This is a genomic window from Porticoccus sp. (genome assembly GCF_965660005.1).
In the GTDB taxonomy this organism is placed as follows: Bacteria; Pseudomonadota; Gammaproteobacteria; order Pseudomonadales; family Porticoccaceae; genus Porticoccus.
Genome location: NZ_CBFHYF010000008.1, coordinates 1 through 54962 on the forward strand (window position 1 = coordinate 1; position 54962 = coordinate 54962).

The window sequence follows — 54962 nt, forward strand, 5'->3', positions numbered from 1 at the left end:
GGCACCAAGCGAGACGACGTTGAGCGTGGGCAGGTACTGTGCAAGCCTGGCAGCATCAAGCCGCACACGAAGTTTGAAGCGGAAGTTTATGTGCTGTCCAAGGACGAGGGAGGGCGTCACACGCCGTTCTTCAAGGGGTATCGTCCGCAGTTTTACTTCCGTACCACGGACGTAACGGGTGCCTGTGAGTTGCCTGAGGGTGTTGAGATGGTGATGCCGGGAGACAACATCCAGATGGTAGTGACACTGATTGCGCCGATTGCGATGGAAGACGGGCTGCGCTTTGCGATCCGCGAAGGTGGTCGTACCGTCGGTGCCGGTGTGGTCGCTAAAGTGATTGAGTGATCAAACAGCTATTTTGATTGCAGGGGTCCCTGTGGCCCCTTTTTTATCGCAAAGCCGTTGATCGGCAGTAGATAAAAATCTCCTGGAGTATTCAGGATTTATCTTGACAGAGATTGGGGGCAGCCTTAGAATCTCGCCTCCTTTTTTCCGGGTCCCGGTGTGCGGGATTCGATGGCTCTTTAGATAGTTGGAGTTTGATTCCATGCAGGATCAACGCATTCGTATTCGCCTGAAAGCCTTTGATCACAAACTGATCGATGCTTCCACGCAAGAAATTGTTGAGACAGCAAAGCGTACCGGAGCGCAGATTCGCGGCCCGATTCCTCTGCCAACTCGCAAAGAACGTTTTACTATTTTGATCTCGCCGCACGTGAACAAAGATGCTCGCGATCAATATGAAATCCGCACTCACAAGCGACTGTTGGATATTGTCGAGCCGACAGAAAAAACTGTTGATGCTTTGATGAAGCTGGATCTGGCCGCTGGTGTTGAGGTTCAAATCAGCCTGACATAAGCGGTATCGAAAGACCCATGTCCTGCCAAAGCAGGGCGTGTGTAACGCTCTGAAATGGGCGGCCATAGCGGGTAATAGCCCCGTACACTATGAGGTTAGACAAATGACTATTGGTATAGTCGGTCGCAAATGCGGCATGACACGTGTGTTTACTGAGGACGGCGCTTCTATTCCGGTCACTGTGATAGAGGCGGAGCCCAATCGTATTACCCAAATCAAAACCGATGATACTGACGGCTACGTTGCTGTGCAGGTGACTACCGGAGCTCGTCGTGCTTCTCGTGTCAGCAAGTCTCAGGTTGGGCATTTTGCCAAAGCCGGTGTTGAGGCGGGCAGAGGATCCTGGGAGTTTCGCGTCGGGGATTTGCCAGCTGATTTACAAGTGGGTGGCAGCATTACGGTTGAGCAGTTCGAGGCAGGCCAGAAAGTCGATGCTACCGGTACTTCCAAAGGTAAAGGCTTCCAGGGCGTTATCAAGCGCTGGAATTTCAGCATGCAGGATGCCACGCACGGTAATTCATTGTCACACCGTGCTCCCGGTTCAATCGGCCAGTGTCAGACGCCCGGTCGTGTATTCAAGGGCAAGAAGATGTCTGGGCACATGGGTGCCGAGCGTGTTACCACGCAGAATCTCGAAATTGTCCGTATAGATGCTGAACGTAACTTGCTCCTTATCAAAGGTGCTGTACCCGGTGCGCCGGGTGGTGACGTGATCATTCGTGCTGCTGTGAAGGGCTGAGGGGATCGCCGATGGAATTAACGATAGCTACTCCCAAAGGCAGCGCAGGAACTATTGAGGTTTCTGAGGCCGCGTTTGGTAAAGAATTTAATCAGGATCTGGTGCATCAGGCAGTGACTGCTTACCTGGCGGGTGCCCGTCAGGGTACGCGGGCCCAAAAAACCCGTTCTGAAGTCAGTGGTGGCGGCAAGAAGCCTTGGCGTCAAAAAGGTACGGGTCGTGCTCGTGCTGGTACCATCCGTTCACCTATCTGGCGTACCGGTGGTGTAACGTTTGCCGCCAAACCACAGGATCATTCGCAAAAACTGAACCGGAAAATGTATCGGGCTGCTCTCAGGTCGATTCTTTCAGAGCTGGCCCGGCAGGACCGCCTGGTGGTGGTAGAGTCATTCGAAGTGGATCAGCCAAAGACGAAAGTGCTGATACAGAAGTTGGGTGAGTTGGGCGTTCAGGATGTGCTGATTGTGACGGAAGAGGTGACAGAAAACCTGTATTTGTCCTCGCGAAACCTGCATAAAGTTGACGTACGCGATGCGGTTGGTGTCGACCCTGTCAGTCTGATTCACTTTGAGAAAGTGCTGGTCACAGTGCCGGCGCTGAAAAAGATTGAGGAGATGCTGGTATGAAACAAGAACGCATCTTTAAAGTGTTGTTGGGTCCGCACATTACTGAAAAAACCTCCATCGCTGCCGATAGTCAAAATCAGGTTGCCTTCAAGGTTGCCACGAATGCAACCAAGCCTGAAATAAAAGCGGCTGTTGAGAAGTTGTTTGATGTGGTGGTGATGGATGTTCGTGTCGCCAAAGTCAAGGGTAAGACCAAGCGCACGCGCTTCGGGTTGGGCAAGCGCTCGGACTGGAAAAAAGCGTACGTACGCCTTGCGCAGGGTCAAGATATTGACTTTGCGGTAGCTGCTGAATAAGGGGTTGTTGAGATGCCAGTTGTAAAGAGAAAGCCAACGTCTCCCGGTCGCCGATTTGTTGTCAGTGTTGTCAATCCGAACCTGCATAAGGGTGAACCCTATGCGCCGTTACTGGAGAAAAAAACCAGAACGGGTGGCCGCAATAACAATGGCCGTATTACAACCCGCCATATCGGTGGTGGCCACAAGCAACATTACAGAGTCATTGACTTCAAACGCGCAAAAGACGGTATTCCGGCAAAAGTTGAGCGTCTGGAATATGATCCTAACCGTACGCCCTACATCGCGTTGGTTTGCTATACCGATGGTGAGCGCCGCTACATCATTGCTCCGAAAGGATTGAAAGACGGGGATGTGATCCAGTCTGGTTCCAGTGCTCCGATCAAGGTGGGAAATACTCTTCCGCTCAGAAACATTCCGGTGGGTAGTGTCATCCATTGTGTTGAGATGAAGCCCGGAAAGGGTGCGCAACTGGCTCGCAGTGCCGGAGCATCTGCACAACTGGTTGCCCGGGAAGGGCAGTACGCGACCCTGCGCCTGCGCAGCGGTGAAATGCGTAAGGTCCCTGTGGATTGCCGTGCGACCATTGGTGAAGTTTCAAACAGTGAGCACAGTCTGCGCTCACTGGGTAAAGCCGGGGCATCCCGTTGGCGCGGTGTTCGCCCCACGGTTCGCGGTGTGGTTATGAACCCCGTTGACCACCCGCATGGTGGTGGTGAAGGGCGCACATCCGGTGGGCGCCATCCGGTGACTCCCTGGGGTATACCAACCAAAGGTTACAAGACCAGAAAAAACAAGCGTACAACAAATATGATTGTGCGTCGTCGCGGTAAGTAATTGATAGAGAAGAGGAAAATATAGTGCCACGCTCTCTCAAAAAAGGACCTTTTATCGACCTTCACCTTGTAAAAAAAGTTGATGAGGCCCTAGAAAAAAATGACAGACGTCCGATCAAAACCTGGTCGCGTCGTTCGATGGTCAGTCCGGATATGGTTGGCTTGACCATTGCCATACACAACGGTCGTCAACACGTCCCCGTGTTGGTGAATGAGGAAATGGTGGGGCATAAGTTAGGTGAGTTTGCCCCTACTCGCACTTATCGCGGCCACGCTGCGGACAAAAAGGCCAAGCGTTAAGCTGGTGTTTAAGAGGTAGATGACTGTGGAAGTAGCAGCAAAATTACGCGGAGCCAAGTTGTCGGCGCAGAAGGCGCGTCTGGTGGCTGATCAGGTGCGCGGCAAGCCTGTAGAGGAAGCGCTGGATATATTGGCTTTCAGTGCCAAGAAAGGTGCGGCCATTATTAAAAAAGTGCTCGAGTCTGCTATTGCAAATGCCGAGCACAACGAAGGCGCGGATGTTGATGAGCTTCGTGTCTCGACAATTTTTGTCGACGAGGGTACCACCATGAAACGCATCAAACCTCGTGCCAAGGGTCGTGCTGACCGCATATTCAAACGCTCTTGTCACATTACAGTGAAAGTTGCAGACGAGGAGACCGTTTAATGGGTCAGAAAGTACATCCAACAGGCATCCGTCTGGGTATTGTTAAAAAACATACTTCTATCTGGTACGCCGGACAGAAAGATTATGCCGACAAGCTAAACGCCGATCTGAGTGTTCGCGAGTTTATCAATAAAAAACTTGCTCATGCCTCTGTCAGTCGTATCGAAATTGAACGCCCTGCGCAAACGGCAAGAATTACGATTCATACTGCCCGACCAGGTATTGTGATTGGCAAGAAGGGCGAAGATGTTGAGGCACTGCGCAATGAAGTTTCTGCGCAAATGGGTGTTCCCGTGCATATCAACATTGAAGAGGTTCGTAAGCCGGATCTGGATGCAACCTTGGTCGCTCAGAATGTCGCCCAGCAATTGGAGCGTCGCGTTATGTTTCGTCGCGCCATGAAACGTGCGGTACAAAATGCCATACGGCAGGGTGCGAAAGGCATAAAGATTCAGGTAGGCGGACGGCTGGGCGGTGCTGAAATAGCCCGTACAGAATGGTATCGCGAAGGTCGTGTTCCCCTGCACACCCTGCGTGCCGATATAGATTACGGTACTGCAGAAGGCTCTACTACTTACGGCATCATTGGCGTAAAAGTATGGATCTTTAAGGGCGAAGTGATTGGCGGTGAAGAGGCGGTGCAAGCGCCTGCCAAAAAAACACCGGCTAAAAAGAAGTAAGTTTGCGAGTTAAGGGTCAAGCGAGATGCTGCAACCGAAACGTACAAAATTCCGTAAGCAACACAAAGGCCGCAACCGTGGTCTGGCATTGCGCGGTAGCAAGGTAAGCTTTGGCGAATTTGGCCTGAAGGCCATAGGTCGTGGTCGTTTGACTGCGCGCCAGATCGAATCTGCCCGTCGTGCCATGACCCGTCACATCAAACGTGGTGGCAAAATCTGGATTCGGGTTTTTCCCGACAAGCCGATTACCAACAAACCACTTGAAGTGCGGATGGGTAAAGGTAAGGGTGGCGTCGAATACTGGGTCGCTCAAATTCAGCCCGGCAGAGTACTTTATGAAATGGAAGGTGTTTCTGAAGTGATCGCCCGTGAAGCGTTTGCGCTTGCGGCAGCCAAGTTGCCGGTTCAAACCACCTTTGTTAGACGGTCGGTAATGTAATGAAAGCCATCGAATTGCGTGAAAAAACAGTTGAAGAACTGAATCTGGAATTGAGCAGGCAGCTGGAGCAGCAATTTAAGCTCCGTATGCAGGCTGCCACTGGTCAGTTGGGTCAGAGTCACAAAGTCAAGGAAGCGCGTGTTAATGTTGCGCGCATCAAGACAGTGCTGAATGAAAAAGCGGGTAACTAAGATGAGTGAAGCAGAAAAAAATGCTCGCACGCTCACTGGTCGAGTTGTTAGTGACAAGATGAACAAATCGGTCACTGTGCTGATCGAGCGCCGGGTCAAACACCCGGTTTATGGAAAGATCGTGAGCAAGTCCACCAAAATTAAAGCTCATGATGAAAGTAACGATTGTCGTCAGGGTGATTTGGTGACGATTGCAGAAACTCGTCCACTGTCCAAAACAAAATCCTGGACGCTGGTCACGATTGATGAGCGTGCGGCCGAAGTTTAAATCGGCACGCAGCAGTAACGGGTTCGGAGAGAGACAATGATTCAGACAGAAAGCTATCTGGATGTGGCTGATAACAGTGGTGCTCGTCGTGTGATGTGTATCAAGGTTTTGGGTGGTTCACATCGCCGCTACGCCAGCGTGGGTGACATTATTAAAGTGACTGTCAAGGAAGCCATACCCCGTGGCAAGGTAAAAAAAGGTCAGGTAATGAACGCAGTTGTGGTGCGTACGCGTAAGGGTGTTCGCCGCCAGGATGGCAGTCTGATCAAGTTTGATGACAATGCAGCCGTTCTGTTGAACCAGCAGCTCGCACCAATTGGTACCCGTATTTTTGGGCCGGTTACACGCGAATTGCGTGGCGAACGCTTCATGAAAATTATCTCACTGGCACCTGAAGTTCTGTAAGGCAGGGGGCGAGGAAAGGGTTATGCGCAAGATTAAACGTGATGACGAAATCATCGTGACTGCCGGTAAAGATAAAGGCAAGCGTGGCAAGGTACTGAAAGTACAGGCTGACGGTCGTCTCTTGATTTCCGGTGTGAATATCGTCAAAAAACATCAAAAGCCGAATCCCCAGATGAATGTTGCTGGCGGAATTATCGAGAAAGAGGCTCCGATTCAGCCCTCCAACGTTGCAATTTATAATCACGCAACCAGCAAGGCGGACCGTGTGGGTTTCAAAGTGCTCGAAGACGGTAAAAAAGTTCGTGTTTTTAAATCCAACGGCGAAGCCGTTGACGCCTAATTTGACAGGAAACTGACATGGCAAGGCTGAGAGAAGTCTACAAGAGTGAAATTGCTGCCAAGCTTAAAGATGAGCTGGGTCTGGCAAATGTAATGCAAGTGCCAAAGATCACTAAAATCACGCTGAACATGGGCGTGGGTGAGGCCCTGGGAGACAAGAAAGCACTGGAAAATGCGGTGGCGGACATGACGTTGATTGCTGGCCAAAAGCCGGTCATCACTAAAGCGCGCAAGTCAATTGCCGGGTTCAAGGTTCGTGAAGGTTGGCCTATTGGTTGCAAAGTGACCCTGCGGAGTGACCGTATGTACGAATTTCTCGAGCGTCTGATATCCCTGGCGATACCCAGAATGAGGGATTTTCGGGGTATCAGCCCGAAATCCTTTGACGGACATGGGAATTTTTCCATGGGTGTCACCGAGCAAATTATTTTCCCCGAAATTGAGTACGATAAAGTGGATACGTTGCGTGGGCTGGATATCACCATTACCACCACTGCCCGCAATGATGATGAAGGCCGGGCTCTGCTCCGGGCATTCAGTTTTCCGCTGAAAGGTTGAGGTAAGTTATATGGCAAAGACATCCATGATCGAGCGCGAAAAAAAGCGTGCACGTATTGTTGCGAAATACGCTGAAAAGCGTGCTGCATTAAAGGCAATTATTTACAATTCCACTCTTCCTGATGAAGAGCGCTGGGATGCCCAGGTGAAGTTTCAGCAACTGCCACGTAATGCCAGTCCCTGTCGCCAGCAGCGTCGTTGTCGTCAAACCGGTCGCCCTCATGGTGTCTACCGTAAATTTGGTCTGTGCCGCAACAAGCTTCGCGAAGCTGCCATGCGCGGAGATGTCCCAGGCCTGGTCAAGGCGAGTTGGTAAGCAGCGTTGCGAATTGAGGAATTAAACAGATGAGTATGCAAGATACCCTGGCAGATATGTTGACCCGCATCCGCAACGCGCAGATGACGGCAAAGAAATCTGTCACTATGCCGTCCGCCAAACTGAAAGTGGCCGTTGCCCAAGTTTTGAAGGATGAAGGCTACATTACTGATTTCAGTGTTGCGGACAGTGCCAAACCGGAACTGACTTTGACTCTGAAATATTTCGAAGGAAAGCCGGTGATCGAGTCGATTACTCGCTACAGTAGACCGGGCCTTCGTCAGTATTCAGGTTCAGGCAAGCTGCCAAGTATTCGAGGTGGACTGGGAGTGGCTATCGTCTCCACAAGCAAGGGTGTGATGACTGATAGAGCCGCTCGCGCTGCCGGTATTGGCGGTGAGGTTCTCTGCACAGTTTTCTAATGGGATAGTCGAGATGTCTAGAGTTGCAAAAAACCCGGTTACCATACCGGCTGGTGTGGAAGTAAAACTCGGCACTAATGAAATTTCGGTCAAGAGTGGCTCGAATGCCCTCTCCCTGGCCGTCAGTCAGCTTGTAGAAATCAAGCAGGAAGACAACCTGTTGACTTTTGCTGCGCGCGACGGAAGCAAGCAGGCCAATGCCATGGCCGGAACAACCCGCTCATTGGTTAACAATATGGTTCTGGGCGTCGGTGAGGGTTTTGTCAGGAAACTACAGTTAATTGGTGTCGGCTATCGTGCGCAAGCACAGGGCAACAAGATCAATTTGACGCTGGGTTTCTCTCATCCCGTTGAATACCAATTGCCTGCAGGTGTTTCAGTGGAGACGCCAAGTCAGACAGAAATTTTATTGAAGGCGGCCGATAAGCAGCTGCTTGGACAGGTGGCATCAGAAATACGTGCCTTCCGTCCTCCGGAGCCTTACAAGGGCAAAGGTGTTCGCTATGCGGACGAGCAGGTACGTCGAAAAGAAGCGAAGAAGAAGTAGGTCAAGATCATGAGCGACAAGAAACAATCACGTTTGCGTCGTGCACGTCGTGCCCGCTGCAAGATACAGGAACTGGGTGCGAATCGTCTCTGTGTGAACAGAACACCGCGTCACATTTACGCGCAAGTTATATCGCCTTGTGGTGGCCTGGTTCTGGCCAGCGCTTCAACGCTGGACAAATCGCTGCGCGCTGGTAAAACCGGCAATACAGATGCTGCGAAAGGTGTTGGCGCGCTGATTGCGGAACGAGCCAAGCAGGCAGGTGTCACTCAGGTTGCATTTGACCGGAGTGGTTTCAAGTATCACGGACGTGTTAAAGCACTGGCTGATGCTGCCCGTGAAGCCGGTCTGGAATTCTAAAGGTTTATCGTTATGTCTAGAGATCAGAGAGATACATCAGCCGGTGAAGAAGGGCTGCAGGAAAAGCTGGTTCAGGTTAACCGGGTCGCCAAAACCGTCAAAGGTGGTCGAATTTTCGGTTTCACCGCATTGACTGTGGTTGGTGACGGTAATGGAAAAGTAGGGTTTGGTCGCGGCAAGGCTCGCGAAGTGCCGCAGGCCATTCAGAAAGCCATGGAGGCTGCCCGCCGGAACATGATCCAGGTGGACTTGAAGGGGACGACTATCCAGTACCCGACTAAGGCAAACCATGGGGCATCCAAGGTCTATATGCAGCCTGCCTCGGACGGTACAGGGGTTATTGCAGGTGGTGCAATGCGTGCTGTACTGGAAATTGCCGGTGTACAAAACGTATTGGCAAAATGTTATGGCTCTACAAATCCGGTCAATGTCGTCCGCGCAACATTCAAAGCACTGCAAGAAATGAGTTCACCAGAAACGGTGGCGGCGAAGCGCGGCAAGAGCGTAGAAGAGATACTGAATTAACTGCAGCGGTTGCTGCGTTAAGTACAAAACGGAAGCTTTACCATGACAAAGGCTAAGAAAATCAAAGTTACTCAGGTGCGCAGCGTACATGGCCGTCTTGCAGCCCATAAGGCGTGTGTTGCGGGCTTGGGTTTGCGCCGCATCAATCACACCGTCGAGGTCGAAGATACACCATCGGTTCGTGGCATGATTAACAAAGTTCACTATATGGTTAAGGTTGAGGGAGAGTAAGCATGCGTCTGAATACGCTAAGTCCCGCACCAGGCAGAATCAAGGAAGGCAAGCGTGTCGGTAGAGGCATCGGCAGTGGCTTAGGTAAAACTGCTGGTCGTGGCCACAAAGGCCAGAAAGCTCGCTCGGGTGGTCGCGTTCGCCCGGGGTTTGAAGGCGGCCAAATGCCCTTGCAAAAGCGTTTACCAAAATATGGTTTTACTTCCCGTATTTCACGCGTAACAGCTGAAATTCGATTGAGTGAATTGAACAGCGTTTCCGGTGACTTGGTCGATATTTCGGCTTTGCGTGCTGCAGGTTTGATTAATGGCTCGATTACCCGCGCCAAAGTTTTCATGTCCGGTGAAGTCGATCGACCTGTCACTGTCAAAGGGTTGCGCGTAACCAAAGGTGCTCGTGCTGCTATAGAGGCAGCTGGCGGCAAAGTTGAAGAGTAGAGCCTGATGGCAAAACCCGGAAACATGCCGCAGGGCAACACTAAAGGTCTGGGCGAGCTTTGGGCTCGCCTTCGCTTTTTGTTCATAGCATTGGTGATTTACCGTATCGGTACTCATATCCCGGTACCGGGTATTGACCCTGATCGTTTGGCTGATCTTTTCAGTCAGAATCAGGGAACAATCATCGGTCTATTTAATATGTTTTCCGGTGGTGCGCTGGAGAGGATGAGCATCCTGGCGCTGGGTATCATGCCGTATATTTCTGCATCGATCATCATGCAGCTGTTGACTGCGGTAACGCCCTCACTTGAGCAGCTAAAAAAAGAAGGTGACGCCGGCCGCCGCAAAATCAACCAATACACGCGCTATGGCACTGTGCTGCTTGCCACGGTTCAGGCCATCGGTATGTCTGTAGGCTTGGCGGGTCAAGGGTTGGCTTTTTCTGCAGACTTCAGCTTTTATTTTATCGCTGTAGTGTCATTAGTGACCGGTGCGGTGTTCATGATGTGGCTCGGTGAGCAGATCACAGAGCGGGGCGTTGGTAACGGTATATCGATGCTGATTTTTGCCGGTATTGCAGCGGGGATCCCCTCTGCTATTGGGCAGGCATTTGAGTCATCCAGGCAAGGTGAGCTGCATATTCTCGCTCTTTTGGTTGTGGGTATCCTGGCAATCTCGGTTGTTTATTTTGTGGTGTTTGTCGAGCGTGGACAGCGCCGTATCACCGTGAATTATGCGCAGCGGCAACCGGGGCGTGGTCCGGCTCAAACCAGTCATCTTCCCTTGAAAGTGAATATGGCAGGTGTTATTCCGGCTATTTTCGCCAGTAGTATTTTGTTGTTCCCTGCGTCTGTAGCGCAATGGTTTGGACAGGGTGAAGACAGTCCGGACTGGTTGCAGGATGTGGCGTTATTTCTTGGTCCAGGTCAACCGTTACATGTGCTGCTGTTTGCGGCGCTGATTATTTTCTTCTGCTTTTTCTATTCGGCGTTGATGTTCAATCCAAAAGATATGGCAGATAACCTCAAACGAGGTGGTGCATTTTTACCCGGTATTCGCCCCGGCGAGCAGACCGCCAGATATATCGATGGTGTAATGACCAAACTGACACTGGTAGGTGGTTTATATATGGCGGCAGTGTGTTTGTTGCCACAATTTCTGAATATTTATTTTAATGTGCCTTTTTATCTGGGTGGCACATCATTGCTGATTGTAGTCGTTGTTACCATGGATTTCATGGCTCAGGTCCAGTCTCATTTGATGTCTCGTCAGTACGAATCACTGATGAAAAAATCGAATCTGAAAGGTTTTGGCAGCGGAATTCGCTAGTTGAAGTTGAGGTGTTCCTATGAAAGTGCGTGCTTCGGTAAAAAAAATGTGCCGCAACTGTAAAGTTGTTAAACGCAAAAGTGTTGTGAGGGTGATTTGTAGCGCAGAACCACGCCATAAACAGCGGCAGGGTTAGTCGTACAGAGTTATTGATTTTTTATGCCGTCAACGCTATGCTTTTGCGCCTTTTTGGCCAGCCCTTCGGGCTGTTAAAACAGGTAGACGGCAGTTAAACATAAAAGTGGAGTAAAATGATGGCCCGTATTGCCGGTGTCAACATCCCTGATAATAAACATGCGGTGATTTCACTTACCTATGTTTTCGGGATTGGTCGTAGTTCAGCCCGCGCCATTTGTGCCCAGGTTGGTATTGCCGAAGACGTAAAGATTTCTGACCTCAGCGATGAGCAAATGGATGCTGTGCGTAATGCTGTTGGAGATCGCACTGTAGAAGGTGATTTGCGTCGCGAAGTTAGTATGAGCATCAAGCGGTTGATGGATCTCGCCTGTTATCGTGGTCTCCGTCATCGTCGCGGACTGCCGCTACGTGGTCAACGCACCAAAACGAATGCGCGTACCCGTAAAGGCCCTCGCAAGCCCATCAAGCGATAGGAAAGACAAATGGCAAAGCCTGGACAAAAAACCACTCGTAAAAAGATTACAAAGACGGTTGTTGACGGTGTGGCACATATTCATGCCTCATTCAACAATACCATCGTAACGATTACTGATCGTCAGGGTAATACTCTGAGCTGGGCCACGTCTGGTGGTTCCGGTTTCCGTGGCTCACGGAAAAGTACCCCATTTGCTGCTCAGGTCGCGGCTGAACGTGCTGGCGTTGCTGCCCAGGAATACGGATTGAAAAATCTGGATGTCCAGGTAAAAGGCCCGGGTCCAGGTCGTGAGTCTGCCGTGCGCGCACTGAATAATGCAGGCTTCACAATTACCAATATCACCGACGTGACACCGATCCCGCACAACGGCTGTCGTCCGCCGAAAAAACGTCGGGTATAACGAGGATAGTTAACTAATGGCAAGATATCTTGGACCGACTTGTAAGCTTTCCCGTCGCGAAGGCACGGATCTTTTTCTCAAGAGTGGTATCCGCCCTCTCGAGTCTAAGTGTCGCGCAGAAAGCGCACCTGGCCAACACGGTCAGCGTCGTGGTCGTCTTTCTGACTATGGTGTTCAGTTACGCGAAAAACAAAAAGTTCGTCGACTTTACGGTGTGTTGGAAAAACAATTTCGCAATTACTACAAAGAAGCGGCCCGCATAAAAGGTGCAACCGGTGAAAATCTGCTGCAACTCCTCGAGCGCCGCCTTGATAACGTTGTGTATCGTATGGGCTTCGGCTCCACACGCGCAGAGTCCCGCCAGCTTGTGGCTCACAATTCCATTCTGGTGAATGGAAAAAAAGTCAATATTCCCTCTTATAGAGTAATGGATGGCGACGTGGTGAGCATTCGTGAAAAATGTAAAAAACAGTTGCGTATTCAGTCTGCGATGCAAATTGCTACGCAGCGAGGTTTGGTTGACTGGATGGAAATAGACGCGAACAAACTGGAAGGTGTTTTCAAACGCAATCCAGCGCGCAGTGATCTCCCTGCCGAAATCAATGAAAATCTCATTGTTGAGCTTTACTCCAAGTAAAGAACTGAAGGCTGAGAGCAGTTAAGCGACCCCATCTTAAGGTACAGATATGCAGACATCAGTAAATGATTTTTTGACACCACGCAATATTGACGTAACAGAGCTGGGTCCAACCCGCGCTAAAGTGGTGTTAGAGCCCCTGGAACGCGGATTTGGTCATACACTGGGTAATGCGTTGCGTCGCATTCTGTTGTCGTCTATGGGTGGGGCGGCCATTGTTGAGGTTGAGATTGATGGTGTCTTACACGAATACAGTAGTATCGAGGGTGTTCAGGAAGACGTCATTGAAATACTTCTGAATCTCAAGGATGTTGCTATTGTTCTGCATGATAAAGACGATGTTACTCTCACCCTGAGCAAAAAAGGCAAAGGCGTTGTGACAGCCGGTGATATTCAGGTAGATAATTCTGTAGAAATCAAAAACCCTGACCACTTGATTGCCACGATTACGGGTGATACTGCTTTGAATATGCAGTTACACATTGTAAAGGGGCGTGGTTATCAGCCTGCCGATAGCCGTACCAATGACGAAGATGAGACACGTTCGATAGGCCGCCTTCAGTTGGATGCGACCTTTAGTCCTGTTCGCCGTGTCGCCTATGTTGTTGAAAGCGCCCGTGTGGAACAGCGCACTGACCTCGATAAACTTGTGCTGGACCTCGAGACCAACGGAACCATTGATCCTGAAGAAGCTATTCGTCGTGCAGCTACCATTTTGCAACAACAGCTGGCTGTATTTGTCGATTTGGAAAGCGAAAGTCTATCTGAGCCAGTAGAGCGAGAGGAAGAAGTAGATCCGATTCTATTGCGTCCGGTTGATGATCTGGAGCTGACAGTTCGTTCAGCGAACTGCTTGAAAGCAGAGAGTATTTATTACATTGGTGATCTCATTCAGCGCACCGAGGTTGAGTTGCTCAAAACGCCAAATCTCGGTAAAAAATCACTGACTGAAATCAAGGATGTACTGGCATCTCGTGGGCTCTCACTGGGTATGCGTCTGGAAAACTGGCCACCTGCGAGCCTGCGTTCTGGCACGGAACACGTGTAATTAGATTACGGTTGCAGATTAACTGCTGCCGTTGCATAGAGTATTTGCTGGGTTAACAGCAACATTTTAAAGGAAGTATAAGATCATGCGTCATCGTCTTAGTGGCCGCAAATTAAGCCGTACTGGTGCTCATCGTCGCGCCATGTTTCGCAATATGACGACCTCTCTGGTCGAACATGAGTTGATCAGAACAACACTGCCAAAAGCAAAAGAGTTGCGGCGTTTCGCTGAACCCCTGATCACTCTGTCAAAGCAAGATAGCGTTGCCAATCGGCGTCTGGCGTTTGACCGTTTGCGTTGCAAGTCTGCTGTGGGCAAATTATTTTCAGAGCTGGGCCCCCGTTATGAGAGTCGCCCTGGCGGTTATATTCGCATTCTTAAGTGTGGCTTGCGTTCTGGTGATGCGGCGCCGATGGCCTATGTGGAGCTGGTAGACCGTCCTGACGTTGAGCCGGTTGATGTTGACGAGGAATAATTGACCACTGTTGTTTGCCCAGATATAAAGCCGGACAGATGTCCGGCTTTTTTTATGCCGTTTCCCAACGGCCTGAAAAGCGCACAATAGTTATTTTTCTGGACTGTGGGATAATTGATGCCAATTTACAAATACAGAGTGTTGCAATGAAGGTTCTGGTCACTGGAGGGGCGGGTTATATTGGCAGTCATGCCTGTGTTGCGCTGCTTGAAACGGGCCATGATATTGTTGTGCTGGACAATTTTTCAAATAGTTGCATCAAGTCGCTGGATCGGGTCAAGCAAATTACCGGGAAGGATTTCCCGGTGTTTGAAGGTGATGTCAACCATCACCGGATTCTGGACGATATTTTTAATAGCCATACGATCAATGCAGTGATGCATTTCGCCGGCTATAAAGCGGTTGGTGAATCCTGTGAAAAGCCACTTTTGTACTACCGAAATAACGTCGCTGGGGCATTGACTTTATGTGAAGCCATGCAGAAACATCAGGTTAGTCTGCTGATTTTCAGTTCGTCTGCTACGGTTTATGGTGACCCGACTACAGTGCCTATTAAGGAGAATTTTCCGCTCAGTGCCACAAACCCCTATGGGCGCTCAAAACTGATGGTTGAGGAGATTCTCCGCGATTTGGTCAGTGCGGAGCAGCTCACAGGATCAAACACCTGGCAGATTGGGTTGTTGCGTTACTTCAATCCGGTTGGCGCTCATCCGAGTGGTTTGATTGGTGAAGATCCCAACGGTATTCCAAATAATTTATTACCCTACATTTCACAGGTGGCAATTGGTCGACTACCTGTCCTCTCGGTATTTGGCTCAGATTATCCAACCGTCGATGGAACGGGTATCCGTGACTATCTTCATGTAACGGATTTGGCCGAGGGGCATGTCCGTGCATTGGATTATCTTGCCCAGAGCAGTGCCGCACCGGGTTGCCACACATGGAACCTGGGAACGGGTAAAGGCTATTCCGTACTGGAAATGATCAGGGCATTTGAATCCGTCAGTGGGAAAACGGTGGCTTTTAAGGTGGCACCGCGCCGGGCAGGAGACATTGCGGAATGTTGGGCCGATACGTCCAAGGCGGAGAGAGAACTCGGTTGGACAGCCTCTCGTGGGCTGCCTGAAATGATGGCGGACAGCTGGCGCTGGCAGCTGGGTAACCCTGATGGCTATCGCAGTTGATGCCAAACCTGGTTAGGTCAACGGCAGCTGTATATGAAAAGTGGTTCCAACATTCATATCTGAGGTAACAGCGAGCTGCCCTTTGTGTTGCTCCGTGATGATGAAGTGCGAGAATGATAGGCGCTTGCCAGCTTCGTAGTCGTCTGCGGATGATTTGCCTGCTTTATTGGTAAAGAAAGGTTCAAAGATATACTGCTGCTCTTCGTAGCTTATGCCTAATCCGTTGTGCTGGACCTTGATCCAGAGCATGTCGTAACAAACGATGATCTGAATACGGATGACCGGAGAGTGCCCAGGTTTATTCACTTGTCCCAGTGCATGACATGCATGGCGGAAGAGACTGAGAAATACCTGCTGCAGTTCTGATACATAGCAGGGAATCTCCGGGAGGTTTTGACTGTAGTGTCTCTCTATGGTCACTTCCCGGAAGCGCAGGCCAGACGGTACGGAAAGTACGTCATTGGCCAGCTCGATAGTGTGCTCGATAATCTCTATGATGTCTGCCAGCCGTTTTTCTCCTCCCCGACTTTTTGAGAAGTCCAGCAAGTTGTTAATAACAGCCAGCGCCTGCTGCCCCTGATGGTCTGCATCCTCCAGTAAACCCGTTAAATTATCTGCCCAGGGGAGACTCTCCGGATTGTTTTGCAGTAGCCGGTACGCGGTTTGCAGGTCATTCAGAATGACCTGCAACGGGGCATTGATATCATGGGCCATGGTTGCCGCGAGCTCCCCCATGGAGGACATCTTGTCGCGCTGGATAAGCATATTTGATGTAAGAATGTGTTGCGTGACATCGTCAATCAGGATGACAGCATCGGTTTCTGCCTGATTGCGCAACGGGTAAATCGTGATGTCGAAATGGTACTGCCCCCGCTGGCTGTGTTTGATGGTGACTGGTTTCTTGTCATTTAATGCTTTTTTTACCTGGTCCCTCGACAAGGTAATGGTGGGGTAGGTTTGCCACAGATTTTTAGTCAGCGCCTGTGCTGACGGGATACCGGTAATTTCTTCTGCGCGACGGTTCCATTGTGTGATGCTGCCGGTTTCGGTCAAACCGATCAGCATCAGTGGCATCGAGCTCAACACGTCCTTTATGTAAGCTTCCGAGGATCGGAGTCGGCTGGTTGTTTCCCGGTGCTGGACAATTTCTCCCTGCAGCAGAACGTTGGCTTTTTGCAACAGGCGATTCGACTCATCCAGCGTGGCCGTACGCTCCCTGACACGTTGCTCAAGTTCCTGGCGTATGATTTCCAGCGCCTTGTTGGCCTGATGTGCCTGCCTACGACTGAAAAAAAGCGTCACAACGGTAATGGAAAGTAAAATTATAAAGATGCCACTGGACCAATTGGCAACGTATTGCCAGTTAGTGTGGCCATCTTCCAATCTGAAATAAGGGATTATACTGGCCGTGGCAGGACAGCTTGCCAGCATAAAAAAAAGCGCGGTCGTGAAAGTCTTCATAATGATTGATAGTGCTCTTGCAGAGAGTAATGTGCGCTGTGAGTTAAAATCGGACTCCATGATAACAGCGAACCAACGGAGGTACGTTGAAATCATCAAGGTGATATTCATATTCCCTTTGGGTATTGTCCGTCGTATCGCGGAGGGAAACCTGACTCCATTGGTTTTTCAGCGGCCAATATTGTGACACGGGATACCTCGGGTAAAGTGCCTGTTTGTGCTCCGGCTATTTTCTGCCACTTTGTCTTGAATAGAAATACCCGGGTAATCCCGTACTTGATGTCGTGTCTGCGCAGTAGGCAGGTTAGTTGCCAGCCAGTCAGAACAGTAACAACAGTGCTGTGCCGTAGACAAGGCCTGACCAGAGTAGGGCCACGGTGCAGTAACCCATAATATCCTTGATACCCAACCTGGCAATGCCCAATAAAGGCAGGGCCCAGAATGGCTGGATCATATTCGTCCAGGCATCACCCATGGCGACAGCCATGGCAGCCTGATTTAGCGGAATGTTGAGTGATTGTGCGGCAGGAATGACAATCGGTGCCTGGATCGCCCACTGTCCGCCGCCGGAAGGGATAAAAAAATTCATCACGCCAGCACTGAGGAAAGTGAACAGGTTAAACGTGTGTTCATTGGAAATACTGATGAACCATTCAGATACCGATGCCGCCAGGCCGGATTGGGCCATCATACCCATGATTCCGGCATAAAGTGGGAATTGCAATACAATACCTGACAGGCCTTTTACCGCCTCGTTGACAGCAGCGAGGTAGCTTTTCGCTGAGCGGTGTAGTAGTAGCCCCATGACTAGGAAGACAAAGTTGACGGTATTCAGCCCAAGACTGCCGCCGTGACTAAAAAATTCAAACAGGTAGGCGCAGCCCAGTATGCCGAGCATCAGAGTAGGCAATCGGCTGTGCTCAATCCGGTCTGCGGGGGTATCGATTCTGATGGGAATATCTTCGCTGAGGCCCATCTGTTCCGGGGTAACCTCACGGATATCGCTGGCTGGCGGCAGCATCAGTCTGAAGACAACAGGCAATGTTACCAGCATCACCAGGCAAATGAGGAGAATCTCCCAGCTGAAGATTGTCTCTGACAGAGGGATTGAGGTCTCGCCCATCAATTTGCTGATGATGTCACCATCCGCCACGGCAATTTTCAGTGGGATTGAGCCGGACAGTCCTGCATGCCAGATCACCATTCCCGAGTAGGCCGATGCCACCAGAAGAGGGTAGTCAACGCCCCTGACATGGCGTGCAATTTCCCGCGCCAGCAAGGCGCTGGTGATCAGTCCGAACCCCCAGCTTATCCAGCCACAAATCAATGCGATTGTGGTCATGAGAATGATGGCTTGGCCGGGGGTCTTGGCCAGACAGGCCAGTGATCGCAGCAGTTTTTTTACCGGCGCAGTTTGCGCCAACACACTGCCAGTGACCAGCGTAACAGTAACCTGCATGGAAAATACCAGCAGGTTCCAGACGCCATCCCCCCAAAAGTGAACCATATCGGATGGCCGTTGTGTTTCACCCAAAATACCCGCCAGAAGAACAATAAAGGTCAGAAAAATGGCAAAGATAAAGGCATCGGGCATCCAGCGCTGCATAATACGGGTAAACAGGTTGGACAGAGAGCGAATCATTTGCGTTACCGTGTCATTATCATTTATGGGTTGGTTGCAAAATCAGGGCACTATTCTAGCGGCTTCACTGTTGATCTGAAATGGGTTGCCACAAAGTGATATTTTTTATAAACGTTGGTGTAGGCAGTCGCCGGTATCCAGGTTCATCAATCGCATTGGGCCGCCCCAGACACAACCAGTATCCATCGGAAACAGGTTGCTGCCGCAAGGTTGTCCCTGCATGGCCGCCCAGTGGCCAAAAATGATTTTCGATTGGCGGGCCCTTCGATGCGGGTGGCTGTACCATGGCGCATAGCCAGGCGGTGGCTCGTTTGGTGGTAATTTGCTGCGAAGTTCCAGTTGCCCCGATGCCGAGCAGAAACGCATTCGTGTGAAATAGTTGGTGATCAGGCGCCAGCGTATCTGGCCGCTGAGCCGGTCATTCCACTGGTCGGGCTGATCACCATACATGGCTTGAAAGAATGCGCTTGCCTGTTCCGGTTGCCGAAGAACCCGGCCGATTTCACTTGCCAGTGTCAGCGCTTCATCTCGGCTCCATTGTGGCGGAATTCCCGCATGAACCATCAACCAGTTGTCCTTTGCGATCACAAGGGGTTGTAACTGCAACCAGTTGAGCAATTGATCCCGGTCCGGGGCCTTCAGGATAGGTTCCAGTGTGTCATTTTGGTTGGGCGCACGCACGCCGTGAGCGATGGCCAGCAAGTGCAGGTCGTGGTTGCCCAATACCATTTGGAAGGATGTTCCCAACTGGTGGCAGAAACGCAAGGTATCGAGCGAATCAGGCCCTCGGTTAACGATATCTCCCACCGACCACAGGCAGTCTTTGCCAGGTTCAAAATGGACTTTCTTCAGCAGTTGCTGCAGTGGCTTCAGGCAGCCTTGCAGGTCACCTACTGCATAGATGGTCAATGCACAGTTCCGGGGACAGATAACAGAAAGGCCGGTATCGGAGCATCAAACGGTTCTCCCTGGTCGCTCACCATTTGATAGCTGCCCTCCATCGTGCCCACTTGGGTATCCAGGACGACACCGCTGCTGTATTGGAAAGATTCACCGGGGGCAATCAGTGGTTTTTCGCCTACCACTCCAGGCCCCTGAACCTCTTTAACCTTGGCGTTGCCGTCCGTGATGATCCAGTGACGACTGATCAGTTGAGCTGTTGTATCCCCCAGGTTGCGTATAGCAATATGGTACGCAAAAGTAAATTTATGGTTGCCTGGTTCGGATTGTCCAGGAAGATACTCTGGCGTGACCTCGACGACAATCCGGTTCATTGCAGCGCTCCTATCTGGTTGCTGAGGTGAACAAAATCCGCCACGCTAAGATTTTGTGGGCGAAGTGATATATCAATATCAAGTTGCTCAAGCTGAACTGAGTCGAGCATATGTTTCAGAGTGTTGCGCATGGTCTTCCGCCGTTGCTGGAAGCTGGCGCTAACCAGTTTGGTCAGTAACTTCAGGTCGTTAGCGATGATGGGTGGCTGACTGTACGGCAGCAGTCGAACAATAGCGGATTCCACCTTTGGTGTCGGCCTGAAAGCCGTTGGTGGAACCTTAAACAACGGCTGTACATGACTGTAATACTGCACCATCACACTAAGCCTGCCATAGCTCTTGTCGTTGGGTGAGGCTGCCAATCGATCCACTACCTCTTTTTGTAGCATGAAGTGCATATCCTCGATCTGCTGACTGAAACCCAGCAAATGGAAAATCAGCGGTGTTGATATGTTGTAGGGCAGATTACCAATAATACGCATTGCCTGACCAGGCTGATAAAACTGAGCGAAATCGGTTTTCAGTGCGTCCCCCTGGTGAATCTGAAAATCCGGGTAGTCGACAAATTTTTCTCTGAGGATAGGTATCAGATCACGATCCAGCTCCACCACTTTGAGCGAGGGGCATTTCGCCAATATCGGCTCAGTGATGGCTCCGTGGCCGGGGCCAATTTCGATAATGTTTTGTCCCGGTTTTGGAGCAATGGCCGCAATGATTTTATCGATCACATGATGATTGACCAGAAAATTCTGGCCAAACCGCTTGCGGGCCTGGTGTTGATAAGGTTCACCCCGGTTCATCGGCAGGTATTTGCCATGCTGGTGGCCGTGGCGATGGCTGCGGTCAGACTGCCAGTGCTGGCAAGTTCCGTCCCCGCCAGATCCAGTGCTGTGCCATGGTCCACAGATGTGCGGATAATAGGTAGCCCGAGCGTGATATTGACCGCCTTGCCAAACCCCATGTATTTGAGTACGGGTAAACCCTGGTCGTGATACATGGCCAGTACGGCATCACACCGCTTCAGATACTTTGGCGTGAACAGGGTGTCTGCTGGCAGGGGGCCCTCAAGATGCATTCCCAGACTGCGCAGCTTGGCCAGTACAGGTTCTATCACCTCAATTTCCTCCATGCCAAGGTGGCCACCCTCGCCTGCATGGGGATTCAGTCCACACACCAGTATTCTTGGTGCTTGCAGACCAAATTTCTGCTGTAGATCCCTATGCAAAATAGCAATTGTCTCGGTTAAACCCGCTTGTGTAATCTGTCCGGGCACCTGGCTAAGCGGCAGATGTGTTGTAGCCAGTGCCACCCGTAGCCCCTCGGCAGCCAGCATCATGACGACCTTGTCTGTGCGGGTTTTTTCCGCCAGAAATTCGGTGTGACCCGTGAACGGAATACCTGCATCATTGATGATGCCTTTGTGCACCGGACCGGTGACCAGTGCCTGACAAATATTTTGTTGGCAATCTGCAAGTGCGGTGTTCAAGGTCTCCAATACGTAAAGGGCGTTGCGCGAATCGAGTTTACCGGGTTTGGCGGGCAGGCAAAGTTCAACCGGTCTGATAACGAGCTCCCCGGCCGTTAGTGGACAGGGGGGAAGGTCAATAGAGAATAGCCGCAATCGTAGTGGAAGGTTTAATTCTCTGGCTCGAGCCAGGAGCAGATCCGGATCTGCATACACGACCAGCTCTGCAGCATTTGGGCGCTGTGCCAATTTGATAATCAGATCGGGACCGATGCCCGCTGGCTCACCCGGTGTGATAGCAAGTCTGATCACAATTTGATGTCTACAAATGCCTCGTCACGTATTTCCCGCATCCAGATTTGCAGCTCTTCATCGAACTTGCGTCTTCGGATGATGTTTTCAGCCTGACGACGTTTTATTTCGTCACTGAAATCCTGGCGGCGACGTTCGGTTACCTGCAGGATATGCCAGCCAAACTGAGTGCGAAAAGGTTCGCTGACGTCCAGCGTATCAATACTGGTCATGGTTTCCTCAAACTGCGGTGCGAATTGTCCCGGGAGGGACCAGCCGAGATCCCCGCCTCCCAGGGATGTACCGATATCCTCAGAGTGCTTTTTGGCTATTTCAGCAAAGTCGGCACCGTTGATGATATCGGCACGCATGTTTTCCAGCATGGCCTTGGTATCGTCTTCACTGCGAATCTCGTTAGGTTTGAGCAGAATATGACGGACTTTGTGTTGCTGGACAATTTGCTCGTCGCCACCCCGGCGATCATAGAGCTTGAGCAGATGATAGCCGGCGTCACTACGAATCGGCATGCTAACTTCGCCGGGGGCCAGTTTGTCCACGGCGCTGACAAAAATGCCGGGCAGCTGGGTTGTTTTCCGCCAGCCGAGATCCCCCCCCTGAAGTGCATCCTGTGCGCCTGAATTGGCAATTGCCAGGCTTTTGAAATCTGCACCATTCTGCAGTTCTTCATAGAGTTCACGAGCCTTCTGTTCTACCCTGGCTACATCCTCGCGAGGGGCTCCTGAAGACAGAGGCAACAGAATGTGACCAAGGTTGACATCCGGCGATGACCATTGTTGACCCTCTTCCGAGACCAGAAAATTATTTACTTCCTGTTCGCTGATGTAGATACGGCGGTTAACAGCACTTTCCTGAACCCGGTTGATGAGAAGCTCATTGCGTAGTTGCTGTCTAAGCGATGTCGGGTCGATGCCGCTCCGATGTGCATCCTCGACCATTTCTGCAACTGTCTGCTTCCGGCTTTCTGCCATTCTTTCCATGGCCTGGCTGACCTCCTCGTCGCTGATGCGCACGCCCATGCGTTGTGCACGGCTAAGCTGCAGGCGTTCCAGAATCAGGCGATCAAGAACCTGTGGAATCAGCACATCCTCGGAGGGAATTTCGGTGTCACTGTTTTTCAGTCGTGCATAGATGTCAGCTACCCGCTCCTCAAGCTCGCTGGCCATGACCACGTCATCGTCAACCACGGCGACAATATGATCGAGCGCCACCTCTTCTGAGCTTGCCGGCAATGCCAAAGCAAGGCCCAGCAGGAGTAGGCTGAAAAAAGTGGTTGTTTTACTGCATATACTCATAATCCGGCTCATGTGCATTAGTAATTGCTTTGTGGTTCATACCCATAGATGCCATCCTCAAGAATGGATTCCACTTTGCTGCCAGTGCCGGCGAGACCTTTGAACTGAATCTGGAAGAACACCCCATTGTCGTGCTCCAGATCTTCATCCGGGAGCAAAATGAAGTCATTCCTGTCGAGCCAACGGCGACCTACAACACTCACTTTCCAGCAGCAACTTTCATACTGGAGGCCAAACAGGGTTTCCAGATCCCGGCTGCTGGTCAGGTCATAATTGTATCGCCCGATAAGGCTCAAGCTGCGTGAGATAGGCAGAATGGTTGAGAAATCTGCCTGTTCAATATCGCTATCAATTTCAATGAATTGATTTCCGATATCGGAAAGGCGGGGCACTCTGCGGTTAAACCGATAACTCAAATTTACTATTTTGTTGTTGCGATCATTGTAACGCAGGCTGGCGTTACCCCGATCGAGTTCACTGTCATCTTCATCGTAGAGTAAGTCGGCCTGGAAGCGGAGGTGTTCACTGAGCCGCATGGCAAATTCAGCCGCATAAGCGGAATCATCGCGCAGCAGGTCGGCAGCGATATCACGTTGCAGGCGGTTCAAGTCATCAGGATCATTCAGACCCTTCAGGAAAGACTTGCTCAGGTTGGGATTCAGGGAGACATAGCGGTCGCTCAGGTAAAATATCTGACCAATGCTGCCCCGCAACCATTCAATACCGCTCGACTGCTCCACCAAACGACTGGTTAGCCCGAGGGAAATTTGCTCGGTATCGCCAATGCGGTCGCCACCGACAAAACGGTCTTCCCGGAACAACTGATTGTAGGTAAATGTCATCTGCGACGTGTCAAAATCCGGCAAATCACTCTGGTCTTCATACTTGGTATGCACCATGTACAGACGCGGCTCAAATGTCTGGGTAAAACCCGTGAGCATGGTGGTGTCCCGCTCCATAAACAAACCGGTATCGATTACGCCAACCGGCACCGTGACCGAAGGGCTGTCATCAGTCTGCCCCAGCAGGGGGTTGTCCAGGTTGTAGGACAGGTGCTTGAGGGTGACCGAGGGTCGGAAGTAACCCCAGGCCCACTGTTTGTCCCAGGCTACCCCATAATCCATGCGCAAGCGGTCGCCGGTCACAAAGGTGCCTTTTTCATCTTCAAAAAACGTTTCACCCTGGAGATAGCCGGGCAGGGCATCGTTTTTGTCATCGTGGTCGAAAGCGGTGAACTGGTTCTGCAGGTTAAAGACAAAATCGCCAAGGCGATAATTTCCCTTGGCCTCCAGTTGGGGCAGCATCTGGTACTGGTCAATCCGGTTGGGATCATCCGTGATCGTCTGGAACTCCTGCCCCTTGATACCAAATAACCAGTGATTCGTGCGGTAACTGCCTGAAACCAGCTGGCGCAGATAGGTCTGGCTGTTGACTTCGAGCGTCGCGTTGTCGAGATCGCGGAAGTATTCGCTATCGCTGACCTTGGTGTAATCAACGCGGGTTTCCCAGCGTTTGCCGATACCACCCAGGTGATCCAGATTGACCAGCCAGCGATCTTCACCCTCAAAATTCCTGATGTCAGAGACTTCGGACGGATCATCGTCCCGATCGTCGCCGCCGTCATCGTCCGAGAGGAATGCGCTACTCAATATGGTGTTGGTCAGCTTCGACATATGCCGGACTTCGACCTCGGCCATGGGTCCGCGCTCCTGAATATAGCGGGGTGTAATAGTGGCATCGTAGTTGGGTGCCAGGTTCAGGTAGATGGGCTGCGCATAATCGATACCGTTTTCATCACCGATATCAAAGCTGGGGAACAACAGACCGGAGGCGCGACGATCATCAATCGGGAAACGTATCCAGGGGGCATACAGTATCGGTACATCCTGGACTTCGAGGCGCACATGTCTGGCAGTCGCAATCCCGGTTTCAGGGTTGATGTCAAGTTTACTGCTGACCAGCTGCCAGGCTTTGCTGCCCGGTTCACAGGTGGTATAAGTGGCGTTATCAATGTAGAAGACTTCATCTACCCGGTTGGCCTGGGTGGCTGTACCGCGCACACCAGATTCGTGGAACAGGTAACCGGCCTGCTCGATCTGCATGTCTTTGGAATCCATATTGATCTGAGCGCTGTCCGCGGTAATCAGTAGTCCCGGCTCGCGGAACTGGACATTGCCTTCAAGGTTGACGGTGCGTGTATTCTGGTCGGCTGTGGCGCTATCACTGCGAACCTGACGATATCCCTGGGTCAGCTGTACGTCGCCACGCAAGCGGGCAATGTTTTCCTGCTCCACTTCCGTAGATGCAGAGGCGACCCGCATGGATGCGTCTGCCGGATCCAGGTCGGCATCTTCGTAGTCTCTTTCGGGTTCTATATAGGCACCGCAGCATCCCGTGGCCATTTTTTCGCGCTCTTCATCGGTAAGCGCTTCTGCAGCAACCCAGTCCAGGTTGTTGGCGATCCTGACATCGGGGCCGCTATCTTCCGGTGGGATTACGGGTTCAGGGTGAGCGGGTCTGGGGAAAGCCCTGCCGGACATCTGCCTTTCGCCGCATGCCCAGCTGCCATCTGCCGCTGCACGACATTCCCATTGACTGTAGGAACCCTGATTGTCGGCGGCTACAGGCGCCGCAGCAAGCAAGCCAAAGAGCAATAATCCTGATGTCTGGGAGTACTGTGAGCGCAAGGCGTGATAGAGCCTGGTGCGGATATGACTCGTTTTTATGGGCATTCTGATTGTCCGTGTTCTCTTTGGGCAGGCGGTGTCTTAATGGCGACGGTACATTTTACCGATTCTGGGGCATCATGCGAGGGTTTGGGCTAGAATGACTAACCTTTTTTCTATATACCTTCCTCAAATATGTCTGACCACCAAAACCTTCAGCGATGGGTAGAGCATTCCCTGCCCTCGCAATTTCTGACATCGAATACACCACAGCTTTTTCCGCTCAGTGGTGATGCCGGTTTCAGGCGCTATTTTCGGGTAGCTTGTGTGCCGCCACTGATCGCAGTTTCCGCACCGCCAGAGCACGAGAATAATGAGGCTTTTGTTCGTATTGCCGGGTTGTTCAGGCGAGGGAATGTCCGGACGCCGTATATTTATGACGTCGATTACCAGCAGGGGTTTCTGTTACTTGAGGATTTCGGTGACCAGCTGCTGTTGCCGCTCCTGTCTGCTGAAACGGCGGATCAATTCTACCAAAAAGCGGAAGATACGCTGTTGGATTTGCAGTGCGTACCGCTCGCTGACAATAGCTTGCCTGTTTATAGCCGCCACCACTTACTTGATGAGATGCGGCTTTTTCCGGTGTGGTTTTTAAGTCAGCTGCTTGGGCTGGATGTTACGAATGAAGACAGCCGAATCATTGAGCAGGCTTTTGAGCAATTATTGGCGAACGCGCTTTCGCAGCCGGAAGTGATTGTCCACCGGGATTTTCACTCACGAAACCTGATGCCGCTTGCCGATGGCGAGATGGGAGTAATTGATTTTCAGGATGCGGTCAGAGGGCCGCTGACGTACGATTTGGTCTCGCTGCTTCGAGACTGTTATATTCGATGGCCCGCTGAGTATGTATCGGGGCGGGCACTCAATTACTTCCGGCGGGCTGTGGCGGCAGGTATTGCCGATACCGTACCGGATAGCCAGTTCTTGCGCTGGTTTGACCTGATGGGGCTGCAGAGACACCTCAAAGTGCTGGGCATTTTCGCCCGCTTGTGGCTTCGCGACGGTAAACAGGGCTATCTGGCGGATTTGCCATTGGTTCTCCATTACACCCTGAAGCAGTTGGCGCCGTATCCGGAATTACATGACTTCCAGGCATGGTTTGAAAAACGTGTGATGCCTGTGGCGCAAACACAGCCCTGGTATCAGATAAAACAAGCAGCGCCATTGACGGGCAAATAGAGGATAGCTGATATGAAAGCAATGATTCTCGCGGCGGGTTTTGGTGAAAGGCTCCGCCCTCTCACGGATGACACGCCCAAGCCATTGTTGCAGGTCGGTAACAAGCCCCTGATCCAATACCATGTGGAACGCCTGGTCCAAGCGGGTGTGCGTGAGCTGGTAATCAACACCTCCTGGCTGGGTGAGCAAATAGAGTCCTTCCTCGGTGATGGCTCGCGTTTCGGGGTGAGGATTGACTGGTCTCGTGAGACAGAACCGCTGGAAACCGGTGGTGGCATCCGCCGGGCTTTGCCACTTTTGGGCAGCCAGCCTTTTATTGTGATTAATGGCGATGTGTGGACTGACTACCCGCTTCAATCGCTGGTTGAACGGCGCTGGTCCGAGGACCTGGATGCGCATCTGGTACTGGTGCCGAATCCCCTGCACCATGCCGGTGGCGATTTCTCCCTGAATGTGAATCAACGTGTTGGTTATCCTCTGGCAGAGGATCAGACGTTCACCTTCAGTGGCATCAGTGTCATGAGGCCGGAGATGTTTGCCATGTTTTCCTCTGCCAGTGAACGCTTTCCCTTGCGGGACGTACTTGCCGGGGGGGTCCGGGGTGGCTATGTGTCGGGGGAGGTTTATCGCGGTACCTGGTGGGATGTGGGTACCCTTGAAAGGTTGCAGGCACTGAACCTATTGGTTTCGGGCCGGGAGGTCAGCCCGGGAAAAGTCGCAACTTGAATTGCGTTAATGGGCGGCACCAAATACGTTGGGATTGCAGTCTGGCCAGAAGTTGCTGGTTGCGGCCGATCCGCGAGTCCTTCTGGTGACCAATACCCTGTTCTGGCGAGCTGCACTCCTGTTTAGCTTGATCGTGGTATTACTGCTGGCTTTATTGCCCGTTGCGGACAAGGTGGTATTTTCCGGACAGGATAAGCTGGTACACGGTATTACTTTTGCGGCACTGTTTCTGTTGTCGAAGCAGAGCCTGCCGGCAGGCGCCTCCCTCTGGCCAATTTACCCAGGGCTGATCGGTTACGGTGTGCTAATGGAAGTGCTGCAGAACCTTACGGGTTATCGCCACATGGAGACGATGGACCTGTTGGCTGATTTGATGGGCCTGATAGCGGGACATCTAATGGTCGAACTAGTCCGGAAAACTCAGCGCAAGCCTCAGGCTTCCCGGCTTTAGGGTGGGGGTGCCGCAGAACATCAATAGCAGGATTGTCAGATCGTCCCAGGGATCGGCTATACGCATTCCCTTGATAGCGCGGTCTATGCCTGCGGCCAGTCGAAGCATCTGTTTTAACCGGGTCAGTTTCAGCCTCCTCAGAGTTTGCTTTACCAGTGGCTTTCGCTTCTCCCATATCCCCAGGTTTTTTAGCACCCAGTCGAGATGATCCCCATTTTCGAGCGCTTCAGCGGCCCTGATTAATGTGCGCAACTCGCGGGTCAATGCCCAAAGGATAATGGTGGGTTCGGCCCCCTCATCACGCAGCCCCCTCAGGGTGCGACAGACAGCCTGAGGATCGCCCTCCAGGGCCTTGTCCGCGAGTGTGAAGACATTGAAGCGGGCACTGTCGGCAACCACCGTTGACATGGTTTGACCATCGACTTCGCCGTCAGGTAGCAGCAACTTGAGCTTTTCAATTTCCTGAATTGCGGCGAGCAGGTTGCCCTCCACCCGGTCGGCGAGAATTTCCACCGCCTGGCGATCCGCTCTGATGCCGGCTTGCTGCAAACGTTTTCCAATCCAGCCAGGCAGCTGGTCAGGGGGCACCGGCCACGTTTGTATCAGTACGCCATGGCTTTCGATGGCTTTAATCCATTTGCTGCGCATAGCGGCAGCGTCCAGTTTTGGTGTGATAATAAGCAGCAGGGTGTCGTCAGTGGGTTTGCCGGTGTATTCCAGAAGAACCTTTGAACCCTTTTCTCCGGGTTTTCCGCCGGGCATCCGGATTTCAATGATTTTCTTGTCGGCGAACAATGACAGACTGTTCGCTTCAGTCAATACGGTGTTCCAGTCAAAACTACCTTCGGCGTGTAGGATTTCGCGTTCGGTGAAACCCTGCAAACATGCCTCAGCCCGGATGGCATCGGCTACCTCCTGAGCCAGCAGGGTTTCATCTCCGCTGACCAGATAAAGGGGGGCCAGCTCCCGCCGGGATAGGTGTGTGCCGAGTTGTTCAGCCTTCAGGCGCATTGGGTGGGCTGGTCGTCGAGCGGTTGGCAACAGCGTCGAGACGGCTGATGATCTGACGGATCAGATCACTCTGCATTTCTCGCCGCAACAGGTTGGCCTCATCTTCTTTCGACTGCACATCGTTTTCATCGAAATCAAAGAATCTGTCTGTGCTGAGGGTGGTGCGTTGTAACAGTGGCCGCCCATCAGACGCCAATATCATGATGGTGACTTCTTCGGTCAGCTGGTATTCAGACACTCGCACCGTGACGCTGACCGAGGCGGTTCTGCGGGAGTATTTCTGATCGAGAATCACAATGTTGTATTGTGCGTCAGTGGCGTTCTCTACCACCTCGATATCGCTGGCCTGCAGTGATCGCGAGAGGGCCTCATAAAAACTGCCAAAGCGACCCTGGCTGCTGATATGGACACTGGATACATTTTCAACGGTTCCGGTGCCCCGCAAGCGCCACCCGCAGCCGGTGATGATGGTGGTTACCAGCAAACCCGTTATGGCCAGACAAAAAAATCGTTTCATTGTTATTCCTTAGGTTGTCACCATCTCGGCGTGTTGTTACGGGTTGTCAGTTGGCAACGATATTGACCAGTTTGCCGGGCACCACGATTACTTTACGGATGGTTTGTCCCTCCGTAAAGCGCTGAACATTTTCGTGCGTCAGCGCCGCCTGTTCAATGGCTTCGCGATCTGCATCCACCTGAATGTCAATGTGAGCGCGAAGCTTGCCGTTGACCTGCACCACGATTTCCATGCAGCTTTTGACCAGCGCCGACTGGTCTGGAGTCGGCCAGCGTGTGTCCAGCAGACTTTCGGTGTGACCCAGTGCCTGCCAGAGGGCATGGCAGATATGCGGGACAATCGGTGCCAGTACCCGAACGGTAATAGTCAGTGCCTCCCGTTCCACGGCCCGCCCGTTAGCAGAGCTGCGATCCGCAGATTTGCCGAGTTCATTGAGCAGTTCCATCACCGCGGCAATGGCGGTATTGAAGGTCTGGCGGCGGCCGAAGTCATCGCTGACCTTGGCCAGTGTTTCATGGGCTTTGCGACGCAGATCCCGCTGTACCTGATCCAGTGATTCAGTGTCCAGAACACCGGGTGTCCCTGCCTCCAGGTGCCCGTGAACCATTTTCCAGAGTTTTCGCAAAAAACGATGAGCTCCTTCAACCCCGCTGTCATTCCATTCCAGTGACTGCTCCGGCGGCGCGGCAAACATGGTGAACAGCCGGACAGTATCTGCACCGTAACGGTCAATCAGCTGTTGCGGGTCCACAGTGTTGCCCTTCGATTTGGACATTTTAGCGCCGTCTTTGAGCACCATGCCCTGACAGAGGAGTCGGGTGAAGGGTTCATCGGAATGCAGCAGACCCTCGTCACGCATTAACTTGTGGAAAAACCTTGCATACAGCAGGTGCAGAATAGCGTGCTCGATGCCACCGATATATTGGTCAACAGGCAGCCAGTAGTTTGCAGCCTGGGTGTCCAGCATCCCGTCGGAGAAGTTCGGGGAGGTATAGCGGGCGTAGTACCAGCTAGATTCCATAAAGGTATCGAAGGTGTCTGTTTCCCGTTCGACGGTCTGGCCGTTGAGAACAACTTTACGCCATTCCGGGTCCGCTTTGATCGGTGAGTGCACCCCGTCCATCACCACATCCTCTGGCAGCAGTACGGGTAAACGGTCGGCTGGAACGGCAATTTCTCCATCGTCAGGAAGGTTCAGCATGGGAATCGGGGTGCCCCAGTAGCGTTGACGGGAAACGCCCCAGTCGCGCAAACGATAATTGGTTTTTATTTCGCCGAGATTCAGTTCGGTCAATTTGCCGGCGATGGCATCGAAAGCTTCTTCGGGGCTCAAACCGTCAAACTCCCCGGAGTTTACAGTCTCCAGCTCGCTGGTTTTCAAGGCATACCATTCCTGCCAGGCGACTGTGTCGAAAGGTCGGTGAGCGACATCAACTTTATTTTCGCGCAGCTGAAAAACCTGTTTGATGGGCAGCCCGTATTTGTTGGCGAATTCGAAATCCCGTTCGTCGTGAGCCGGCACCGCCATGATTGCGCCGGTCCCGTAATCCATCAACACATAGTTGGCGACCCAGACGGGTATCGTTTTACCGCTGATCGGATGGATGGCGTTGAGGCCGGTGGCCATGCCTTTTTTCTCCATAGTCGCCATGTCGGATTCCGACACAGATTGGGTCTTGCAGTGCTGGATAAAGGTTGCCAGTTCCGGGTTTGTTTTGGCCAGCGTCAGGGCAATAGGGTGCTCTGCAGCGATACTGGCGTAGGTGATGCCCATCAGGGTGTCGGGGCGGGTGGTGTATACCTCAAAGCGGTCGATGCCACCCACGCTCTGTTCCAGCTGGAAGCTGAATTGCATGCCGCGGCTCCTGCCAATCCAGTTGCGTTGCATGGTGCGGACCTGCTCCGGCCAGCCATCCAGTTTGTCCAGATCGTTCAGCAATTCGTCTGCATAAGCCGTGATTTTTATAAACCATTGCGGGATTTTTTTGCGCTCTACCTTGGTATCACAGCGCCAGCAACAACCGTCAATCACCTGTTCGTTGGCCAGTACGGTCTGGTCGTTGGGGCACCAGTTGACCGCCGCTGTTTTCCTGTACACCAATCCTTTCTCGTGGAGCCTGGTGAAAAACCACTGTTCCCAGCGGTAATAATCTGGTTTGCAGGTGGCCAGTTCACGGGACCAGTCATAACCAAAGCCCAATCGTTTCAATTGGGCTTTCATATACTCAATATTTTCGTAGGTCCATTTTGCCGGGGCGGTATGATGCTTGATCGCCGCATTTTCAGCGGGCAGGCCAAACGCATCCCAGCCCATGGGTTGCAAGACATTCTTGCCGAGCATCCGCTGGTAGCGGGCAATCACATCCCCGATCGTATAGTTGCGCACGTGCCCCATATGCAGCTTGCCACTTGGGTAGGGAAACATCGCCAGACAGTAGTATTTTTCCCTGCCGGGAATTTCGCTGACTTCAAAGGCGGCGGTTTCCTGCCAGTGTTGTTGGGCGGCAGTTTCTATTTCGCTGGGGTGGTATTGGTCTTTCATCGACACTCTGTATTGTGGGGTTGGGCATTGGGCCAGAAAAGCCGCTAATTATAGGCTAAAGGAAGGGGCAGACACAGCCCGGGATGTGTCTGATTGGCGAGCCACTTCTCAGGCTGGTGTGGTTTGCATCAGTTTGATCGGGATTTCCAGATAGCGCCGAACAGCATGATTAGCGAGAACAGCAAAATCGGTGTCGAGCCCCATTGACCGAAAGGGGTTTGACCACTATAGGGTGTCAGTTGACCTGTCAAAGTGCTGCGAGTAAAGGGGGGTATCGTGGAGATCACTTTGCCATGGTGGCTGATCAGGGCGGTAATGCCATCATTGGTGGCCCGGATCAGGGGTTTGCGATTTTCTGCCGCACGCATTCTGGCCATCTGAAAGTGCTGTTCCGGGCCAATGGATCGACCGAACCAGCTGTCGTTGCTGACGGTCAGAAGCAGATTTGACTGACTGGCAATAGCGGCCACCAGGTCTGGAAAAACTATCTCATAGCAAATGGCTGTGCCAATGCTGAAGCCGTTGGCATGAATCGGTTGCTGCTGGGCAGATCCCGGGCTGAAGATCGACATGGGCAGGTTCAGGAAGGCCATCGTCCCGCCAAGCCAGCGCTCAAAAGGAACATATTCGCCAAAAGGCACCAGATGCTGTTTGTGATAAATACCGCCTGCCGTACCGAGACCCATCACGGAATTGTGGTACTGCCGCGTTGTTGCATTGCGCGTTGGAATCCCCGTGATCAGCGCGGTGTTACTATCCAGCGCGCTTTTTGCCATGGCGGCAAGAAAGGGTTTCACCTGCTCTTCCAGCGCTGGCACGGCGGATTCAGGCCAGATGACCAGGTCATTGCCCAGTAATTCACGGGTGATCTGACGATTTTGTTCAAGAATGGTGGCAAGCTCCGTGCTGTCCCACTTCGCGGCGACGGGGAGTGCGGGCTGCATGATCCCAATACTCAGTGGCCTGCCGGCGGCGGTAGTCCATTGGGCAGACTGAAGATACCAGCCCGTCGTCCAGCCCAGCACTGTGAGTAAGGCGACGTTGCCGAGGATAAATGGTTTTCTGGGAATGGCGACGATGCCGATAAGCGTGCCGGATAATGCGGAAATCCAGCTTATCCCCAGTACCCCGGTTATGGGTGCCCACCCCGAGAGCCAGGTGTCAATGTGGCCATAGCCGAGATACATCCAGGGGAAACCGCTGAATAACCAGCTGCGAGTCCACTCTCCCAAAACCCATATGCTGGGAAAAGCGAGCACCATACTACCGGCTGTACGGTTGAATCCTGTGCCGTATAGCATAAATGGCAAGGCAAAAAGCACGGCCAGCAGCAACACGAACAGGGATGTCAGCAACAGGGCGAGAGGCACGGAAGCGTGACCGTGGTCGTGGATGCTGATGAATACCCAGGATACTCCGACGCCAAACATGCCGAGTCCAAACCACAGGGCGCGCCAGAAGCAGTCGGACGGACGTAGATCCTTGAGCAGAATAACCAGACCGGCAACAGACATCAGGCCGATGGGCCACCAGGTCCAGGGCGCGAGTGATAGTGGCAGGGCGGCACCAAACAGTAGCCCGAAGAGGTGTCCTCTGATTTTGGGAGGAGAAGCAGTAAATCCCATAATGGATGGTGGCCCGGGCCAGATGGCAAGACTAGTCTTTGATTCGCAATTCCAGCAATTTGACCTGCCGGTTGTCGCCCTCTGCGACACGAAATACAAAATGGTTCAAGTCGACGGTCTCATCGACTTTCGGCATGCGGCCAAATGCCTGAACGATAATGCCACCAATGGTGTCGAATTCCTCATCACTGATTCCGACATCGAAAAACTCATTGAAATCCTCAATGGGCGTCAGCGCGTCCACCAGGTAACTGTTGTCCTGCTGGGGACGAATCATGGCATCCTCATCTTCGTCGGTCTCATCTTCGATGTCACCGACAATTTCCTCGAGAATGTCCTCAATGGTGATCAACCCGGCAATACCGCCATATTCGTCAATGACGATCGCCATGTGGTAGCGCTGCTCGCGGAATTCCCGCAACAGCACATTCAGCCGTTTGCTCTCCGGGATAATGGTGGCCGGTCTGATCACATTGGCAATCTCGAAATTCTCGCGACCGGTAAGCAACAGCGGTAATAGCTCCTTGGCCAGCAGAATGCCGACGATGTCATCGGCATTTTCGCCGATCACCGGAAAGCGGGAGTGACTGGACTCAATGACCAGTTCGAGAATATCTTCAAGGCTGGTGTTCTGTTGAATCACGACCATTTGTGTACGGGGGATCATGATTTCCCGCACCTGTTGATCGGAGACGTGTAGGGCCCCTTCAATAATCTCCAGTGCATCGTGGTCGATGATGCCATTGTCGTATGCGGACCGCAGGGTGTCCGCCAGCGCCTCCCGCGATTGTGGTTCAGAGGAAAAGGCAGTGGCCAGTTTGCCTAACCAGGACTTTTCCTGCGAGCCATTCAAGTCGTCATCAGTCATGAGGTATCTGCTGCTCCGAAGCATCATACTGTTGGTATGGGGGCGAGAAGCCCAAGTCTGTCAGTATACGGGTTTCAAGTGCTTCCATTATATCCGCATCATTATCTTCAATATGGTCGTGGCCGATCAAATGCAGACAGCCATGAACCACCATATGTGCCCAGTGCGCCTCGATGGATTTGTGCTGCTCGCCAGCTTCGCGTTCGACAACTGGGGCGCAAACAACCAGGTCTCCGAGCAGCGGAAGCTCCAGATCCGGAGGCAAATCGGCCGGAAACGACAGCACATTGGTCGGGCCTTCCTTGTGGCGATAGCGTCGGTTCAGCTCGGCACTTTCGGCTTCACTGACAATTCGCACGCTAAGCTCGGCGGTCTGTCGGACATTGGACAGTGCTGCGGTAGCCCAGCAACGCAGCTGTTTTCTGTCCGGTATCCGGCCCACTTTGCCATAGGCATTTTCGATGTCGAGCAGAAGCTTCATTGCGGGGCGTCTTTGGTCTCTTCCTGCTCGAAGGCATCATAGGCATCAACAATCTGCTGTACCAGCGGGTGGCGTACCACATCCTTTGAACCAAAGAACGTAAAGCTGATGTCCTCGACATCTTTGAGCACCTTGCAGACGTGAAGTAAGCCAGAGTGGCTGGGTCGCGGCAGATCGATCTGGGAGGTATCCCCGGTAATCACCGCAGTGGAGCTGAAACCGATTCTGGTGAGGAACATCTTCATCTGTTCCCTGGTGGTGTTCTGGCTTTCGTCAAGAATAATGAAGGAGTTGTTTAATGTCCGGCCGCGCATGTAGGCAAGTGGTGCCACCTCAATGACATTCCGATCAATCAGTTTGGCCACAGTTTCAACGCCGAGCATTTCGTATAGTGCGTCATAGAGCGGACGCAGATAGGGGTCCACCTTTTGACTCAGATCTCCGGGCAAAAACCCAAGCTTTTCGCCGGCTTCAACGGCAGGGCGCACCAGTAGAATCCGCTCCACTTCGTCTCGCAATAATGCTTCTACCGCGCAGGCCACCGCCAGATAGGTCTTTCCCGTTCCGGCAGGGCCCACCCCAAAGTTGATGTCGTGGGTCTGTACGGCACGCACATAGCGTTGCTGGCTCAGCCCTCTGGGTTTGATGTTGCCCTTTTTGGTGCGGATCACCGTCTGCGTTATACCGTTCTCTGTCTCGATGACATTCATGTCAGCTGCAGTTGTGGTCGCAAAATGTTCCATAGGTATTCCAGCGGTGGATTGTTGAATGGCAAGGTGAATGTGGTCGGGTGTCAGCTCATCACTGTCAACCGCTTCCTGGTAAAGTTGCTGGAGTAGTCCGCCGGCTGCCTTAGCGGCGTTTTGGTCGCCAAACAGGGTGAAGGTATTGCCACGGTTGCGAATCTCGATTTTCAGCCGCTGTTCTATTTGCCTTAGATGTTCGTCGAATTGCCCGCAGAGTATTGCTAGGCGACGGGTGTCGCTGGGTTCCAGCGTGATAGTGTGTGTTGCCGTCTGTAGATTCAAATTTTCCAATAGGCCGCCCTCTGCGGCTACGTATGTAGGGCAAGCATATAACCTTTATCCGGGTCTGAAAATAGTTTTGCTTGATGTTTAGTGTGGCGAGACGGATTTATCAGCGGAGTTGCTTATCCTGTGCTGTTTTCCGTTTCGGTCATCAGGCACCCGCGCAGCGAATTGGGTAACGCCTCGATAATGCCGACCTTGGCAAACTGGCCGATCAGTTGATGATCGGTGGCTGGGAAATTGACAACACGGTTGTTTTCGGTGCGGCCCTGCAGTTGACCGGGATCCTTTCGTGAAATGCCGGTGATCAGGATAGTCTGTTCCGTGCCGACCATTTGTTCACTAATGCCTGTAGCATGCTGGCTGATCCGGCTTTGCAGGATTTGCAGCCGTTGCTTCTTGATGCTTTCGGGTGTGCTATCGGGCAAATCGGCTGCCGGTGTGCCAGGACGGGCACTGTAGACAAAGCTGAAGCTGTGATCAAAGCCGATATCCCCTATCAGCTTGAGGGTATCCTCGAAATCTTTCTCGGTCTCACCGGGGAAGCCAATGATGAAGTCGGATGAAATGCTGATATCCGGCCGGATCTGACGCAGCTTGCGAATTTTTGATTTGTATTCCAGCGCGGTATGGCCGCGTTTCATCACTGCAAGAATTCGGTCCGAGCCGCTTTGTACCGGCAGGTGAAGGTGGCTGACCAGCTCGGGTACTTCGGCGTAGACCGCAATAAGACTGTCCGAAAATTCCACTGGATGGGAAGTGGTATAGCGAATGCGGTCAATGCCTTCAATTCCCGCCACATAACCAATCAGTTCTGCCAGGTCACAGATGTTCCCGTCGGGCATACTGCCGCGATAGGCGTTGACATTCTGTCCCAGCAAATTGACTTCCCGAACACCCTGTCCGGCCAGGTGAGCAACTTCTGCCAGCACATCTGCTGCCGGGCGGCTGACCTCTTCACCCCGTGTATAGGGCACGACACAGAATGTGCAGTATTTTGAGCAGCCTTCCATAATCGAAACAAAGGCTGTGACACCGTCGGCCTCCGGTTGGGGAAGGCGATCAAATTTCTCGATTTCCGGGAAGCTGATATCCACGATGGTTGTGCCATCCCCCCGCTTTCTCTCGGTGAGCATTTCCGGTAACCGGTGCAACGTCTGGGGGCCAAACACCAGGTCCACATAAGGTGCACGCGAGGCAATAGCGTTACCTTCCTGGCTGGCGACACAGCCGCCCACCCCGATAACCAGCTCCGGGTTGCGCGTTTTCAGGTGTTTCCACCGGCCGAGTTGATGAAAAACCTTCTCCTGGGCCTTTTCCCGGATTGAGCAGGTGTTCAGCAGCAGAACATCGGCATCTTCCGGGTTGTCCGTCACCACCATCTGATGGCTATCCCCCAGCAGGTCGCGCATGCGCGATGAATCGTATTCATTCATCTGACAACCGTGGGTAACAATGTGCAGTTTTTTGATTTTTGGCTCGGACATAATGGCGGACTATGGATACATCTGAAGGGTCGCACAGTATACCGGTCGGCAGAGATGAATCCCACAGGATGCGGTCTGATTGGGTGAAATTTGTGCAGATTGTGGTATCCTCTCGCGCCTTTGATAAACCGGTGAGCAGGCAGTTTGTATGGCATCAACCCCCGTGTACAAAATTGTATTTTTCAATCAGGGTCAGGTTTACGAGATCTATGCCCGACAAGTCTACCAGAGTGATTTGTGGGGTTTTCTGGAAGTCGAGGAGTTTGTGTTTGGCGAACGCTCCCAGATGATTGTCGATCCTTCCGAGGAAAAGCTGAAGAACGAGTTTTCTTCCATCAAGCGGAGCTTTATTCCACTGCATTCTGTGGTGCGCATTGATGAGGTGGAAAAGGAGGGTTCCTGCAAGATTATTGAGGTCAAGGGCGGTGCCGGCAATGTTACCCCTTTCCCCTATCCAGGCGTTGCCCCGAAACCAAAAAGCGATCGATAGTTAACAGATATCCCACTACTGAATTAAAACAAAAAAGGGCAGCCCGAGCTGCCCTTTTTACTGTCGGTGGATCAGGCCCCGAGTCGCTGATTCACTGAGGCCAGCTTTACGGCATTACAGAATACGGCCATAGCACGGTCGATGTCCTCCACGGTGGGAAATGACGGTGCCAGACGGATATTTTTATCGTCCGGGTCTTTGCCGTAGGGGAAGGTGGCCCCCGCCGGGGTCAGTTTAACCCCCGCTTCTGCGGCCAGCCGAATGACCGCGCTGGCGAGTCCGGGGCGTGTATCGAAGGAAATAAAGTAACCGCCATCGGGGGGGCTCCACTCTCCCAGGTCGGAATCGCGGAAGTTTTCCTCCAGATGTTGCAGGGCACAGGCAAAACGCGGTCGCAGCAGTTCGGCATGCCTGGCCATGTGGTTGCGCAGTTCTGTCATATTGCCAATCATTTTCAGGTGGCGAAGCTGGTTCACCTTGTCCGGGCCGATAGTGGCAATCTCCAGGTGTTTTTTCATGGTGTTCAGATTGGCTTTGCTGCCCGCCATAAAGGCCACTCCTGCACCAGCGAAGGTTATCTTGGAGGTCGACCCGAATTGCAACACGCTATTTTCGGTGCCCTGTTTTTCACAGAACGCCATGATATTGGCCAGTTCGGCAGGCGAATCCTTCAGGTCGTGAACTGCGTAGGCGTTGTCGTAGAAGACCCGAAAATTCGGTGCAGCAATGCTGCCCAGCTTGGCCAGCCGTTCGATGGTGTTGGCACTGTAGATACAGCCGGTGGGGTTGGAGTACTTGGGGACACACCAAATCCCCTTGATGCCGGGGTCATTGCGGATCAGGGCTTCCACGACATCCATGTCCGGACCATCGTTGTTCATCGGTACGTTGACCATCTCTATGCCAAATTTCTCGCAGATCGCGAAATGGCGATCGTAACCGGGCACCGGGCAGAGAAACTTGATGGCCCCTTCATGTCGCCAGGCCGAGTCCGGCCCGCTCAAACCAAACTGCCAGGCAAACAGGACGCTGAAATACATCAGTGTCAGGCTGCTGTTGCCCCCCACCAGAATTTCCTCAGCTTTGACGCCGAGCATGTCCGCCGCCAGTTGACGCATGGCGGGCAAGCCGTCCAGGCCGCCGTAATTACGGGTGTCCGTTCCGTCGGCCGAAAAATAGTTGCCATCGAGAATCCCATCCAGGACATTGGCCAGTGATAGCTGAGCCGCTGAGGGCTTGCCCCGGGTCAGATCCAGATTAAGTCCGCTGGACATAAAGCGCTGATGGTTGGCAAAAAGTTCTTCTTGCCAGTCTTGCAACTGTTGACGGGTTGCTTGTTCGACGTACACAGGGAATCCTCGTTATCTGGTTGGGTTGGTGCTTATGGTCCTATGCAAGGAGAGTTCAATTTTACAGGCCCTGGCCTTGCGGACACCTTAATTGTCAATAAACAAGATATTAATTCTGATTGGCTCGGAGAGGTCTGGCCTGTTAGGTGGCCGGCAAGCGAATCACGGCATACCGATCAAAGTAAAATTCACTGAACAGGAAACGGGGCGAGTATAAATTGATGGACTTGTCTCGGCAACTTCAGGCGGGTTGCCTGGTTGTCGGGGCACTGAAATTAACACTCCGGTCGGGGTGGTGGAGACGTTCCCATTCAGCCGGATTGTTGATGTGCTGGCAGTGTTGATAAATCGTTGTCGTAACTGGCCACTTATCAAAAAACACCGGTCTCTAATAATAGTGTGCCGGTACTACCTAATAAGTGGGGGGGAACTCTCTCCGATTGCGCGGGAGCCGATATGAGAAAAAAATGATGGTTGCCGATTCGTTTGGTCAGCCAGTGACTACCATCGACACCTGCACGTCAGTCACTGAATGAGATGGTAGCTACGGGTGGACTTGAACCACCGACCCCAGCATTATGAATGCTGTGCTCTAACCAGCTGAGCTACGTAGCCATTGCCTGAATAACGGGCGCGAATTTTCTCGATTTTACCGGATGTTGTCAAGGCGTATTCACCGCCGGAGACAGTTGATGCCTGAGAGCAAATAGCAGTGTCATGATGACTGCGCTTATCTGTTCAGGTCGGTATTTCAGGCTGTCTCTTTGTCTGTTGAAAATTAATGGTGACGTACCCGATAAATGGCTCCGGCGTAGTCATCCGAGATAAAAATGCTACCGTCTATCCCCTCCTCGATGTCTACCGGGCGACCGATGACCTTATTGTCGGGGCGCAGGAAGCCGCTGGCGAAATCCTCGCTGGTGATTTCCCCCTGCCGATCCCAGTGCAGGGCAACGACTTTGTAACCATCCGGTTCGGTACGGTTCCAGGAGCCGTGCAGTGCCACCAGAGCGGTGCGCCGGTACCTTTCCGGACGGTCGGGATGCTTTAAAAACTCATGCCAAGCGGCGCATTGTGGGCCCGAAAGCCAAACACAGGTGGAATACTCTTGGCGAGGAGGGCAGCTTTATTCTCCGCCGACTCGCGCTGCCCAAAATCGGGATCGAGGTCGCCAAACCCGTTGATATAGGGCCAGCCATAAAAACCACCTGCTTCGATCTGGTTCAGTTCGCAGGGAGGGAAATTGTCACCCAGCCGATCCCGGCCATTGTCCGTGGCGTAGAGGCGGTTATCCCAGGGGGCCCAGTCAAAGCCCACGCTGTTGCGCAGGCCAGTGGCGTAAATCTGTTCGCCTGAACCGTCCGGTCGGTAGCGCATCATGGCGACTCGTCGGGGATCGGTTTCCTCGCAGACGTTACAGCTTGAACCGACTGTGAGATAAAGCCAGCCATCGGCACCAAACTGGATCGTCCTGGTCCAGTGGCCACCGGTATCAGGGAGGTCGGTGATCAGTTGCTGATACTCGCCCTGGGTTGATGCCGTTGACCAGTTTATGGCGATACGACCTACCGCATGGGTCTCGGCGATATAAAGCCAGGACGTCTCACCGTCCTGGAAAATGTCGAGTCCGTGTGGGCGGTTCAGGCCGCTGATGAGCGGGATGCGCTCATCAGCCATATCGGTGTCGTCAGTATCAGCCAGGAGATAGACTGTGCCGGTTTTCGGCGATCTGACCAACAGTTGACCGGTGGGGGTGGTTTTCATAAAGCGGGCATTGGGAATGTTGTCGGCAAAAAGTGTGAGTTCAAACCCCTCGGAAATGGTCAGTTGATCGGGAATGCTCTCCAGCTCGGCAGGACTGCCGGTTCCAGTCAGAGTGTTGATCAATACGAGGACGCTGCTGATCTGAAATCCCGGCACATGGCGGGTCAGAACAACCAGCAGCAGGACCGCCAGCAGAAGCGCAAGGATAAGGACCTTCAGTGATTGGATCATTGCTTCATTATAGGGGTTGATGGCAGTCCGTAGAGCAAAACGCCCGCATCGGCGGGCGCAGCAGTTTTTGGCTGGCGGGGAAAGGTGTGAATAAATCTTCCGGCTGTAGAGCGCTCAGACGTTAAAGCGAAAATGGATGACATCGCCATCTCGGACAATGTATTCCTTGCCTTCGAGGCGCCATTTGCCGGCATCCTTGGCGCCCTGCTCACCATTGCCGATGACAAAGTCTTCATAGGCAATGACTTCGGCCCGGATAAAACCTTTCTCAAACTCGGTATGGATTTTGCCCGCTGCCTGTGGCGCCGTGGCGCCCACGGGAATCGTCCAGGCGCGCACTTCCTTTACTCCGGCGGTGAAGTAGGTTTGCAGTCCCAGTAGTGAATAGCCGGCGCGAATCACCCGGTTCAGGCCGGGTTCTTCCATACCCATCTCCTGCAGGAAGTCGAGTTTTTCGTCGTCGCCCAGTTCCGCTATTTCTGATTCCAGTTTATTGCAGATAGGGACGACGATCGCATGTTCTGCGGCGGCTATTGCATTGACTTGATCGAGATAGGGGTTGTTTTCAAACCCGGTTTCATCGACGTTGGCAATATACATGGTGGGTTTCAGCGTCAGCAGGTTCAGCGAGCGTATTGTTTTCAGCTCCTCGTTGGTGAGGGCCAGTGAGCGCAATGGTTTTGCCTCATTGAGATGGGGCTGTGCTTTTTCCAGCACCACTTTTATCGCCATGGCTTCCTTATCCTGACCCTTGGCCGCCTTGGCCACGCGCAGTAAGGCTTTTTCCACCGTATCCAGATCGGCGAGTGCTAACTCGGTATTGATGATTTCAATATCCGATACCGGATTGATTTTGCCCTCGACATGCACCACGTTGTCGTCGTCAAAACAGCGCACCACATGGGCAATGGCATCGGTTTCGCGAATATTGGCGAGAAATTTATTGCCCAGCCCTTCGCCCTTGGAGGCCCCGGCAACCAGTCCGGCGATATCGACAAACTCCATGGTGGCGGGAACGATACGCTCCGGCTTGACGATGGCGGCGAGTTTGTCCTGACGGGGATCCGGTATGGGCACGATCCCGGTGTTTGGCTCAATCGTGCAGAAAGGAAAGTTTGCCGCGTCAATCCCCGCCTGGGTCAATGCATTGAAGAGAGTGGATTTGCCCACATTCGGTAGACCGACGATACCGCAGTTAAAACCCATGACTATATGACCTCAATACCGTTGTTGGTTTAGGGGGTGATTGAGTGCAGCGCTTTCATGGCGCTGTTCCACTGGCCATTAACAGCGGGCTCTATTGTTTTGATGGCATTCTCGATACTCTGGTCAATCAATTGTTGTTCGGAGCTCGGTGCTCGCCGCAACACGAAATTGACCACCTCGCTGGCGTGGCCGGGATGGCCGATCCCGATGCGCAGGCGCGCGAAATCACGATTGTTTGCCAGTGCAAGAATCGTGTCTTTCAGGCCGTTGTGACCGCCATGTCCACCGCCCAGCTTGAACCTGGCGATACCAGGATTGAGATCCAGTTCGTCGTGGGCCACCAGAATGGCTTGGGGGCGAATCCGGTGGAACCCGGCAAGGGCTGCAACGGCCTTGCCGCTGCGGTTCATGAACGTGGTAGGAACCAACAGCCAGACCAGGTTGCCGTTGATCACGGCTTTGCCGGTGAGGCCAAAATATTTATTGTCGGCTTTCAGGCTGACCCCGTAGTGACTGGCGAGCGCCAGAACGAAATCAGCCCCGGCATTGTGACGGGTTCGATCATATTGGGGGCCGGGATTACCCAGCCCCACAATAAGTTGAACAGGTGTGTCCAATGTCGGGGCCCGCTAACGCGAACAGTAAGTGCTAAGGGAGCAACTCCCCCGTACTTACTCTTCGTCGCCGTTGCTTTCTTCGGTAGTACCACCTTCTTCATCACCCGCATCTTCCTCAGTAGCGGCTGATTTGGGTTTGTTGACGGTGAATACGGGCAAATCATGCTCTTCGCCGTGACTCAAAGCCACGCTCTCAACACCAGCGGGCAGCTTGATATCCGAGATGTGTAGAATCTGGCCAATTTCAACAGCGGCAACATCCAGTTCAATGAACTCGGGCAGGTCTGCGGGTAAACAGGTAATGTCCAGCTCGGTCATGGTGCGAGAGATAATGCCGCCGCCGGGTTTCACGCCCACGCAGGTCTCTTCATTGGTGAAGTGGATCGGCACTTTGGTGTGAAGTTTCTGGGTTTTGCTCACCCGCAGAAAATCTGCATGCATGATGGTTGGTTTGGATGGGTGACGCTGTACATCTTTCAGAATCACCTGCTGGGACTCGCCCGCCACATTCAGCGCAATAATGTGCGAGTAAAACGCTTCGTTATCCAGCGCATGTGCCAGTTCGTTGTGGGCGATACTGATACTTTGTGGTGCTTTTTGACCACCGTAAATGATGGCGGGCACCTGGTTAGCCAGACGACGCAGGCGGCGGCTCGCACCTTTCCCCATGTCCTCGCGGGCCATAGCATTCAATTGAAAATCATTGGACATTGCCTTGACTCCTGTTGTAACCCCTGCTGATCCGCGACCAGAATCGAGGCCGGGGGTACCAAAAATCCCTTGCGGGAGTTAAAAAGCCCAAATGGGCAGTTGGTTATCCTGTGCCTGTCAGTCGAACATGGCACTGATGGATTCTTCGTTGCTGACCCGGCGCATGGCTTCTGCCAGCATTTGTCCGAGGCTCAGCGACCGGATTTGCGGACAGTTTCTCGCCGCCTCGGTCAGTGGAATGCTGTTGGTGACCACCAGGGTGTCCAGTGCAGAGCTTTCAATATTGTCGATGGCTTTGCCGGAAAGCACCGGGTGCGTGCAGTAGGCAACCACTTTTTTCGCGCCGTGTTCCTTGAGTGCATCGGCGGCCTTGCAAAGTGTGCCCGCCGTATCGACGATATCGTCGATCAGCAGGCAGGTGCGATCTTCGACTTCGCCAATAATGTTCATGACCTGGGCCTGATTGGCTTCCGGGCGGCGCTTGTCAATGATGGCCAGGTCGGTGTTGAGCTGTTTTGCCATCGCTCTGGCCCGAACGACACCGCCAATATCCGGTGAAACCACCGTCAGGTTTTCGTAGTTCTGTCTCTCTACATCGGTCAGTAGTACGGGCAAGCCATAGACATTGTCCACCGCGCAATCAAAAAACCCCTGGATTTGCTCGGCGTGGAGATCCACCGTCATGACGCGGTCAACTCCGGCGTTGGTCAGCATGTCTGCTACCACCTTGGCGCTGATCGGCACCCGTATCGAACGAACCCGGCGGTCCTGGCGTGCGTAGCCAAAGTAGGGCACAACGGCTGTGATGCGGGTGGCCGAGGCGCGTCGCAGCGCGTCAATGATGAGTACCAGCTCCATGAGATTTTTATGGGTGGGTGCGCAGGTGGGCTGGACGACGAAGACATCGCGACCGCGCACATTTTCCCTGATCTCGATATTGATTTCGCCATCCGAAAACTGAGACACCAGTGCTTTGCCCGTATTCAAGCCGAGGTGACGGGTAATTTCGTTTGTCAGCTCCGGGTTGGCATTCCCGGAGAAAACCATCAAGTTAGGCACGGCTTTTTCCTGATCAGTATCGAAATGTCTCCGGGGCCTGAAGGAATCCAGAGAAATAATGGCTGGGGTGGGAGGACTCGAACCTCCGAATGACGGGATCAAAACCCGTTGCCTTAGCCACTTGGCGACACCCCAATTTAGTATTTAGACGGTAGCTGCTGAAGTAACGGGGATTGGTTGACCCCCCTAGCAACAAAGCCCTGCCATTGATGTGGCAGTTGTTCCAGTACTGACTCTGCAGCGGTGCCTGAGTCAAAGCAGCCGAACAAGCAGGCGCCGGTTCCCGTCAATCGGGCTTCGGTAAATTGAGCCAGCCATAAGCGGGCCGCTTTTACCTGGGGATAGAGCGATTCCACCACTGCCTGGCAATCGTTTCTACCACCCCGCTCGAGAAAGGCGCGTATTTTGATCGGATGCGTGTTCCTTGTCAAACCCTGATGGGCGAATATTTTTGCTGTTGAAACATGGGCATCCGGCACGATAACCAGGTACCAGGCGGGTGGCAATTCGATGGCCGTGAGTTGTTCACCAATGCCCTCGGCCCAGGCGCTTTGGCCAAAAATAAACAGGGGGATATCCGCACCCAGCTTTCCTCCCATGGTCGTCAGTTGCTGTTTGGATAGGGCCGTCTTCCACAGGGCGTTGAGTCCCATCAGCGTGGTGGCCGCATTACTGCTGCCACCACCGAGCCCGCCGCCCATTGGCAGTCGCTTCTGCAAACGGATATTGGCTCCCAGTTGACAGCCGGTCTGTGCCTGCAGGCAGCGTGCTGCCCGGTAAACCAGGTTCTCTGTCGCGGGGATACCGGTTTGATCATCGGTGAGACAAATCCTGCCGCTGTCGTTAAGTTCAAAATCCAGCAGGTCGCTGTAATCGAGCAGTTGAAAGAGGGTTTGCAGGTTGTGATAACCGTCCTCGCGCCGACCGGTAATATGAAGAAACAGGTTCAATTTGGCCGGAGCAGGCAGTGATAGTCTCAAGGCGCAGTATCCTCGGGATACCAGCGCTTGATGACGAGGGTAAAGTTGAACTCCCCGCTGTTGCCCTTGATCCGGGTGGGCAGAACCCACTGGTCAACCTGTTCATAACCGGTAAACGCCAGCTGCCAGCCGGATTGCTGTAGTGCTGCCAGGGTCCCCTCTGCGTTGTGTGTCCGTAGCGCTGTTGGCTCGTGGGGTGAAGGGATACCACGAACCCAGAATTGTAGCTGGTCCACGGGCCACTGCCAGCCGAAAAGTTGTACCGTCAGTGCTGCCGGGGATGCGGCCGTCAGCGTGTCCTCGCCGGACTGTTGCAGTTCTGCGTGGTTGTCGTCACCGACGATGCGCGTTGCCCCACTGCCGAAAGGTCCATGCAGTTGTACATCGAAGGTGGTGCCGGATTGCTGCCAGTTTACCCAGGCGCTGCCACCATCGCGGCTGTCCCGGTAGCCGAGCTTGCCCTCCAGTAACCAGTGGTCAAGTTGCGGCAGGTGTTGGGTGTGTTCTTGCCAGTTTGCAACTGTGGCCGGTGGCTGTGGGGTTTGCCCGGCACAGCCGCCAAGAAGCATTATTAGCAATAGGAGTCGCAGGTGCATGATTGACCCTAGTCCGCCTTCAGGCGTTCTATGGTTTCCAGGACGATCGTATTGTCCGGATCTTTGTCGAGGATTGTTTGCCAGACAGTGCGAGCCTCTTCCCGATCGCCAGTGACCCATAGAACCTCTCCCAGATGAGCAGCAATTTCCGGGTCCGGCAATTTTTTCAACGCCTTGCGCAGATGAACCAGTGCCTCCTCGTGATTCCCCATCTGGTAGAGAACCCAGCCAAGGCTGTCGGTGGTGGCTGGATCGCCGGGGTTTAGCTCCAGAGCGCGGTTGATCAGCTGATAGGCCTCTTCATAGCGATCGGTATTCACGGTCAGTGTGTAGCCGAGCGCATTCAGTGCGGTGGCGTTGTCGGCATCCCTGGCAAGAATGGCCCGGAGATCCCTTTCCGAGCTGGCAAAGTCACTTTGCTGTTCACTCAACATTGAGCGGTTGTAGAGCAAGGTAATGTTGTCAGGGTGCTCATCGATGGCTTCATTCATCAGGCTGCGGGCATCATCCAGCATATCCTGGTCGGCAAGCAGTTCAGCCTCTATCTGAAACAGGGGCGCCGAGTGTTGGGGATGGTTCAGTCGCAATTCATGCAAGTAGAGCCGGGCGCTGTTCAGCTCGTCATACTTTGCGATAAATGCGCTGAGCCGGACTGCCGCCGGGAGAAACTTTGTGCCATTGCGTACCTGGCCATAATGGAACAGTACCGCATTGATGTCCTCTGCCTCTTCTGCGATTCTCCCCAGCTCGAAATGGGCAGCCGCAGCGGTTCCCGGGTGACGGGTGAGGTCAGTGAATAAGTGACGTGCTTCCTCGGTCTTGTTCAGGCCGCGGCTTACCATCGCGAGGGTGAATAACAGTTCCGTGTCGCGGGGGTGTTCGTCAGCCAGCAGGCGCAATTGTGCATGGGCCCCTTCCAGATCGTCTTCTGAAAGCAGTCTGGCGTACTGCAGACGCAGCTTCATTCTGTCGGGCAAGATCTTCAGGCTGCTGGCGAGAAACGCGATAGCCTCTTTTTTTCGATCCAGCTGGTGGAGCAGTTGCGCTTTGAACATGAGTGCATTCTCTTGTTCTGGAGCCAACACCAGTAGCCGATCAATGGTATTCAATGCCTGTTGCAGATCCTCTTGCTGGCTGAACAGCATGGCGCTGGCGAGCAGCAGTGTTTGGCTGTCAGGAAATTCCTCGACAAGTGTGGTGTATTCGGCCAGTAACGGTGTTCGTTGTTCGATGCTGAGAGCGCTGGCGGCCACAGCGATGGACATGATTGATTCGTCATCGCCCTTGCGCAGGGAATAAACTGCATGTGTCATGGCCTCGCTGAGTTGACCGCTACGTGCAAGCGAGAGGGCCGCCAAACTGCGTGCATCCAGATTTTGCGGTTCAATTTCGCTCCATAACACGGCCATTTCCAATAGTGCCGATCGATCCTCCGCGTAGGCGGCAATGCTGGTCGCCCTGGCGACAACGGCTGGGTCGCGAGTGACTCTCGCCTGTGTCGTGTATCTGTCCAGCGCAATATCCAGGTGATTGCGCATGCCGGCCAGTTCTCCTACCAGCAAGTCATAAAAGGTCTCCGTGGGGAATTGTCGGTGTGGTGTGTCAGGTTTTTGCCCGGCGGCAACCTGGGGGTGGGTAGCATCGTCTATGGCCTGCTCTGGCGTTGATGCCTGATGCTCGACTTTCTCGGATATCTGGTGGGCGCAACCTGTCAATATCTGGCAAGTCAGCAGCAGGGGCAGTAATAGGTGGCCGGGTGTTTTCATAGGGGCTGGCTTCAGCCTGATACTCTGTAGATTTTGATGAGGGATATACGGGTGTGGTTCAATCCGAGCCGCAACCCGCGATGGTGGCATTGTATCCAATAACTCAGACAATAACGAAAGGGGAATATTGCAGATCGGGTTAAATTCGATACCGCTTGTCTTTGACTGGCCAGAATCGGACAATTGCCGGTCAACTGCCAAGCACTGCTGTAATGACGATTTTTGCCCTCGGGATCAACCACCGTACCGCGTCTCTCGATATCCGGGAGAAAGTGGCCTTTTCCCCTGAGCAGACTGCTGAGGCCATGCAGCAGTTGTGTGACTCTGCCGATATCGATGAAGTCGCCATTCTCTCGACCTGTAACCGGACAGAAATTTATGGCATTGGTGCCGAGCCCGAGCAGGCCCTGGGCTGGCTGGCAGATTATCACCGCATTTCTTTGCCGGAACTGTATCCCTGCCATTATCTGTATCGGGACAATGACGCCGTCCGGCATATCATGAAAGTAGCCTGTGGGCTCGATTCCATGGTGTTGGGCGAGCCCCAGATTCTCGGCCAGATGAAATCCTGTTATGCCGTGGCCAGGGAAGCCGGTAAAGTTTCAGCCCAGCTCAATCAGTTATTTCAACAGGCCTTTGCTGTCGCCAAGCGGGTTCGCACAGAAACCGCTATCGGCCAGAATCCCGTCTCCGTTGCCTACGCGGCTGTCAGTCTGTCGCAGCAAATATTTTCCGATCTTCGTGAGGTGCGGGCGTTGCTGATTGGTGCCGGTGAAACGATAGAGCTGGTGGCCCGGCATCTCAGGGAAAAAGGGGTGAAGGGTATAATGGTCGCTAACCGAACCCTCAGTCGTGCGCAGGATCTGGCGTGTCAGTTTGGCGCACAGGCCATTTTGCTGTCGGAAATACCCGAATTTTTGCCCAGAGCCGATATGGTGATTTCCTCCACCGCCAGTCAGTTGCCGATTCTGGGGAAGGGTGCCGTAGAGTCGGCGTTGAAACAGCGCAAGCACAAACCCGTCTTCATGGTGGATATCGCAGTGCCGAGGGACATTGAGCCGGAGGTTGCGAAACTTCAGGATGTCTATCTCTATACGGTCGATGATCTGCAGGCGGTAATCGAGGAGAACATTCGCTCCCGACAGAGTGCTGCCAGCAAGGCAGAGCAGATTATCGAAGAAGGGGTGAGTGCCTGGCAAAGCCAGCTGTGGGGGCTGGACGTGGTGGAAACCATTCGTGCTTTTCGCAGCGGTGCCGAGCAGGTGCGTGATCAGGAGCTGGATAAAGCTCTCGCGTTGTTGCGTGCAGGGCAGGCTCCAGAGCAAGTGTTAAAAGCGTTGGCGCGCAATATTACCAACAAATTGATGCATGTCCCCACCACGCGGTTGAAGCAGGCCGGCGAAGCGGGTCGCACAGAGCAGCTTAGTCTGGCCCATGACCTGTTCGGTCTCAGAAAACCCGACTCTGAACCCAAATAATACGATCCGTATAACTCTCTACTTAACGAGTATCAATGAAACAGTCCATTCTGGAAAAACTGCAACACCTGGCGGACCGCTACGAAGAGGTGGGTGCACTATTGAGCGACCCCGAAGTGATTGGCCAGCAAACGCGCTTCCGTGAATTGTCCCGCGAATATGCCGAGCTGGAGCCAGTGGTAAAAAGCTATCGAGACTATCATCGCGTGCAGGACAATATTGATGAGGCGCGATTATTGCTCAAGGATGCCGATGCGGATATGCGTGATATGGCTGAAGAGGAGCTTATCGAAAATCAAAGCCGGCTTTCAGGGCTCGAGATTGAGCTGCAGACCCTCTTGTTGCCGAAAGACCCCAATGATGAGCGCAATGTGTTCCTCGAGATAAGGGCTGGAACAGGGGGTGACGAGGCGGCGATTTTTTCCGGGGACCTGTTTCGGATGTACAGCAAATATGCGGAAAGCCAACGCTGGAAAGTGGAAATCATCAGTGAAAGCCTCGGTGAACACGGTGGTTATAAAGAAATTATCAGTCGTATCGTCGGGCAGGGGGCTTATTCCCGGCTGAAATTTGAATCCGGTGCCCACCGCGTGCAACGGGTTCCCGAAACAGAGTCCCAGGGGCGGATTCACACCTCTGCCTGTACCGTGGCAATCATGGCGGAAGCCGATGAACTGGAAGAGGTCAACATCAATAAAAGTGACCTCCGGGTTGATACGTTCCGTGCATCGGGTGCCGGCGGTCAACACGTCAATAAAACCGATTCCGCCATCCGCATTACTCACCTGCCCTCCGGGCTGGTAGTTGAGTGTCAGGATGAGCGCTCCCAACACAAGAATCGGGCAAGGGCGATGTCATTGTTGGCGGCCCGGCTGAAAAGTGCTCAGGATGAAGTGGCTGCAAAAAATATTGCCGACGAGCGGCGTCTGCTGGTAGGCAGTGGCGATCGTTCCGAGCGAATCCGTACCTATAACTTTCCCCAGGGGCGGGTCACGGATCACCGCATTAATCTGACGCTCTACAAGTTGGGAGAGGTTCTCGAAGGCCACCTGGATGAAGTGGTGGAGCCGCTGATTCATGAACACCAGGCGGGGCAATTGGCCGCCCTGTCGGGCTGATCTGTGGTGCCCGACATCGCCAGTCTGCTGACGCGCAGCCACGAGCTGTCCGGCATCAGTGAGACCCCCCGGCTGGATACCGAATTGCTGCTTTGTCATGTGCTCGGAAAGCCGAGAGCTTACCTTTATACCTGGCCAGAATACCGATTGCTGCCCTCTGAGGTGGCCGGCTTTGAGGCACTGTTTACGCGCCGGGTACGAGGTGAACCGATAGCCTATCTCACTGGCTGGCGGGAGTTCTGGTCGCTGTTGTTACGAGTCTCCCCTGCCACTCTGATTCCCCGGCCAGAGACTGAATTATTGGTGACATTGGCGCTGGCATTGCCTCTGGGTGACACCGCCTCGGTGGCAGATCTGGGCACGGGCACGGGTGCGTTAGCGCTGGCGCTGGCCAGCGAACGGCCGCTCTGGCAGATATCGGCGGTGGATGCTTTCCCCGATGCTTTGGCGCTGGCGGAGTGTAATTGCCGGGAGCTGGGCTATGGCAATGTTCGGGTTTTCCGTAGCGACTGGTTTTCAGCCCTTGCCGGCTCCCGTTTTGATCTGGTGGTGAGCAATCCACCCTATATTGATGCAGCTGATACGCATTTGCGGCAGGGCGATGTTCGTTTTGAGCCAGCTTCTGCATTGGTGGCCCCTGACGATGGATTTGGTGATCTGACGGTGATTATCGAAAGGGCTGGTGAGCATCTTAATCCTGGCGGCTGGCTATTGCTTGAGCACGGCTGGCAGCAGGGTGGCATGGTGCGTCAATTGATGAGCCAGGCCGGTTTTCTGACGGTGGCAACACATCTCGATTTGGCAGGGCGAGAGCGCGTTACCGCCGGGCGTATGGCATAACCTGCTTCCGGGTTACTCGATAGTTTTAAGCTGCCGGTACTGGCCGCCGTGGAAAATCAGCGGGTCCATTTCAGTATTGCTGAATTCGAGTACCCGGCCCACCAGAATGACATGATCGCCACCGGGATAGCGATGTTCGATTTGGCATTGAAAATGACAGGGGCAGTCATCCAGCAGCGGTAGTCCATGTAGCCCCGAGTGCCACCGAACATTGGCAAATTTGTTGTCATCGGTACCGGCAAATAATTGTGACAGGTTGGACTGACCACTGTGCAGGATGTTAACAGCGAAATAGTCCTGTTCCTGAAACAGTCCAAATAACCGCGATTCACTGCCCACACACCAGGAAACCAGCGCCGGTTCAAGCGACACGGAGGAGAAACTGTTGGCGGTCATGCCTCTGGCATTGCCATCTGCATCCCGTGTGGTTATCACCGTGATACCGGTGGCAAAGTTACCCATGGCGCTGCGCATGTTACGGGTCTGGTCTTTGGTCATGGTGGCTGCCTCTGGGCCTGGATACTGAGCTGCGGCAAGGGTACTCCAAGTGTTGTCAGTTAAAAACCGTTATTCCCGAAAACACACGGCTTGATAGCGCCATGCCTTGAGTTTTTCCGCGGGTAGTTCCGGCTCCAGGCCAGCCTTGCGCTTGAGGTGATCGAGAAATTGCCGCTTGTCGGGGAGTGTGGTCCAGACACTGGGCAAAAACGTTGCACGCAGAGCGCCGGATTCCAGGGTAAGCCCGTCGATGCCGGGCTGAAGCTGTGACAGTAGTTCATCCTCGCTGGAAAACAGCATTGGCGTGGCGTGGCTGAGAACAGCTATTTCAATGGAAGTTAGTGGTTCCTCCTGCAGGGATAGCGGAGGGAAACGGGGGTCATCCAATGCTGCAGAGGCGGCATGGTGTACAACATCCATTACCAGCGGTCGAGAGGGCTCTGTCGAGCCGATGCATCCGCGCAATATCTGCTTGATTTTCAGTGTGACAAAACTGCAAGCCGGTTGCTGCAAGGTGTGACTGAAGGCGGTCTCATCAATTTGCAGGTCCCGGTCAAACAGCAGTCTGACACGAATGCTTTCCCTGGCGAGTGTCAACAATATCTGCTGATCGTCCTCGCTGATCTCAATAAATGACATAGGCGCCGTATCCTACTACGCGATCTCGATCTCCGGCGATATCACCGGAGTTTCTGACATCCAATGTTTTCAGTTTCAGGTGTGCTTCCTCCACCCGTTTCAGCAGTCCATTAACCGCCCGGTTACCACAGGCCTGTTCACCGGTTAGATGGCTGTCAAATCCCTCAATCATTGAAGACGTGAATTTATCCAGCCGTTGCGCCTCATGGTAGGAATGATAGTGACTCAGGTCTGTGCTGATTACAATCAGGGTCTCCCGGTTGCCCCACACGCGCCTTAATACATCGGTAACTCGTTCTCCGGGTGTATTGCCGACAACCAGTGGCAGCAGCATGAATTCATGCAGGACACGCTGTAAAAAGGGCAGCTGAATTTCAATGCTGTGTTCAAACTGGTGGGCGTCGTCATCCAGTGTTATCAGGGATTGCCTGGCCAGCATGTCAATGCTTTGACGATCTACCGGTACATTGCCGAGTGGTGTCTGAAAGGCAGTCGCTGAGGGTGCAGCCAAACCCTGCAGGGGAATGCGGTGGCAGGGGCCAATTAATATCACCCGGGAAATTTCCCGGCTCACCGGCGATAAGCAGCGGTAGGCTGTGGCGGCAATTGGTCCTGAATAGGGGTAGCCAGCATGGGGAACAATCAGTGCCTTCGGTCTGAAGCCCTCGGCTGACAGTAAAGTGTTGCAGGTTGCTTCTGCCAACAGCTGATCTACCTGATGCTGCAATACAACAGGATCTGCCGGGTAAAATGTGCCTGCTACAGCAGCTGTTCTGGTTCTGGTCATGATAGCCGTAAACGTCTGGAGTTGTTCTATAACTATAGTGTGCTTTTATGATTGTTTTGAAAGCAGGTGAACTTCATTTATGGCGACGAACAATCAATTGTCACCGGCAACATACCCGGCTCGCTATTGGCATGCGCTTGCCGATGGGCGATTGCAGTGTGATGTCTGCCCGCGCGAATGCAGGTTGCATGAAGGGCAGCGCGGGCTCTGTTATGTCCGGGGCCGGGAAGGCGATGAGATTGTCCTCTACAGCTATGGTCGGTCGAGTGGTTTTTGTGTAGATCCTATCGAAAAAAAACCGCTTAACCATTTTTTGCCGGGCAGTTCGGTGCTGTCCTTTGGTACCGCAGGTTGCAATCTCGCCTGTAAATTCTGCCAGAACTGGGATATGAGTAAATCCCGCGAGATGGATACCCTGGCAGATTCGGCAATGCCGGTGAGACTGGCAGAGACTGCTTTGGAACTGGGTTGCCGCAGCATCGCCTTTACCTATAATGACCCGGTCATTTTTCTGGAATATGCCGTGGATGTCGCCAAGGCCTGCCGGGAAGTGGGGGTAAAAACTGTGGCCGTCAGTGCCGGCTATATTCAGGATGCCCCGCGCCGTGAGTTTTTTCAGTATATGGATGCAGCCAATATTGATTTGAAAGGTTTTACCGAGGTCTTTTACCGGAAGGTCTGTGGTGGCGAGCTTCAGAACATTCTGGAGACACTCCAGTATGTGGCTCACGAGACAGATGTTTGGCTGGAGCTGACGACCCTGTTGGTCCCCGGGGAAAACGATTCCGATGAAGAGCTCGATGCTATGACCCGTTGGGTGATGAGCGAGCTGGGGCCGGATGTGCCGATGCACTTCACGGCGTTTCACCCCGACTGGAAAATGCGCGATACGCCGGCCACCCCACCGGAAACCCTGAGTCGCGCACGGCAAATTGCCTTGGGCAATGGTATTCACTTTGCCTACACGGGTAATGTCCACGATCCGAGTGGTGGCAGTACATTCTGTCCAAATTGTCATGAGGTTGTGATTGAAAGAGACTGGTATCAGTTGGGTTTTTGGGGCATCACGGCGGAGGGTCGATGTCATGTCTGTGATGCGCCATTGCCGGGTGTGTTTGAATCGGTGCCGGGCAATTGGGGGCCTAGACGTGTGCCGGTAAAATTGTTGCGATAGATTTTCTGAGAAACAGGCAGGGCGGATATAACCGCAATCGCTGTTTTCTGTGGTTCCGAATGCAGTACTTTTATCCCGTGCTATAATTTTGCTGTTTTCAAGACCGGGCTAATCCGGACATTCCCTTCCGTTGGCATATTATGAC

67 protein-coding genes, 2 tRNA genes and 1 pseudogene (1 of these 70 running past the window's edge) are annotated in these 54962 nt (G+C 53.1%); 39 read left to right on the forward strand and 31 right to left on the reverse strand.

The genetic code is table 11. The annotated features are described in order from the left end of the window. The 30 genes and pseudogenes from tuf to galE form a co-directional block, all read left to right on the forward strand. Positions 1–345, forward strand: a pseudogene (gene tuf / locus ACTF5G_RS03275) (elongation factor Tu); the annotation flags it as partial. Between the two features lie 202 nt (positions 346–547). Then, on the forward strand, positions 548–859 hold the full coding sequence (gene rpsJ / locus ACTF5G_RS03280; protein ID WP_036861018.1) for a 30S ribosomal protein S10: 312 nt from the start codon (positions 548–550) through the stop codon (positions 857–859). A 103-nt stretch (positions 860–962) separates the two neighbouring features. After that, a complete protein-coding gene (gene rplC, locus ACTF5G_RS03285; protein WP_438951392.1) occupies positions 963–1598 on the forward strand; it encodes a 50S ribosomal protein L3 in 636 nt (211 codons plus the stop codon). Positions 1599–1609: 11 nt separating this feature from the next. Beyond that, the gene (gene rplD / locus ACTF5G_RS03290; protein WP_438951393.1) at positions 1610–2224 is read left to right on the forward strand and encodes a 50S ribosomal protein L4; all 615 of its coding nucleotides are present in this window, start codon (positions 1610–1612) and stop codon (positions 2222–2224) included. Then, positions 2221–2520: a 50S ribosomal protein L23 gene (rplW, locus tag ACTF5G_RS03295; protein ID WP_438951394.1), complete on the forward strand. Its 300-nt coding sequence runs from the start codon at positions 2221–2223 to the stop codon at positions 2518–2520. The genes rplD and rplW overlap by 4 nt, the downstream gene beginning before the upstream one ends. Before the next feature lie 12 nt (positions 2521–2532). Further along, positions 2533–3357 (forward strand): 50S ribosomal protein L2, encoded by an 825-nt coding sequence (gene rplB, locus ACTF5G_RS03300; RefSeq protein WP_438951395.1) that lies wholly within the window; start codon positions 2533–2535, stop codon positions 3355–3357. Between the two features lie 23 nt (positions 3358–3380). Then, positions 3381–3656, forward strand: a complete 276-nt coding sequence (rpsS, locus tag ACTF5G_RS03305; RefSeq protein ID WP_438951396.1) for a 30S ribosomal protein S19 — start codon at positions 3381–3383, stop codon at positions 3654–3656. A gap of 25 nt (positions 3657–3681) precedes the next feature. Then, on the forward strand, positions 3682–4023 hold the full coding sequence (gene rplV, locus ACTF5G_RS03310) for a 50S ribosomal protein L22 (protein WP_438951457.1): 342 nt from the start codon (positions 3682–3684) through the stop codon (positions 4021–4023). Then, entirely contained in the window at positions 4023–4703 is a 681-nt protein-coding gene (gene rpsC, locus ACTF5G_RS03315; RefSeq protein WP_438951397.1) for a 30S ribosomal protein S3, read from the forward strand. The genes rplV and rpsC overlap by 1 nt, the downstream gene beginning before the upstream one ends. Before the next feature lie 25 nt (positions 4704–4728). After that, positions 4729–5142, forward strand: a complete 414-nt coding sequence (gene rplP / locus ACTF5G_RS03320; RefSeq protein ID WP_438951398.1) for a 50S ribosomal protein L16 — start codon at positions 4729–4731, stop codon at positions 5140–5142. After that, the gene (gene rpmC / locus ACTF5G_RS03325) at positions 5142–5333 is read left to right on the forward strand and encodes a 50S ribosomal protein L29 (RefSeq protein WP_438951399.1); all 192 of its coding nucleotides are present in this window, start codon (positions 5142–5144) and stop codon (positions 5331–5333) included. The genes rplP and rpmC overlap by 1 nt, the downstream gene beginning before the upstream one ends. A gap of 1 nt (position 5334) precedes the next feature. Continuing rightward, positions 5335–5601 (forward strand): 30S ribosomal protein S17, encoded by a 267-nt coding sequence (gene rpsQ, locus ACTF5G_RS03330; protein WP_438951400.1) that lies wholly within the window; start codon positions 5335–5337, stop codon positions 5599–5601. Positions 5602–5637: 36 nt separating this feature from the next. Further along, positions 5638–6006: a 50S ribosomal protein L14 gene (gene rplN / locus ACTF5G_RS03335; RefSeq protein ID WP_036858663.1), complete on the forward strand. Its 369-nt coding sequence runs from the start codon at positions 5638–5640 to the stop codon at positions 6004–6006. Positions 6007–6028: 22 nt separating this feature from the next. Next, complete coding sequence (gene rplX, locus ACTF5G_RS03340) at positions 6029–6346, forward strand: 50S ribosomal protein L24 (RefSeq protein WP_438951401.1); 318 nt, start codon at positions 6029–6031, stop codon at positions 6344–6346. A 17-nt stretch (positions 6347–6363) separates the two neighbouring features. Continuing rightward, positions 6364–6903 (forward strand): 50S ribosomal protein L5, encoded by a 540-nt coding sequence (rplE, locus tag ACTF5G_RS03345; RefSeq protein ID WP_438951402.1) that lies wholly within the window; start codon positions 6364–6366, stop codon positions 6901–6903. Positions 6904–6913: 10 nt separating this feature from the next. Further along, positions 6914–7219 carry a 30S ribosomal protein S14 gene (gene rpsN, locus ACTF5G_RS03350; protein WP_438951403.1) on the forward strand — a complete coding sequence of 102 codons (306 nt, stop codon included), beginning with the start codon at positions 6914–6916 and terminating at the stop codon, positions 7217–7219. Between the two features lie 29 nt (positions 7220–7248). Continuing rightward, positions 7249–7641 (forward strand): 30S ribosomal protein S8, encoded by a 393-nt coding sequence (gene rpsH / locus ACTF5G_RS03355; protein WP_438951404.1) that lies wholly within the window; start codon positions 7249–7251, stop codon positions 7639–7641. Positions 7642–7654: 13 nt separating this feature from the next. After that, complete coding sequence (gene rplF / locus ACTF5G_RS03360; protein WP_438951405.1) at positions 7655–8188, forward strand: 50S ribosomal protein L6; 534 nt, start codon at positions 7655–7657, stop codon at positions 8186–8188. A 9-nt stretch (positions 8189–8197) separates the two neighbouring features. Next, positions 8198–8548, forward strand: coding sequence for a 50S ribosomal protein L18 (rplR, locus tag ACTF5G_RS03365; RefSeq protein WP_438951406.1), 351 nt, complete (start codon positions 8198–8200; stop codon positions 8546–8548). A 12-nt stretch (positions 8549–8560) separates the two neighbouring features. Then, on the forward strand, positions 8561–9073 hold the full coding sequence (gene rpsE, locus ACTF5G_RS03370) for a 30S ribosomal protein S5 (protein ID WP_438951407.1): 513 nt from the start codon (positions 8561–8563) through the stop codon (positions 9071–9073). A 42-nt stretch (positions 9074–9115) separates the two neighbouring features. Continuing rightward, a complete protein-coding gene (gene rpmD, locus ACTF5G_RS03375) occupies positions 9116–9304 on the forward strand; it encodes a 50S ribosomal protein L30 (RefSeq protein WP_438951408.1) in 189 nt (62 codons plus the stop codon). Positions 9305–9306: 2 nt separating this feature from the next. Further along, positions 9307–9741, forward strand: coding sequence for a 50S ribosomal protein L15 (gene rplO / locus ACTF5G_RS03380; protein WP_438951409.1), 435 nt, complete (start codon positions 9307–9309; stop codon positions 9739–9741). 6 nt (positions 9742–9747) lie between these two features. Beyond that, positions 9748–11070, forward strand: coding sequence for a preprotein translocase subunit SecY (gene secY, locus ACTF5G_RS03385; RefSeq protein ID WP_438951410.1), 1323 nt, complete (start codon positions 9748–9750; stop codon positions 11068–11070). Between the two features lie 19 nt (positions 11071–11089). Then, positions 11090–11206: a 50S ribosomal protein L36 gene (rpmJ, locus tag ACTF5G_RS03390; protein ID WP_081890805.1), complete on the forward strand. Its 117-nt coding sequence runs from the start codon at positions 11090–11092 to the stop codon at positions 11204–11206. A gap of 118 nt (positions 11207–11324) precedes the next feature. Next, positions 11325–11681: a 30S ribosomal protein S13 gene (gene rpsM, locus ACTF5G_RS03395; RefSeq protein WP_438951458.1), complete on the forward strand. Its 357-nt coding sequence runs from the start codon at positions 11325–11327 to the stop codon at positions 11679–11681. A gap of 9 nt (positions 11682–11690) precedes the next feature. Further along, on the forward strand, positions 11691–12083 hold the full coding sequence (rpsK, locus tag ACTF5G_RS03400; protein WP_438951411.1) for a 30S ribosomal protein S11: 393 nt from the start codon (positions 11691–11693) through the stop codon (positions 12081–12083). Between the two features lie 16 nt (positions 12084–12099). Continuing rightward, entirely contained in the window at positions 12100–12720 is a 621-nt protein-coding gene (rpsD, locus tag ACTF5G_RS03405; protein ID WP_438951412.1) for a 30S ribosomal protein S4, read from the forward strand. A gap of 49 nt (positions 12721–12769) precedes the next feature. Further along, positions 12770–13768, forward strand: a complete 999-nt coding sequence (locus ACTF5G_RS03410; RefSeq protein WP_438951413.1) for a DNA-directed RNA polymerase subunit alpha — start codon at positions 12770–12772, stop codon at positions 13766–13768. Positions 13769–13853: 85 nt separating this feature from the next. After that, positions 13854–14243 carry a 50S ribosomal protein L17 gene (rplQ, locus tag ACTF5G_RS03415; protein WP_438951414.1) on the forward strand — a complete coding sequence of 130 codons (390 nt, stop codon included), beginning with the start codon at positions 13854–13856 and terminating at the stop codon, positions 14241–14243. Between the two features lie 146 nt (positions 14244–14389). Continuing rightward, on the forward strand, positions 14390–15427 hold the full coding sequence (gene galE / locus ACTF5G_RS03420; protein ID WP_438951415.1) for a UDP-glucose 4-epimerase GalE: 1038 nt from the start codon (positions 14390–14392) through the stop codon (positions 15425–15427). 12 nt (positions 15428–15439) lie between these two features. On the opposite strand, the gene ACTF5G_RS03425 is transcribed toward galE, so the two are convergent. The 8 genes from ACTF5G_RS03425 to ACTF5G_RS03460 form a co-directional block, all read right to left on the reverse strand. Continuing rightward, positions 15440–16888 carry a two-component system sensor histidine kinase NtrB gene (locus ACTF5G_RS03425; protein ID WP_438951416.1) on the reverse strand — a complete coding sequence of 483 codons (1449 nt, stop codon included), beginning with the start codon at positions 16886–16888 and terminating at the stop codon, positions 15440–15442. A 319-nt stretch (positions 16889–17207) separates the two neighbouring features. After that, entirely contained in the window at positions 17208–18530 is a 1323-nt protein-coding gene (locus ACTF5G_RS03430; RefSeq protein ID WP_438951417.1) for a short-chain fatty acid transporter, read from the reverse strand. A gap of 105 nt (positions 18531–18635) precedes the next feature. Further along, on the reverse strand, positions 18636–19439 hold the full coding sequence (locus ACTF5G_RS03435; protein ID WP_438951418.1) for a symmetrical bis(5'-nucleosyl)-tetraphosphatase: 804 nt from the start codon (positions 19437–19439) through the stop codon (positions 18636–18638). Further along, positions 19436–19804, reverse strand: a complete 369-nt coding sequence (apaG, locus tag ACTF5G_RS03440; protein WP_438951419.1) for a Co2+/Mg2+ efflux protein ApaG — start codon at positions 19802–19804, stop codon at positions 19436–19438. Before apaG ends, ACTF5G_RS03435 begins: the two co-directional genes overlap by 4 nt. Further along, positions 19801–20604, reverse strand: a complete 804-nt coding sequence (gene rsmA / locus ACTF5G_RS03445) for a 16S rRNA (adenine(1518)-N(6)/adenine(1519)-N(6))-dimethyltransferase RsmA (RefSeq protein ID WP_438951420.1) — start codon at positions 20602–20604, stop codon at positions 19801–19803. The genes apaG and rsmA overlap by 4 nt, the downstream gene beginning before the upstream one ends. Continuing rightward, entirely contained in the window at positions 20601–21578 is a 978-nt protein-coding gene (pdxA, locus tag ACTF5G_RS03450; RefSeq protein WP_438951459.1) for a 4-hydroxythreonine-4-phosphate dehydrogenase PdxA, read from the reverse strand. The genes rsmA and pdxA overlap by 4 nt, the downstream gene beginning before the upstream one ends. Then, positions 21578–22873: a peptidylprolyl isomerase gene (locus ACTF5G_RS03455; RefSeq protein ID WP_438951421.1), complete on the reverse strand. Its 1296-nt coding sequence runs from the start codon at positions 22871–22873 to the stop codon at positions 21578–21580. Before ACTF5G_RS03455 ends, pdxA begins: the two co-directional genes overlap by 1 nt. Before the next feature lie 17 nt (positions 22874–22890). Further along, the gene (locus tag ACTF5G_RS03460) at positions 22891–25605 is read right to left on the reverse strand and encodes an LPS-assembly protein LptD (protein ID WP_438951422.1); all 2715 of its coding nucleotides are present in this window, start codon (positions 25603–25605) and stop codon (positions 22891–22893) included. 129 nt (positions 25606–25734) lie between these two features. Here ACTF5G_RS03460 and ACTF5G_RS03465 point away from each other — a divergent pair, with 129 nt between their 5' ends. From ACTF5G_RS03465 to ACTF5G_RS03475, 3 genes are read left to right on the forward strand one after another with little or no spacing between them, the layout of a single operon-like run. After that, on the forward strand, positions 25735–26778 hold the full coding sequence (locus ACTF5G_RS03465; protein WP_438951423.1) for an aminoglycoside phosphotransferase family protein: 1044 nt from the start codon (positions 25735–25737) through the stop codon (positions 26776–26778). Positions 26779–26790: 12 nt separating this feature from the next. Then, positions 26791–27504 carry an N-acetylmuramate alpha-1-phosphate uridylyltransferase MurU gene (gene murU, locus ACTF5G_RS03470; protein ID WP_438951424.1) on the forward strand — a complete coding sequence of 238 codons (714 nt, stop codon included), beginning with the start codon at positions 26791–26793 and terminating at the stop codon, positions 27502–27504. 28 nt (positions 27505–27532) lie between these two features. Then, positions 27533–27955, forward strand: coding sequence for a hypothetical protein (locus tag ACTF5G_RS03475; protein ID WP_438951425.1), 423 nt, complete (start codon positions 27533–27535; stop codon positions 27953–27955). Here ACTF5G_RS03475 and holA read toward each other — a convergent pair. The 8 genes from holA to miaB form a co-directional block, all read right to left on the reverse strand. After that, positions 27911–28966: a DNA polymerase III subunit delta gene (holA, locus tag ACTF5G_RS03480; RefSeq protein ID WP_438951426.1), complete on the reverse strand. Its 1056-nt coding sequence runs from the start codon at positions 28964–28966 to the stop codon at positions 27911–27913. The genes ACTF5G_RS03475 and holA overlap by 45 nt on opposite strands. Beyond that, positions 28950–29483, reverse strand: a complete 534-nt coding sequence (locus ACTF5G_RS03485) for an LPS-assembly lipoprotein LptE (protein WP_438951427.1) — start codon at positions 29481–29483, stop codon at positions 28950–28952. The genes holA and ACTF5G_RS03485 overlap by 17 nt, the downstream gene beginning before the upstream one ends. A 46-nt stretch (positions 29484–29529) precedes the next feature. Continuing rightward, positions 29530–32025, reverse strand: coding sequence for a leucine--tRNA ligase (gene leuS / locus ACTF5G_RS03490; protein ID WP_438951428.1), 2496 nt, complete (start codon positions 32023–32025; stop codon positions 29530–29532). A gap of 128 nt (positions 32026–32153) precedes the next feature. Continuing rightward, positions 32154–33650, reverse strand: coding sequence for an apolipoprotein N-acyltransferase (gene lnt / locus ACTF5G_RS03495; RefSeq protein ID WP_438951429.1), 1497 nt, complete (start codon positions 33648–33650; stop codon positions 32154–32156). A gap of 31 nt (positions 33651–33681) precedes the next feature. Continuing rightward, positions 33682–34518 (reverse strand): HlyC/CorC family transporter, encoded by an 837-nt coding sequence (locus ACTF5G_RS03500; RefSeq protein WP_438951430.1) that lies wholly within the window; start codon positions 34516–34518, stop codon positions 33682–33684. Beyond that, positions 34511–34999, reverse strand: coding sequence for an rRNA maturation RNase YbeY (gene ybeY, locus ACTF5G_RS03505; protein WP_438951431.1), 489 nt, complete (start codon positions 34997–34999; stop codon positions 34511–34513). The genes ACTF5G_RS03500 and ybeY overlap by 8 nt, the downstream gene beginning before the upstream one ends. Beyond that, on the reverse strand, positions 34996–36036 hold the full coding sequence (locus tag ACTF5G_RS03510; protein ID WP_438951432.1) for a PhoH family protein: 1041 nt from the start codon (positions 36034–36036) through the stop codon (positions 34996–34998). Before ACTF5G_RS03510 ends, ybeY begins: the two co-directional genes overlap by 4 nt. A 113-nt stretch (positions 36037–36149) precedes the next feature. After that, positions 36150–37514, reverse strand: a complete 1365-nt coding sequence (miaB, locus tag ACTF5G_RS03515) for a tRNA (N6-isopentenyl adenosine(37)-C2)-methylthiotransferase MiaB (protein WP_438951433.1) — start codon at positions 37512–37514, stop codon at positions 36150–36152. A 148-nt stretch (positions 37515–37662) separates the two neighbouring features. Between miaB and ACTF5G_RS03520 the strand changes: the two genes are divergently transcribed. Beyond that, a complete protein-coding gene (locus ACTF5G_RS03520; protein ID WP_438951434.1) occupies positions 37663–38004 on the forward strand; it encodes a DUF1820 family protein in 342 nt (113 codons plus the stop codon). 71 nt (positions 38005–38075) lie between these two features. Here ACTF5G_RS03520 and ACTF5G_RS03525 read toward each other — a convergent pair whose 3' ends face one another. The 12 genes from ACTF5G_RS03525 to ACTF5G_RS03580 form a co-directional block, all read right to left on the reverse strand. After that, positions 38076–39353, reverse strand: a complete 1278-nt coding sequence (locus tag ACTF5G_RS03525; RefSeq protein WP_438951435.1) for an aminotransferase class I/II-fold pyridoxal phosphate-dependent enzyme — start codon at positions 39351–39353, stop codon at positions 38076–38078. Between the two features lie 538 nt (positions 39354–39891). Beyond that, positions 39892–39968, reverse strand: a tRNA-Met gene (locus ACTF5G_RS03530). 163 nt (positions 39969–40131) lie between these two features. Next, positions 40132–40359: a hypothetical protein gene (locus ACTF5G_RS03535; protein WP_438951436.1), complete on the reverse strand. Its 228-nt coding sequence runs from the start codon at positions 40357–40359 to the stop codon at positions 40132–40134. A 41-nt stretch (positions 40360–40400) separates the two neighbouring features. After that, positions 40401–41348, reverse strand: a complete 948-nt coding sequence (locus tag ACTF5G_RS03540; protein WP_438951437.1) for a PQQ-dependent sugar dehydrogenase — start codon at positions 41346–41348, stop codon at positions 40401–40403. A 114-nt stretch (positions 41349–41462) separates the two neighbouring features. Then, positions 41463–42554 carry a redox-regulated ATPase YchF gene (gene ychF / locus ACTF5G_RS03545; RefSeq protein WP_438951438.1) on the reverse strand — a complete coding sequence of 364 codons (1092 nt, stop codon included), beginning with the start codon at positions 42552–42554 and terminating at the stop codon, positions 41463–41465. A 29-nt stretch (positions 42555–42583) separates the two neighbouring features. Beyond that, entirely contained in the window at positions 42584–43171 is a 588-nt protein-coding gene (gene pth / locus ACTF5G_RS03550; RefSeq protein WP_438951439.1) for an aminoacyl-tRNA hydrolase, read from the reverse strand. A gap of 54 nt (positions 43172–43225) precedes the next feature. Beyond that, positions 43226–43882, reverse strand: coding sequence for a 50S ribosomal protein L25/general stress protein Ctc (locus tag ACTF5G_RS03555; protein ID WP_438951440.1), 657 nt, complete (start codon positions 43880–43882; stop codon positions 43226–43228). Positions 43883–43999: 117 nt separating this feature from the next. Next, positions 44000–44929: a ribose-phosphate pyrophosphokinase gene (locus tag ACTF5G_RS03560; RefSeq protein ID WP_438951460.1), complete on the reverse strand. Its 930-nt coding sequence runs from the start codon at positions 44927–44929 to the stop codon at positions 44000–44002. A gap of 71 nt (positions 44930–45000) precedes the next feature. After that, a tRNA-Gln gene (locus ACTF5G_RS03565) sits at positions 45001–45076 on the reverse strand. Positions 45077–45078: 2 nt separating this feature from the next. Beyond that, positions 45079–45921, reverse strand: a complete 843-nt coding sequence (gene ispE, locus ACTF5G_RS03570) for a 4-(cytidine 5'-diphospho)-2-C-methyl-D-erythritol kinase (protein ID WP_438951441.1) — start codon at positions 45919–45921, stop codon at positions 45079–45081. Next, entirely contained in the window at positions 45918–46517 is a 600-nt protein-coding gene (gene lolB / locus ACTF5G_RS03575; protein ID WP_438951442.1) for a lipoprotein insertase outer membrane protein LolB, read from the reverse strand. Before lolB ends, ispE begins: the two co-directional genes overlap by 4 nt. An 8-nt stretch (positions 46518–46525) precedes the next feature. Further along, positions 46526–48283 carry a tetratricopeptide repeat protein gene (locus ACTF5G_RS03580; protein ID WP_438951443.1) on the reverse strand — a complete coding sequence of 586 codons (1758 nt, stop codon included), beginning with the start codon at positions 48281–48283 and terminating at the stop codon, positions 46526–46528. A gap of 212 nt (positions 48284–48495) precedes the next feature. On the opposite strand from ACTF5G_RS03580, the gene hemA reads away from it, so the two are divergent. Genes hemA through prmC form a run of 3 tightly spaced genes read left to right on the forward strand, consistent with a single transcriptional unit; the run spans position 48496 to position 51719 of the window. After that, a complete protein-coding gene (gene hemA / locus ACTF5G_RS03585; protein ID WP_438951444.1) occupies positions 48496–49761 on the forward strand; it encodes a glutamyl-tRNA reductase in 1266 nt (421 codons plus the stop codon). A 35-nt stretch (positions 49762–49796) separates the two neighbouring features. Continuing rightward, positions 49797–50879 carry a peptide chain release factor 1 gene (prfA, locus tag ACTF5G_RS03590; protein WP_438951445.1) on the forward strand — a complete coding sequence of 361 codons (1083 nt, stop codon included), beginning with the start codon at positions 49797–49799 and terminating at the stop codon, positions 50877–50879. Between the two features lie 6 nt (positions 50880–50885). Beyond that, entirely contained in the window at positions 50886–51719 is an 834-nt protein-coding gene (prmC, locus tag ACTF5G_RS03595) for a peptide chain release factor N(5)-glutamine methyltransferase (protein WP_438951461.1), read from the forward strand. 12 nt (positions 51720–51731) lie between these two features. Here prmC and ACTF5G_RS03600 read toward each other — a convergent pair whose 3' ends face one another. From ACTF5G_RS03600 to amrB, 3 genes are all read right to left on the reverse strand, one after another. After that, entirely contained in the window at positions 51732–52217 is a 486-nt protein-coding gene (locus ACTF5G_RS03600; protein ID WP_438951446.1) for a flavin reductase family protein, read from the reverse strand. A 69-nt stretch (positions 52218–52286) separates the two neighbouring features. After that, complete coding sequence (gene amrA, locus ACTF5G_RS03605; RefSeq protein WP_438951447.1) at positions 52287–52856, reverse strand: AmmeMemoRadiSam system protein A; 570 nt, start codon at positions 52854–52856, stop codon at positions 52287–52289. Beyond that, positions 52843–53643 carry an AmmeMemoRadiSam system protein B gene (amrB, locus tag ACTF5G_RS03610; RefSeq protein WP_438951448.1) on the reverse strand — a complete coding sequence of 267 codons (801 nt, stop codon included), beginning with the start codon at positions 53641–53643 and terminating at the stop codon, positions 52843–52845. Before amrB ends, amrA begins: the two co-directional genes overlap by 14 nt. Before the next feature lie 79 nt (positions 53644–53722). Here amrB and amrS point away from each other — a divergent pair, with 79 nt between their 5' ends. Together amrS and rhlB are read left to right on the forward strand one after the other, a co-directional pair. Continuing rightward, entirely contained in the window at positions 53723–54817 is a 1095-nt protein-coding gene (gene amrS, locus ACTF5G_RS03615) for an AmmeMemoRadiSam system radical SAM enzyme (protein WP_438951449.1), read from the forward strand. Positions 54818–54957: 140 nt separating this feature from the next. Continuing rightward, on the forward strand, positions 54958–54962 hold the 5' end (the start) of the coding sequence (rhlB, locus tag ACTF5G_RS03620) for an ATP-dependent RNA helicase RhlB (protein ID WP_438951450.1). Its footprint extends 1288 nt past the window's final position; 5 of the gene's 1293 nt are visible here — the first part of the coding sequence; the start codon lies at positions 54958–54960; the stop codon falls past the right edge of the window.

Coding starts and splice junctions, on each gene's coding strand:
- prfA (WP_438951445.1), top strand. CDS start 49,797: ATGAAACAGTCCATTCTGGAAAAACTGCAACACCTGGCGGACCGCTAC.
- rpsE (WP_438951407.1), top strand. CDS start 8,561: ATGTCTAGAGATCAGAGAGATACATCAGCCGGTGAAGAAGGGCTGCAG.
- lnt (WP_438951429.1), bottom strand. CDS start 33,650: ATGGGATTTACTGCTTCTCCTCCCAAAATCAGAGGACACCTCTTCGGG.
- ACTF5G_RS03500 (WP_438951430.1), bottom strand. CDS start 34,518: ATGACTGATGACGACTTGAATGGCTCGCAGGAAAAGTCCTGGTTAGGC.
- galE (WP_438951415.1), top strand. CDS start 14,390: ATGAAGGTTCTGGTCACTGGAGGGGCGGGTTATATTGGCAGTCATGCC.
- rpsM (WP_438951458.1), top strand. CDS start 11,325: ATGGCCCGTATTGCCGGTGTCAACATCCCTGATAATAAACATGCGGTG.
- hemA (WP_438951444.1), top strand. CDS start 48,496: ATGACGATTTTTGCCCTCGGGATCAACCACCGTACCGCGTCTCTCGAT.
- miaB (WP_438951433.1), bottom strand. CDS start 37,514: ATGTCCGAGCCAAAAATCAAAAAACTGCACATTGTTACCCACGGTTGT.
- ACTF5G_RS03410 (WP_438951413.1), top strand. CDS start 12,770: ATGCAGACATCAGTAAATGATTTTTTGACACCACGCAATATTGACGTA.
- rplO (WP_438951409.1), top strand. CDS start 9,307: ATGCGTCTGAATACGCTAAGTCCCGCACCAGGCAGAATCAAGGAAGGC.
- rpmC (WP_438951399.1), top strand. CDS start 5,142: ATGAAAGCCATCGAATTGCGTGAAAAAACAGTTGAAGAACTGAATCTG.
- ACTF5G_RS03460 (WP_438951422.1), bottom strand. CDS start 25,605: ATGCCCATAAAAACGAGTCATATCCGCACCAGGCTCTATCACGCCTTG.
- holA (WP_438951426.1), bottom strand. CDS start 28,966: ATGCGCCTGAAGGCTGAACAACTCGGCACACACCTATCCCGGCGGGAG.
- lolB (WP_438951442.1), bottom strand. CDS start 46,517: ATGCACCTGCGACTCCTATTGCTAATAATGCTTCTTGGCGGCTGTGCC.
- rpmD (WP_438951408.1), top strand. CDS start 9,116: ATGACAAAGGCTAAGAAAATCAAAGTTACTCAGGTGCGCAGCGTACAT.
- rpsQ (WP_438951400.1), top strand. CDS start 5,335: ATGAGTGAAGCAGAAAAAAATGCTCGCACGCTCACTGGTCGAGTTGTT.
- rpmJ (WP_081890805.1), top strand. CDS start 11,090: ATGAAAGTGCGTGCTTCGGTAAAAAAAATGTGCCGCAACTGTAAAGTT.
- rpsJ (WP_036861018.1), top strand. CDS start 548: ATGCAGGATCAACGCATTCGTATTCGCCTGAAAGCCTTTGATCACAAA.
- rplW (WP_438951394.1), top strand. CDS start 2,221: ATGAAACAAGAACGCATCTTTAAAGTGTTGTTGGGTCCGCACATTACT.
- rplB (WP_438951395.1), top strand. CDS start 2,533: ATGCCAGTTGTAAAGAGAAAGCCAACGTCTCCCGGTCGCCGATTTGTT.
- ACTF5G_RS03520 (WP_438951434.1), top strand. CDS start 37,663: ATGGCATCAACCCCCGTGTACAAAATTGTATTTTTCAATCAGGGTCAG.
- rsmA (WP_438951420.1), bottom strand. CDS start 20,604: ATGAACCGGGGTGAACCTTATCAACACCAGGCCCGCAAGCGGTTTGGC.
- ACTF5G_RS03485 (WP_438951427.1), bottom strand. CDS start 29,483: ATGAAACGATTTTTTTGTCTGGCCATAACGGGTTTGCTGGTAACCACC.
- murU (WP_438951424.1), top strand. CDS start 26,791: ATGAAAGCAATGATTCTCGCGGCGGGTTTTGGTGAAAGGCTCCGCCCT.
- rplD (WP_438951393.1), top strand. CDS start 1,610: ATGGAATTAACGATAGCTACTCCCAAAGGCAGCGCAGGAACTATTGAG.
- ACTF5G_RS03560 (WP_438951460.1), bottom strand. CDS start 44,929: ATGGTTTTCTCCGGGAATGCCAACCCGGAGCTGACAAACGAAATTACC.
- ACTF5G_RS03465 (WP_438951423.1), top strand. CDS start 25,735: ATGTCTGACCACCAAAACCTTCAGCGATGGGTAGAGCATTCCCTGCCC.
- ACTF5G_RS03430 (WP_438951417.1), bottom strand. CDS start 18,530: ATGATTCGCTCTCTGTCCAACCTGTTTACCCGTATTATGCAGCGCTGG.
- amrB (WP_438951448.1), bottom strand. CDS start 53,643: ATGACCAGAACCAGAACAGCTGCTGTAGCAGGCACATTTTACCCGGCA.
- ACTF5G_RS03540 (WP_438951437.1), bottom strand. CDS start 41,348: ATGATCCAATCACTGAAGGTCCTTATCCTTGCGCTTCTGCTGGCGGTC.
- rplR (WP_438951406.1), top strand. CDS start 8,198: ATGAGCGACAAGAAACAATCACGTTTGCGTCGTGCACGTCGTGCCCGC.
- rpsN (WP_438951403.1), top strand. CDS start 6,914: ATGGCAAAGACATCCATGATCGAGCGCGAAAAAAAGCGTGCACGTATT.
- ychF (WP_438951438.1), bottom strand. CDS start 42,554: ATGGGTTTTAACTGCGGTATCGTCGGTCTACCGAATGTGGGCAAATCC.
- ACTF5G_RS03600 (WP_438951446.1), bottom strand. CDS start 52,217: ATGACCAAAGACCAGACCCGTAACATGCGCAGCGCCATGGGTAACTTT.
- rplX (WP_438951401.1), top strand. CDS start 6,029: ATGCGCAAGATTAAACGTGATGACGAAATCATCGTGACTGCCGGTAAA.
- amrA (WP_438951447.1), bottom strand. CDS start 52,856: ATGTCATTTATTGAGATCAGCGAGGACGATCAGCAGATATTGTTGACA.
- rpsC (WP_438951397.1), top strand. CDS start 4,023: ATGGGTCAGAAAGTACATCCAACAGGCATCCGTCTGGGTATTGTTAAA.
- ACTF5G_RS03425 (WP_438951416.1), bottom strand. CDS start 16,888: ATGAAGACTTTCACGACCGCGCTTTTTTTTATGCTGGCAAGCTGTCCT.
- leuS (WP_438951428.1), bottom strand. CDS start 32,025: ATGAAAGACCAATACCACCCCAGCGAAATAGAAACTGCCGCCCAACAA.
- secY (WP_438951410.1), top strand. CDS start 9,748: ATGGCAAAACCCGGAAACATGCCGCAGGGCAACACTAAAGGTCTGGGC.
- amrS (WP_438951449.1), top strand. CDS start 53,723: ATGGCGACGAACAATCAATTGTCACCGGCAACATACCCGGCTCGCTAT.
- rplN (WP_036858663.1), top strand. CDS start 5,638: ATGATTCAGACAGAAAGCTATCTGGATGTGGCTGATAACAGTGGTGCT.
- apaG (WP_438951419.1), bottom strand. CDS start 19,804: ATGAACCGGATTGTCGTCGAGGTCACGCCAGAGTATCTTCCTGGACAA.
- rplQ (WP_438951414.1), top strand. CDS start 13,854: ATGCGTCATCGTCTTAGTGGCCGCAAATTAAGCCGTACTGGTGCTCAT.
- rplC (WP_438951392.1), top strand. CDS start 963: ATGACTATTGGTATAGTCGGTCGCAAATGCGGCATGACACGTGTGTTT.
- ACTF5G_RS03455 (WP_438951421.1), bottom strand. CDS start 22,873: ATGAGTATATGCAGTAAAACAACCACTTTTTTCAGCCTACTCCTGCTG.
- rplP (WP_438951398.1), top strand. CDS start 4,729: ATGCTGCAACCGAAACGTACAAAATTCCGTAAGCAACACAAAGGCCGC.
- rpsD (WP_438951412.1), top strand. CDS start 12,100: ATGGCAAGATATCTTGGACCGACTTGTAAGCTTTCCCGTCGCGAAGGC.
- rpsK (WP_438951411.1), top strand. CDS start 11,691: ATGGCAAAGCCTGGACAAAAAACCACTCGTAAAAAGATTACAAAGACG.
- ACTF5G_RS03580 (WP_438951443.1), bottom strand. CDS start 48,283: ATGAAAACACCCGGCCACCTATTACTGCCCCTGCTGCTGACTTGCCAG.
- ACTF5G_RS03555 (WP_438951440.1), bottom strand. CDS start 43,882: ATGTCCAATGATTTTCAATTGAATGCTATGGCCCGCGAGGACATGGGG.
- rplF (WP_438951405.1), top strand. CDS start 7,655: ATGTCTAGAGTTGCAAAAAACCCGGTTACCATACCGGCTGGTGTGGAA.
- rpsH (WP_438951404.1), top strand. CDS start 7,249: ATGAGTATGCAAGATACCCTGGCAGATATGTTGACCCGCATCCGCAAC.
- ybeY (WP_438951431.1), bottom strand. CDS start 34,999: ATGAAGCTTCTGCTCGACATCGAAAATGCCTATGGCAAAGTGGGCCGG.
- rplE (WP_438951402.1), top strand. CDS start 6,364: ATGGCAAGGCTGAGAGAAGTCTACAAGAGTGAAATTGCTGCCAAGCTT.